Source organism: Dactylosporangium sp. NPDC006015, from assembly GCF_040614215.1.
Lineage (GTDB): Bacteria > Actinomycetota > Actinomycetes > Mycobacteriales > Micromonosporaceae > Dactylosporangium > Dactylosporangium maewongense.
Window position 1 is genome coordinate 114693 of the sequence record NZ_JBEXUD010000025.1, and the last position, 49411, is coordinate 164103.

Annotated in this window: 40 protein-coding genes and 1 pseudogene; 19 read left to right on the forward strand and 22 right to left on the reverse strand. The window is 72.0% G+C overall.

Annotated features, from left to right (window positions below):
- Positions 1-637: 637 nt before the first annotated feature.
- Positions 638-1258 (reverse strand): annotated as a pseudogene (locus ABZ321_RS35265) (phosphoribosyltransferase family protein); the annotation flags it as partial.
- A 393-nt stretch (positions 1259-1651) separates the two neighbouring features.
- On the opposite strand from ABZ321_RS35265, the gene ABZ321_RS35270 reads away from it, so the two are divergent.
- Positions 1652-1846, forward strand: coding sequence for a hypothetical protein (locus ABZ321_RS35270; protein ID WP_344511196.1), 195 nt, complete (start codon positions 1652-1654; stop codon positions 1844-1846).
- A gap of 72 nt (positions 1847-1918) precedes the next feature.
- A complete protein-coding gene (locus ABZ321_RS35275; protein ID WP_354899460.1) occupies positions 1919-2818 on the forward strand; it encodes a universal stress protein in 900 nt (299 codons plus the stop codon).
- A 43-nt stretch (positions 2819-2861) separates the two neighbouring features.
- Here ABZ321_RS35275 and ABZ321_RS35280 read toward each other — a convergent pair whose 3' ends face one another.
- Positions 2862-3767 (reverse strand): universal stress protein, encoded by a 906-nt coding sequence (locus ABZ321_RS35280; protein ID WP_354899463.1) that lies wholly within the window; start codon positions 3765-3767, stop codon positions 2862-2864.
- A gap of 154 nt (positions 3768-3921) precedes the next feature.
- Between ABZ321_RS35280 and ABZ321_RS35285 the strand changes: the two genes are divergently transcribed.
- Both ABZ321_RS35285 and ABZ321_RS35290 read left to right on the forward strand, forming a co-directional pair.
- Positions 3922-4179 (forward strand): helix-turn-helix domain-containing protein, encoded by a 258-nt coding sequence (locus ABZ321_RS35285; RefSeq protein ID WP_344511191.1) that lies wholly within the window; start codon positions 3922-3924, stop codon positions 4177-4179.
- Positions 4180-4325: 146 nt separating this feature from the next.
- Positions 4326-5393 (forward strand): hypothetical protein, encoded by a 1068-nt coding sequence (locus ABZ321_RS35290; RefSeq protein WP_354899466.1) that lies wholly within the window; start codon positions 4326-4328, stop codon positions 5391-5393.
- 87 nt (positions 5394-5480) lie between these two features.
- Here ABZ321_RS35290 and ABZ321_RS35295 read toward each other — a convergent pair whose 3' ends face one another.
- On the reverse strand, positions 5481-8054 hold the full coding sequence (locus tag ABZ321_RS35295; protein WP_354899468.1) for an ATP-binding protein: 2574 nt from the start codon (positions 8052-8054) through the stop codon (positions 5481-5483).
- 545 nt (positions 8055-8599) lie between these two features.
- Here ABZ321_RS35295 and ABZ321_RS35300 point away from each other — a divergent pair.
- From ABZ321_RS35300 to ABZ321_RS35330, 7 genes are all read left to right on the forward strand, one after another.
- Positions 8600-9448: a DUF4397 domain-containing protein gene (locus ABZ321_RS35300; protein ID WP_354899470.1), complete on the forward strand. Its 849-nt coding sequence runs from the start codon at positions 8600-8602 to the stop codon at positions 9446-9448.
- Positions 9449-9531: 83 nt separating this feature from the next.
- Positions 9532-10152 carry a sortase gene (locus ABZ321_RS35305; RefSeq protein WP_354899473.1) on the forward strand — a complete coding sequence of 207 codons (621 nt, stop codon included), beginning with the start codon at positions 9532-9534 and terminating at the stop codon, positions 10150-10152.
- Between the two features lie 93 nt (positions 10153-10245).
- Complete coding sequence (locus ABZ321_RS35310; protein ID WP_354899476.1) at positions 10246-11436, forward strand: MFS transporter; 1191 nt, start codon at positions 10246-10248, stop codon at positions 11434-11436.
- A gap of 21 nt (positions 11437-11457) precedes the next feature.
- Positions 11458-12198 carry a peptidylprolyl isomerase gene (locus ABZ321_RS35315; protein WP_354899479.1) on the forward strand — a complete coding sequence of 247 codons (741 nt, stop codon included), beginning with the start codon at positions 11458-11460 and terminating at the stop codon, positions 12196-12198.
- A gap of 52 nt (positions 12199-12250) precedes the next feature.
- On the forward strand, positions 12251-12550 hold the full coding sequence (locus tag ABZ321_RS35320; protein WP_344511179.1) for a GlsB/YeaQ/YmgE family stress response membrane protein: 300 nt from the start codon (positions 12251-12253) through the stop codon (positions 12548-12550).
- Between the two features lie 66 nt (positions 12551-12616).
- Positions 12617-13798 (forward strand): MFS transporter, encoded by a 1182-nt coding sequence (locus ABZ321_RS35325; RefSeq protein ID WP_354899482.1) that lies wholly within the window; start codon positions 12617-12619, stop codon positions 13796-13798.
- 226 nt (positions 13799-14024) lie between these two features.
- Positions 14025-14501 carry a response regulator gene (locus ABZ321_RS35330; protein ID WP_344511175.1) on the forward strand — a complete coding sequence of 159 codons (477 nt, stop codon included), beginning with the start codon at positions 14025-14027 and terminating at the stop codon, positions 14499-14501.
- Between the two features lie 53 nt (positions 14502-14554).
- Here the strand turns inward: ABZ321_RS35330 and ABZ321_RS35335 are convergent, their stop codons facing one another.
- A complete protein-coding gene (locus ABZ321_RS35335; protein WP_354899485.1) occupies positions 14555-15742 on the reverse strand; it encodes an MFS transporter in 1188 nt (395 codons plus the stop codon).
- 124 nt (positions 15743-15866) lie between these two features.
- A complete protein-coding gene (locus tag ABZ321_RS35340) occupies positions 15867-16379 on the reverse strand; it encodes a DUF2231 domain-containing protein (protein WP_354899488.1) in 513 nt (170 codons plus the stop codon).
- Positions 16380-16539: 160 nt separating this feature from the next.
- Between ABZ321_RS35340 and ABZ321_RS35345 the strand changes: the two genes are divergently transcribed.
- Positions 16540-17202 (forward strand): response regulator transcription factor, encoded by a 663-nt coding sequence (locus ABZ321_RS35345; protein WP_354899491.1) that lies wholly within the window; start codon positions 16540-16542, stop codon positions 17200-17202.
- Positions 17199-18431 (forward strand): HAMP domain-containing sensor histidine kinase, encoded by a 1233-nt coding sequence (locus ABZ321_RS35350; RefSeq protein ID WP_354899494.1) that lies wholly within the window; start codon positions 17199-17201, stop codon positions 18429-18431. The genes ABZ321_RS35345 and ABZ321_RS35350 overlap by 4 nt, the downstream gene beginning before the upstream one ends.
- 346 nt (positions 18432-18777) lie before the next feature.
- Here the strand turns inward: ABZ321_RS35350 and ABZ321_RS35355 are convergent, their stop codons facing one another.
- The 6 genes from ABZ321_RS35355 to ABZ321_RS35380 form a co-directional block, all read right to left on the reverse strand.
- The gene (locus ABZ321_RS35355) at positions 18778-19935 is read right to left on the reverse strand and encodes a multicopper oxidase domain-containing protein (protein WP_354899497.1); all 1158 of its coding nucleotides are present in this window, start codon (positions 19933-19935) and stop codon (positions 18778-18780) included.
- Positions 19936-20490: 555 nt separating this feature from the next.
- Positions 20491-21075 (reverse strand): ATP/GTP-binding protein, encoded by a 585-nt coding sequence (locus ABZ321_RS35360; protein ID WP_344511163.1) that lies wholly within the window; start codon positions 21073-21075, stop codon positions 20491-20493.
- Positions 21053-21505 carry a DUF742 domain-containing protein gene (locus ABZ321_RS35365; RefSeq protein ID WP_344511161.1) on the reverse strand — a complete coding sequence of 151 codons (453 nt, stop codon included), beginning with the start codon at positions 21503-21505 and terminating at the stop codon, positions 21053-21055. The genes ABZ321_RS35360 and ABZ321_RS35365 overlap by 23 nt, the downstream gene beginning before the upstream one ends.
- Complete coding sequence (locus ABZ321_RS35370) at positions 21502-21984, reverse strand: roadblock/LC7 domain-containing protein (protein WP_354899501.1); 483 nt, start codon at positions 21982-21984, stop codon at positions 21502-21504. The genes ABZ321_RS35365 and ABZ321_RS35370 overlap by 4 nt, the downstream gene beginning before the upstream one ends.
- Positions 21981-24518: a nitrate- and nitrite sensing domain-containing protein gene (locus ABZ321_RS35375; protein ID WP_354899504.1), complete on the reverse strand. Its 2538-nt coding sequence runs from the start codon at positions 24516-24518 to the stop codon at positions 21981-21983. The genes ABZ321_RS35370 and ABZ321_RS35375 overlap by 4 nt, the downstream gene beginning before the upstream one ends.
- Positions 24508-25530: a hypothetical protein gene (locus tag ABZ321_RS35380; RefSeq protein WP_344511155.1), complete on the reverse strand. Its 1023-nt coding sequence runs from the start codon at positions 25528-25530 to the stop codon at positions 24508-24510. The genes ABZ321_RS35375 and ABZ321_RS35380 overlap by 11 nt, the downstream gene beginning before the upstream one ends.
- A gap of 520 nt (positions 25531-26050) precedes the next feature.
- Here ABZ321_RS35380 and ABZ321_RS35385 point away from each other — a divergent pair.
- Both ABZ321_RS35385 and ABZ321_RS35390 read left to right on the forward strand, forming a co-directional pair.
- Complete coding sequence (locus tag ABZ321_RS35385) at positions 26051-26575, forward strand: 2'-5' RNA ligase family protein (protein ID WP_344511153.1); 525 nt, start codon at positions 26051-26053, stop codon at positions 26573-26575.
- Positions 26576-26766: 191 nt separating this feature from the next.
- A complete protein-coding gene (locus ABZ321_RS35390) occupies positions 26767-27192 on the forward strand; it encodes an archease (RefSeq protein WP_354899543.1) in 426 nt (141 codons plus the stop codon).
- 127 nt (positions 27193-27319) lie between these two features.
- Here the strand turns inward: ABZ321_RS35390 and ABZ321_RS35395 are convergent, their stop codons facing one another.
- The 7 genes from ABZ321_RS35395 to ABZ321_RS35425 form a co-directional block, all read right to left on the reverse strand.
- The gene (locus ABZ321_RS35395) at positions 27320-28741 is read right to left on the reverse strand and encodes an RtcB family protein (protein WP_354899508.1); all 1422 of its coding nucleotides are present in this window, start codon (positions 28739-28741) and stop codon (positions 27320-27322) included.
- A 44-nt stretch (positions 28742-28785) separates the two neighbouring features.
- Entirely contained in the window at positions 28786-30615 is a 1830-nt protein-coding gene (locus tag ABZ321_RS35400; protein ID WP_354899510.1) for a DUF4118 domain-containing protein, read from the reverse strand.
- Positions 30616-30873: 258 nt separating this feature from the next.
- Complete coding sequence (locus ABZ321_RS35405) at positions 30874-31710, reverse strand: hypothetical protein (RefSeq protein ID WP_354899513.1); 837 nt, start codon at positions 31708-31710, stop codon at positions 30874-30876.
- Between the two features lie 171 nt (positions 31711-31881).
- The gene (locus ABZ321_RS35410; protein ID WP_354899516.1) at positions 31882-32406 is read right to left on the reverse strand and encodes an isochorismatase family protein; all 525 of its coding nucleotides are present in this window, start codon (positions 32404-32406) and stop codon (positions 31882-31884) included.
- Positions 32407-32460: 54 nt separating this feature from the next.
- Positions 32461-32586, reverse strand: a complete 126-nt coding sequence (locus tag ABZ321_RS35415; RefSeq protein WP_344511143.1) for a hypothetical protein — start codon at positions 32584-32586, stop codon at positions 32461-32463.
- 162 nt (positions 32587-32748) lie between these two features.
- Positions 32749-34053: a hypothetical protein gene (locus ABZ321_RS35420; protein ID WP_354899519.1), complete on the reverse strand. Its 1305-nt coding sequence runs from the start codon at positions 34051-34053 to the stop codon at positions 32749-32751.
- Between the two features lie 97 nt (positions 34054-34150).
- Positions 34151-37528 carry a ThuA domain-containing protein gene (locus tag ABZ321_RS35425; RefSeq protein WP_354899521.1) on the reverse strand — a complete coding sequence of 1126 codons (3378 nt, stop codon included), beginning with the start codon at positions 37526-37528 and terminating at the stop codon, positions 34151-34153.
- Positions 37529-38573: 1045 nt separating this feature from the next.
- On the opposite strand from ABZ321_RS35425, the gene ABZ321_RS35430 reads away from it, so the two are divergent.
- The gene (locus tag ABZ321_RS35430) at positions 38574-40673 is read left to right on the forward strand and encodes a ThuA domain-containing protein (RefSeq protein WP_354899524.1); all 2100 of its coding nucleotides are present in this window, start codon (positions 38574-38576) and stop codon (positions 40671-40673) included.
- Between the two features lie 66 nt (positions 40674-40739).
- Here the strand turns inward: ABZ321_RS35430 and ABZ321_RS35435 are convergent, their stop codons facing one another.
- Positions 40740-41213, reverse strand: coding sequence for a MarR family transcriptional regulator (locus ABZ321_RS35435; RefSeq protein WP_344511135.1), 474 nt, complete (start codon positions 41211-41213; stop codon positions 40740-40742).
- 71 nt (positions 41214-41284) lie between these two features.
- Here ABZ321_RS35435 and ABZ321_RS35440 point away from each other — a divergent pair, with 71 nt between their 5' ends.
- The 3 genes from ABZ321_RS35440 to ABZ321_RS35450 all read left to right on the forward strand — a co-directional run bounded on the left by ABZ321_RS35440 (position 41285) and on the right by ABZ321_RS35450 (position 45225).
- Positions 41285-42181 carry an ABC transporter ATP-binding protein gene (locus tag ABZ321_RS35440; protein ID WP_344511133.1) on the forward strand — a complete coding sequence of 299 codons (897 nt, stop codon included), beginning with the start codon at positions 41285-41287 and terminating at the stop codon, positions 42179-42181.
- The gene (locus tag ABZ321_RS35445; protein WP_354899528.1) at positions 42178-43785 is read left to right on the forward strand and encodes an ABC transporter permease; all 1608 of its coding nucleotides are present in this window, start codon (positions 42178-42180) and stop codon (positions 43783-43785) included. The genes ABZ321_RS35440 and ABZ321_RS35445 overlap by 4 nt, the downstream gene beginning before the upstream one ends.
- 186 nt (positions 43786-43971) lie before the next feature.
- Positions 43972-45225 carry a methyl-accepting chemotaxis protein gene (locus tag ABZ321_RS35450; RefSeq protein ID WP_354899531.1) on the forward strand — a complete coding sequence of 418 codons (1254 nt, stop codon included), beginning with the start codon at positions 43972-43974 and terminating at the stop codon, positions 45223-45225.
- A 214-nt stretch (positions 45226-45439) separates the two neighbouring features.
- Here ABZ321_RS35450 and ABZ321_RS35455 read toward each other — a convergent pair whose 3' ends face one another.
- The 3 genes from ABZ321_RS35455 to ABZ321_RS35465 form a co-directional block, all read right to left on the reverse strand.
- Positions 45440-46945 (reverse strand): hypothetical protein, encoded by a 1506-nt coding sequence (locus ABZ321_RS35455; protein WP_354899534.1) that lies wholly within the window; start codon positions 46943-46945, stop codon positions 45440-45442.
- A gap of 122 nt (positions 46946-47067) precedes the next feature.
- Positions 47068-47508, reverse strand: a complete 441-nt coding sequence (locus ABZ321_RS35460) for a S26 family signal peptidase (RefSeq protein ID WP_354899537.1) — start codon at positions 47506-47508, stop codon at positions 47068-47070.
- On the reverse strand, positions 47505-49411 hold a 1907-nt coding region (locus ABZ321_RS35465), incomplete at its 5' end, for an ABC transporter ATP-binding protein (RefSeq protein ID WP_354899540.1). The genes ABZ321_RS35465 and ABZ321_RS35460, both read right to left, overlap by 4 nt.

Sequence of the window (49411 nt, forward strand, 5' to 3'; positions counted from 1 at the left end):
GGGTGCCCGGCTCCTCGAACAGGTGCGTGGCGCCGGGCACGACGAACAGGTGGTTGGGGCAGCGCAGCTGGGCCTGCGCGGCCCGGTTGAGCTCCAGGACCCGGGTGTCGCGGCCACCGACGATGAGCAGGGTGGGTGCGGTCACCGCGGACAGCCGCCGCCCGGCCAGGTCGGGGCGACCGCCCCGGGAGACGATCGCCGCGACGCCGGCATGCGGCTCCGCGGCCGCCCACAACGCCGCGCCCGCGCCCGTGCTGGCGCCGAACCAGCCGACCGGCAGCGTCGCGCACAGCGGGTGCTGGCGCACCCACGCGGTGACCTCGGTGAGCCGGCCGGCGAGCCGTTCGATGTCGAACACCTGCGCCCGGTCGGCCGCTTCGTCCGGGGTGAGCAGGTCGAACAGCAACGTGGCGAGCCCGCTCTGGTGCATCACCGCGGCGACGTACTCGTTGCGCGGGCTGTGCCGGCTGCTGCCGCCGCCGTGGGCGAACACGACGAGTCTGTCGGCGCCGGCGGGCACGGTGAGGCGGCCGGGCAGGCGCAGGGTTTCCGGACAGGTGACGACCTGCTCGTCGTGCCAGTGCTCCTGGGCCGTTGCCGGGCGGCTCGCCGCCCTGTGGTGGATGAGCAGGTCGCGGACCTCGTCGTCGGTGGTCGGCGTGAAGTCCTCGTACGACTGGCCGACCGACGACAGCCTGTTCAGCGACCGGACGGAGACCAGCTCGTCGCAGTCGCGCAGCAGCGGTTCGATCGCCTCGGCAGGCGCGACCGGGACGGCGAGGACGACGCGGGCGGCACCCCGGGCGCGGGCGACCCACGCGGCGGCCCGTGCGGTGGACCCGGTCGCGATGCCGTCGTCGACGATGATGACGGTCCGCCCCGCCAGGTCGATCGCCGGCCGGTCGCCGCGCAGCAGCCTCGCGCGGCGGCGCAGTGCCGCCAGCTCGGTCCGCTCGACCGCGGCCAGCTGCTCGTCGCCGATCCCGGCCAGGTTGATGACGCGTTGGTTGAGGACGCGCACGCCGTCCTCGCCGATGGCACCCATGCCGAGCTCGGGCTGCCACGGCACGCCGAGCTTGCGCACGACGATGACGTCCAGCGGGGCGTTCAGCTCTTCGGCGACCTGGGCGGCGACGGGCACGCCGCCGCGGGGCAGGCCCAGCACCACGACGTCCGGGCCGCGCAGCCGGGTCAGCTTGCGGCCCAGTTGGCGGCCCGCGTCGACCCGGTCGCTGAAGAGCGGGGTTGCGATCTTCATGATCCACCTCCAGGTGACAGCGGCGGCAGGAGTGGCCGACCGCCATCCGGACCTCGTACAGGTCGGTACGCGGCCCGCACATCGGCCTCACTCGGCCACCGTGACGCGGTGATGGCGGAGATCGTCAGGGCCGAAGGTCCCGTGCCGCCACCCCACCGCCGGGCGCGACGCAACGCGGCGCGGGCCGGCCGCTCGGGACCAACGGTGCTGGGCGTGCCAGGCGATCCGCGCGACGCTGGATACGACAAGCATCCCGCGACTCAGCCGCTCCTCAGAACGAGGATGGCATCCGATGAGCGAACGCACACAGAAGACGGCGGCCGACCGCGAGCGAGCCGATCTGGCCGGCTACGCCTGGGTCCGGCACGACTTCACCTGGCAGCACGCCCGGTCGTGGTTGTCCGGCAGGCCCGATGGCCGGGGCTCAACATCGGCTACGAGGCGGTCGACCGGCACGCCGCCGGCGAGCTGCCGGAGCTGCGTCACGTGCTGGTCGTCGGCGACGGTCCCGCGCCGGAGAGCACCGAGTCGTTCGCGGCTGCGATCGGCGCGGCGGCCGACTGGCTATGCACGGCCGGCGCCGCGTGACCGCGGCTCCCCGGCCGCCACGCGCGCTCCGGCGGAGGAGCTCACCCCGTGGCACCGTCAAGGGAGGTCACCATGGTTGCCGAACACACCATCGTCGTCGGCGTCGACGGCTCCCCACCGAGCCTGGAAGCTGTCGACTGGGCAGCCGCGGAGGCGGTGCGCCGGGGCCGGCCGATGCACATCCTGAACGCGTTCCAGTGGCCGCCGCCGATCTACGCGCCGGTCGTCGCGCCGTCGCCGTCACCGTTCGAGCTCGGGATCCAGGAGGCGGCCGCGCAGATCGTCGCCGAGGCCGCCGACCGGGCGAGAGCGGCTGCGTCCGCAGTGCGGCTCACCACGGCCATCCGGCCGGAGCCGGCCCCGGTGGCGTTGCTGGACACCGCCAGGACCGCCGCCGAGGTGGTGGTCGGCAGCCGCGGCCACGGCGGCTTCGCCGGTCTCCTGCTGGGCTCGGTCAGCACGCAGGTCGCCATGCACGCCCCCTGCCCTGTCGTGGTCGTGCGGCACCTCGACCGCCCGCCCGGCCCGGAAGCGGGACGGGTCGTGGTCGGGGTCGACGGCTCGCACGACGCAGGCGACGCGCTGCGCTTCGCGTTCGAGCACGCGGCGTCGTGCGGCGCCGGCCTGACGGCCGTCCTGGCCCACCGGCGGGCGGGCTCAGCCGGCCGCCCCGACGACCCGCTGATCGTCGACGCCGACGACGTGGGCGAGGACGTGCATCGTACGCTGGCCGAGTCGACCGCCGGGTGGCGGGAGAAGTACCCGGACGTCGACTTCCGCACGATCACCGTGCGCGGCCGGGCCTCCGCCGTGCTCGTCGACCGGTCCGCCGGCGCCCGGTTGCTGGTCGTCGGCTCCCGCGGCCGTGGCGGGTTCACAGGGCTGCTGCTGGGCTCGGTGTCGCTCACCGCCGTCCAGCACGCGGCCTGCCCTGTCGCCGTCGTCCGCCAGGAGAAGCCCGGGCCGTCGTAGCGCGGCTCCCCGGTCCCGGCGACATGCCCGATCGTTCGCTCGGCTACCCGCAGATGTCGCCGTTCGGCGCGCTCAGCAGCCGGTCCGCAGCGGCAACGACCGCCACGGGGCAGCCCGCATCGCGCAGCAGTCCGCCTGTGACCGGGCCGAGGATCCGCGCGCCGGTCTCAAGCCGGCTCCGCGCGGCCACCACCATCATGCAGGCGTCCCGTGTCAGGGCCGCGATGCCGTGCTCCACATCGGGGCCGTGAACGATGCACCGTTCGATCGGCACGTCCGGGAACCGGGCCGGCCAGCCGGCAAGCGCCTCCGCCAGGAGCCGCTCGGCCAGGTCGGTCGGCGTCAACCCGATCGACGGCGGCGCCGGCACGGACAGGCCCGCCAGGAAGTCGGACCGGTGCCAGTGCCGCGCCGTCGCGGCGTCGCTCAGGTGGACCACGCGCAGCGGCACGCCGCGGCGCGCTGCCTCATCGAAGGCGAACTCCAGGACTGCGTCGGACGCGGCGCCGCCGGCCAGCCCGGCCGTCACCGGGGCGTCCTGCGTCGCCGGCCGCGCCGGCACCACGAGCACTGGCACGGCGCTGCTGCGAGCCACCGAGCATGCCTCCGAGTCGCTGTCCGGGCGAGCCGCCGCCGAGGCCAGGACGACCAGCGACGCATGCGGTGCCTGGGCGACCATGGCGCCGGCGAGGTCGCCGCAGACCATCCGGGCGTCGACGTCGATCGACCGGCCCGCCAAGGCGACCGCCCGCATCATCCGGGCCAGTGCCTCGTCACGGGGCTGCCACCGCGCTTCGGGCAGCGCATCCGGGGGCGGCGGGGCGAACGCCGAGAACAGATGCAGCGGCTGGTCCCGTAGCCGCGCCTCGACGGCTCCGGCCCGCACGGCCACCAGTTCGTCGTCGGCGTCGTCGAGTCCGACGAGCACCGGCCGGGCTTGGACGGTCATGGCACGGCTCCTGTCATGTCGGCGGGGCTCACACCTCCCAACGTGCCACCGGCGCGACGCCCGGGTCATGGCCGAACTACCCGCCGCCGCCGGGACGTTCGGCCGCTTTCCTCGGCGGTACGGCACCATCCGTGCTGGCCGTAGCACAGGGGCCATGCCGAGGATCAACGCGGCCACCGTCGCCGAGCACCGTGCCCAGCAGCGCCTCGCATTGCTGGCCGCGGCTCGCGACGTTCTACTCGAGGAAGGCTACGCCGCACTGAGCTTCGCCGCCCTTGCCAACCGCACCGGGCTCGCACGCCCCACCGTGTACTCGTACTTCACGACCAAGGACGACATCGTGCTCGCGCTGTGCGAGGCCGAGCTGCCCCTCGTCGCGGCGGACCTCGATGGGCTCGGCTCCGTTCACTGAGATCATCGACGCTGAGGGGAGTCGGACCGTCGGTGAAGTCCCGGTGTTGTCGCCCTCGATGAGTGACCCGGGACGGCCGGACGCGTGCGACCGTGGGCGCTGTGACGACGCGCGACATACGCTTCGGCGATGCGACGACCGGTGCCGTGTCGTTGGACCGTCCGGTCCTGCGGCATCCGGCCAATCCGATCCTCACCGCGCGACAGGTCAACGCCGTCTGGCGTGAGCCGCACCTTCAGGTGGTCACCGTGCACAACGCGGGCGCGGCGAGGCTCGCGGACCGGACGGCGCTGCTGTTCCGGTCGCACCTGCGCTGCGGGATCAGCGTGCTCGGCCTCGCGGTCAGCGCCGACGGTGTCACGGACTGGACCGTGCACCCGCGGCCGGTGCTGTCGCCGGCGACCGAGCGGGACGTGTGCGTCGACGGCGTCGACCGGCAGCACCTCGTCGACACCGAATCCGGCGGCGTCGAGGACGCCCGGATCAACCCGGTCGAGGGCACGTTCGCGGTCACGTACAGCGCCTACCACGCCGGGATTCGCAACCGGGTGCGCGTGTCGCTCGCCCTCACCGACGATCTCACCACGTTCACCAGGCACGGTCCGATGCTCGATCGGGACATGCGCAACGTGGTCGTGTTCCCGGAGCGGATCGGCGGACGGTACGTCGGGCTGTTCCGGCCCAACGACGTCGGTCCGGGCGACATCGGCGGCGTGTACACGCAGGTCAGGATCGGCTACGCGGACGACTTCCGGACCGGGCCGTGGGAGGTCGCCGACGAGCCGGTGCTGCGAACGGGCGCGGGCCCGAGCGCCTTCTCCGACAAGATCGGGCCGGGTGCGCCGCCGGTGCGTACGCCGCACGGCTGGCTCAACGTCTTCCACGGCGTACGCGCCACGATGGACGGCAATCCGTATGTGCTCGGCGTCGCCCTGCACGATCTCGACGACCCGAGCGTGGTGCGCGTGTCGAGCATCCCGATCCTGTTTCCGTCGCGCGCCGACTGCCGCGTCCCCGACACCGACTACGTCCACGTGCCGAACGTGGTCTTCTCCTGCGGCCTGGTACGCGAGGCCGACGGCACGGTCGTCGTCTACTACGCCGGCAACGACACGGTCATGAACGTGGCCGTGACGCATGAGGACGTGCTGGCGGACCTGTGTCTGCGCTACGGCCAGGACCCTCTGACCGGTAGGTTGCTGTACCCCGTCTGACCGCGTGGAGACCGCCGGGCTTCGCCCCGCCGACCCCCCTCGATGTCGGCGATGGACGCCGTTCGCTCGAAGCGCCGCGGAGCCGCGTCAGTGCGGCCGCGGGCCGGGGGCCTGCGCTGTTGTGTGGTCCAGGACGCGGGTGACGCTGCGCAGGAGCTGGTGGGCACTGACCGGTTTGGTGAGCAAGGTCGCGCCAGCCGGGATGGCGCTGCGGCTGGCGAGGATTGTTTCGGTGTATCCGGACAGATAGATGACGGGCAGTCCTGGTCGGGCGCGGTGCAGTGCGGCGGCGAGGGCGGGTCCGTGCATGTCGGGCAGGATCACGTCGGTGAGCAGCAGCGCGATGCCGGGGTCGACCGCGGCGAGCTGCTGGGCGTCGGTGACCGTGGCGGCGGACAGGACCGTGTAGCCGGCGTTGTGCAGGACGCGTTCGGTGATCGCGCGGAGGTTGTCGTCGTCCTCGACGAGCAGGATCGTCTCGCCGGCGCCCGGCCGGTGCTGCTCCGCCGGCGTGGCGTCCGGTTCGGTGAGGTCATCGGTGACCGGCAGCAGCGTGATGATGGTCGTGCCGTGGCCGGGTTCGGAGTAGATCTGTGCGTGGCCGCCGGCCTGGGTGACGATGCCGTAGATGGTGGCCAGGCCGAGGCCGGTGCCGTGCCCCTTGGGTTTCGTGGTGAAGAACGGTTCGAAGGCGCGCTCCAGGGTGGCTCGGTCCATGCCGGTGCCGGTGTCGCTGACTCGCAGCCGCATGTAGCGGCCGGTTCGTGCGCCCGGGTGCTGGGCGGCGTAATGCTCATCGACGGTTACGGGTGCGGTCTCGATGGTGAGGACACCGCCGCCGGGCATGGCGTCGCGGGCGTTGACGGCCAGGTTCACCAGGACCTGCTCGAGGCGGCCGGGGTCGGCGCTGATCGGCCACGGCTGCGCGGTGAGGTCGGTGATGAGGGTGATGTCCTCGCCGAGAGCACGCCGCAGCAGGGTGCCGAGGTCGGCGACGATGGTGTTGAGGTCCAGGACCCGGGTCTCGGGTGCGGGGTCGGCGCGGGCGAACGACAGCAGCTGCCGGGTGAGGGCGGTCGCGCGGTCACCGGCGGCGACGATCTCGGTCAGGTCGGCGTGCAGGGTGCGCCAGGCGGGGTCAGCGGCGGCGGCCGGCTCCAGGTCCGCGGCGGCCATGCCGGCGTAGCCGTTGATGATGCCGAGGAGGTTGTTGAAGTCGTGCGCGACTCCGGCGGCGAGCTGTCCGAGGCTTTCGAGGCGGTCGGACTGGCGCAGGCGTCGTTGCAGGTGCTCGCGTTCGGTGACGTCGGTGATGACGGCGCAGCGGACCTTCCGCCCGGCGAAGGACGTCAGGTAGGTGGTGACGCTGGTCTCGGTGATGGTGCCGTCGTGCTTGAGATGGCGCTGCGGCTGGTCACGTTCGACCGGCTCGGCTGCCGCGGTGCCGGCGGCCGGCACGGTGGGTTCCTCCGCCGCGAGCAGGCCGGTGTAGGTCATCGTGAGTAGAGCGTCTTCGGGCCGGCCGTAGTACGCGACAGCGGCGGCGTTCGCGGCGACGATGTCGAGGGTGCCGGCGTCGAAGACCACAACGGGGTTGGGGCTGGCGTCGAACATCTGCCGGTAGTTGCGTTCGTGCTCCTGGGCAGCTGCTTCGGCGCGGCGGCGTTCCCGCAGTTCCCGGTCGACGGTGGCCAGCAGCGTAGTGAAGTCCTCGCCGAGTTCGGCGACCTCCCGCGGGCCGGACACCGTGACGGTCGTGTCCAGGTTGCCGGAGGTGGTGGCGGTACGTACGGCGGTGCGGAGCCTGCCGATCGGGGCGGTGACGTGCCGCTGCACGACCATGGTGGCCAGCAGCCCCGCGAGCAGGCCGAGCGCCACGATCAGGGCCTGGCGCCGGGCCAGCCGGTCGGCGCCGGCCAGCGCGGCCGACCGGTCCGCGCCGGCCAGGACCTGCCAGCCGGTGCCCTCGACGGCCGTCCGGCCATACAACCGGGGCAGCCCCGTCACGTCGACCCCGACACCGGTATCGACATCGGTAATCGCGAATCGGCTGTCGCGTACCGGGGTGCCGGCCCACCGCGACCCGTCGGGCCACCGCGTCAGCACGATCGAGCCGTCCTCGGTGGTGATCACGAATTCCAGGTGGCGGGTTCCGCCGAACAGATTGCCCGCCGCCGCGCCGAGGGCGGTCAGGTCGACGAACGCGGCTACCAGGCCGAGTCCGGGGATCACGGCGGTGACCAGGAAGGCGGGCCGTCCGGTGCGGTCGTCGCGGACCGGCGCCACGGCCTGCGGCGTGCGCACCGCGTCGGGCAGCCACGCCGCCTTGGTGTAGGCGTTCGCCGGTTGGCCGTCGGGCGGTGGCCTGGACGAGCATGCAATGGTCCCGTCAGGGCGCAGGACGTCCAGGTGCCCGTCGTCGGCGCCGCCGAGGGAGAACGCCAGCCGGCAGGCGCTCGGGTCGGCGAACACCTGCGCCACGCCCGCGCTGGACGCGACGGACTCGACGGTGCCGCGCACGACGGCGAGGTGCTCGCCGATCTGCCGCGCCGCCAGACGGGCCGCCGTCGACGCGTCCGCCCGGGCGGCGGACACCGCGTCGTGGCGGGCCTGCACCCACCCCGCACAGATTCCTGCGCCGGCCGTGACCATGAACAGCATCAACAGCCCGATCAGGTATGACCGCAGCGGCCATCGCCTTCTACGGCGCAAGGTCCTCACCGGTCCCGGTGGGGCCGCTACCGGGCGGGTCTCCCGCGTGCTCATATGGCGGCTACCTTCCCGGCATCCATGCCGGTCCGCCGCCCGGTTCGGAAACGGCAGATGCACAGCAGAGGCCAGTTCGCGGCCGATCACCCACCGCGCCGAGGGTGCGCCGACGCGTACTCGTCCAAGACGTTACGCCGTCCGCCGACCTGCATGGCCCGAATCAGAGGCGGTCGCGATCGCATCGCGCCGCCGCAGCCGTCTTACAACCTGAACACGGCCGTCGAGATTCGGCCTGCATGTACCAGTCGACCACGTCCGCAAGTGCGCGAGTGCGGCGACGCCCGGCTCGACCACATCGAAGCAGGTACGTGTCGCGACCCCCGGCTGGATGCGATTCGTGGCAAGTTCCACCGCCTGAATCCGCGACGCCCTCCGGCGCACGAAGGACCTGGCGACGGAGCAAGCCGCTCGCGTGTCCGGAATGGAAGGGCTTCACCATGAGCATTCGTCTGACATTGCGCCGCATCGCCGCCGGAGCCGGGGCGCTCGGCGCCGTCGCCGTGGCCACGCTGCTGGTCGCGTCGCCGGCGCACGCCGCCGGGTCGAGCAAGGTGTCGGTGGTGCACGGGATTCCGGGCCAGCCGGTCGACGTGTACGTCAACGGCAAGAAGACCCTCGACAACTTCCAGCCGTCGAAGGTCGCCGGGCCGCTCGACCTGCCGGCCGGCAAGTACGACATCGTCATCGTCAAGCCCGGCGACCCGGTCACCAGCCCCGTCATCAAGGTCGACCAGGCGGCCGTGCCCGCCGACGCGAACATCAGCCTGGTGGCGCACCTGACGGCCGACGGCAAGCCGACGCTGACCCCGTTCGTCAACGACACGAAGACCCTCGCCCCGGGCAAGGCCCGGCTGGTCGTGCGGCACACGGCGGCGGCGCCGGCCGTCGACGTGCGGGCGGGCGGCCAGCCGGTGTTCAAGAACCTCACCAACCCGAACGAGGCCAAGGCCGACCTGGCGGCCGGGACGGTGAGCGCCGACGTCGTGCTGGCCGGGACGAGCACGGTGGCGATCCCCGCCGCGGACGTCAACCTGGCCGAGGGCACCTCGACGATCGTCTACGCCGTCGGCTCCGCGGAGGGCAAGACCCTCGGGGTGGTGGCCCAGACCATCACCGGCCTGCACGGCACGCCCGGAAGCGTCGACTCCGGCACCGGCGGCACCGCCGACCGGGGCCCCGCCGCCTGGACCTACGCGGCGGCGGGCGCCGGGCTCCTGCTGCTGCTCGGCGGTGCGCTGGTCCTGCGCCGCGGCGCACGACGGGTGGCCGGCGGGGCCCGGGCGTGATGCCGGCCCGGTCGAGCGACGGCGCGTCCCCGCAGACTGCTGCGGGGGCGCGCCCCGGCCGGCCGGCGGCCTGGGTCGCCGTGATGATCGGAGCCGTGCTGCTCACTGGTGCCGCGGTCGCGGCCTGCGCGCAGCGACCGGCGCCGCCGGTCGGAGCGGCCGGCGCGGCGGCGCTCGCCTCCGCGACGCCCTCCCCGTCCGGCGGCGGTGTGCCGATCGTCGCCGGTGCGCCGCCGTCCGCGGTCGCCGCGGTGCCACCGGCCCGGCTGCGCATCGGGAAGCTCGGCGTGAACGCGACCGTGAACCCGGTCGGCGTGGACGAGCGCACCGGCGACTTCGCGGTGCCGCCGAGCGTCGACGTCGTCGGCTGGTACAGGTACGGGCCGGGGCTGGAGGCCACCGCCGGGTCGATCGTCATCGCCGGGCATGTCGACAGCGCCCGGCAGGGTGGCGGGGCCTTCTTCAAGCTGCGCGATCTCGGCCCGGGCGACCGGATCGACGTCACCGGCGGCGACGGCACCATGCACCGGTTCGGTGTCGTGGCCCGCGAGATCCACCCGAAGACGGCGATCTCGCTGCAGCGGTACTTCGCCCGCGACGGCGCCGTGCGACTCACCCTCATCACCTGCGGCGGTCCGTTCGACAGCGCGACCCGGCACTACCGCGACAACGTCGTGATCACTGCCCAGCCGATCACGACCTGACCAGATCTTGCCGGTGGTTGTCGGTTTCGGCCGGTCGCCGTTCGTCATCGAGGTGGGGCCCGCCCGGGTCCGTGCCGAGAGTGGGTGGCGTGCATGACCGTCAGTGACCAGACCATCGTCGATCAGCCGGTCGTGAGGACAGCGGGGCGGTGGGCCGTGACCGCCGTGTTCTTCCTCAACGGGCTCACGCTGTCGACCTACATCGTGCGGGCACCCTCGATCAAGGACGCCCACCAGCTCAGTGACGGGCGGTTCGGCCTCACCGGGCTGCTGTTCGCGGGTGCCGCGCTGGCCTGCATGCAGTTCGTCGGGCCGCTGACCGCCCGGGTCGGGGCGCGGGCGGTGCTGCGCGTGACCCTCGCGGTCATGCCGCTGCTGCTGGCCGGCATCGCCGTCGCGCCCGGCCCGTGGTGGTTCGCTGCCCTGGCGACCCTGCTCGGCGCCGTCCACGGCACCACCGACGCGGCGATGAACACCAGCGCGGTCGCCGTCGAACGCCGGGCCGGGCGCCCGGTCCTCAACGGCTGCCACGCGGCCTGGAGCATCAGCGCGGTCGTCGCGGCGCTGTCCACCGCCGCCCTGGCGCACGCCGGGGTTTCGCTCGCCGCCCACCTCGTCACCGCCGGCGCCCTGCTGCTGGCCGCCGGCCTCGCACTCGGACCCCGGCTGGTGCCGGAGAACGGGCGCGGGGAAGCCGAGGCCGGCGACGCGGCCGGGCAGGACGGCACCGCCGGCCCGCGGACCGGCTGGAGCGGCGCCCTGATCGTGCTGGGCCTGACCGCCACCGCGATCATGGTCTACGAGGGTGCGGTGCTCGGCTGGGGCGGCATCTTCCTGCACCAGGAGCGGCACGCCGGCCTCAGCCTGGCCGCGGCGGCGATCACGGCGTACACCGGCGGCCAGACCGCGGGAAGGCTGGTCGGCGACCGGCTCACCGGCCGCTGGGGCGGCAACGCGCTGTTCCGCCTCGGCGCGGCGATCGCCGCAGGCGGCTTCGCGTTCGCCGTGCTGACGCCGCACCCGGCCGCGGCGGTGGCCGGTTTCGCCCTGGCCGGGCTGGGTGCCTCGGTGCTGATACCGCTGACCTTCAGCGCGGTCGGCCGGCTGCGGGGCGCTCCGGCAGCGACCCTGATCTCGCGGCTGACCACGTTCACCTACACCGGGATCCTGCTCGGTCCGGCCCTCATCGGCTGGGTCGCCGACCAGGTCGGTCTCGCCGTCACCATGGCCGCGCTGATCCCGCTGCCGCTCGTCGTCGCCCTGGCTCCCCGCCCGCCGGCCTGATGGGTGTCGTACTGTGCACGCATGATCCGTCGACCGCATGGCCTGCTGAGCGCGGCGGTGACCGTGTCGCTGCTCGCCGGGTGCACCACGGCATCGTCGCCAGGGCAGCAGTTCGGTCAGCGGATCGCCCCATCCGCGGCATCGTCATCGCCGTCGTCGCCGTCATCGTCGGCCGCCGCCGGCGCGTGCCGGTGGTCGCCGGTCGCCGCCGGCAACCAACCGGCCATCAAGGACGTCGGCACACCGCCGGCCACGGTCCCCGGCGGCACCAAGGCGACCATGACGCTGACCACCAACCTCGGCGTGGTCGAGATCGCGATGGAGGCCAAGGCCGCCCCGTGCGCGGTGGCCAGCTTCGCCTACCTGGCCGGCAAGAAGTTCTTCGACGGCACCGCCTGCCACCGCCTCACGACGGCCGGGCTGTTCGTCCTGCAGTGCGGCGACCCGTCCGGCACGAGCACCGGCGGCCCCGCGTACCAGTTCGCGGAGGAGAACCTCGGCACCCAGCCCGGCTACCGCCGCGGCTCGGTGGCCCTGGCCCGCACCCAGGAGCCGGGGACGAGCGGCAGCCAGTTCTTCATCAACTACGACGACAACCCGATGCTCCCCGCGGACTACACCCGCTTCGGCACCGTCACCAAGGGCATGGACGTCATCGACAAGGTCGCCGACGGCGGCGTCAAACCCGGCGGCAGCAGCCCGGACGACGGCGCCCCGAAGGTCGGCATCGTCCTGCAACGGGTGACCGTCGTCTACGGCTGACTTGCGCGACTGCGGCACAATGCGAGGCGGATCGGGACGAGGAGGTCGCTCGGTGAGTGCACAGGATTACGTGTCCGCGATCGTGTTCGGTGCGGTCATCGGTGTCGTCGCGCGGATCGTGCTGCCGGGCCGGCAGCCGATCGGCCTGATCCTCACCGTGCTGATCGGGATGGGTGCCGCCGTCGCCGGCACGTGGGCCGCCGACCGGTGGGACATCAGCAGCGACAAGGTCCTGGTCGTGGCCGGTCACCGGTACGACTGGCTGGTCATCGGCGTGCAGGTCGCCATCGCCGTGGTCGGTGTCGCCATCGCCGCGCTGCTGGCCCGCGCGTTCTCCTCGGATGACGACTGAACGTCCGCGAGTCGTGGATCACGTTCGGAGGCGGAGCCGGCCCGGGCCGTGACAGAGTCGGTGCCGATGCATCCGCGTACCGAACTCGTCGCCACGTTCGCCCTGGCGGCTCTGGCCTTCATCGTCGTCACCGGCGAGACCACCCCGATCGGGCTGATCAGCGACATCGCCTCTGGTGTCGGTAGCACCGAGAGCCGGGTCGGGCTGACGGTCAGCTGGTATGCCCTGGTCGCCGGCGGCACCGCGGTCCCGCTGACGCGGTGGACGGCCCGGTTCGACCGCCGCTGGGTCCTGGCCGCGAGCACGGCGGCGTTCAGCGTCGGGCACGTCGCGACCGCCGCCGCCGGCAACCTCACGGTCCTCGCCGCCGGTCGCGGGCTCGCCGCGGTCGGGCACGGGCTGTTCTTCGCGCTCGCCGCACCCACCGCCCAGCGCCTCGCCCGGCCGTCGACGCGGGGGCGCGCGGCCGGGCGGGTGATGGTCGGCGGCTCGGCGGCGCTCGTCGTCGGCACGCCGCTCGCCACCGGCCTGGGCCAGCTCGCCGGATGGCGGGCCGCCCTGCTCGCCATCGCCGCGGTGTCGCTGCTGCTCGCCGTGGCCGTGCTCTTCCTGGTGCCCTCGGTCGCGGACGAGCCCGGCACCCCCGCGGACCATCCCCGCCTCCCCGAGGTGCTGCGGCTGCCCGGCCTCGTCCCCGTCCTCGGCGTGCTGCTCGCCACGGTGGTCGGGCACTTCGCGCTGTTCACCTACGTGGCCCCGTTCGCGGCCGAACGATTCGGTTTGCACGGCACCACCTTGACCGTGCTGCTGCTCGTGTACGGCGTCTGCGCGGTCATCGGCAGCAACCTCGGCGGGCGGCTCAGCGACACCCGCCCGATCACCGGCACCCGCGCGGCCTCGGTGGTCTTCGTGGTGGCGCTCGCCGGCGTCTGGTCGGCGGGTCTGGCGGCGGCCCCGTACGCCGGCGTGCCGATGCTGCTCGTGTGGGGCGGCACCTTCTCCGTCCTCGTGGTGGCGACCTCCCTGGCGGTCCTGCGGCGCGCCCCGGGCCGCGCCGCCGAACCGGCCAACGCCGTGTACGGCATCGTCTTCCAGATCGGCATCGTCTCCGGCTCGGCCGTCGGCTCATGGTGCTACGCGGCCGGCTCGGTGACGGCGATCCCACTCGTGGCCATGGCCGCCGGCGCGGTCGCCGTGGCCCTCGTCGCGACGTCGGGCCAAGCCTTCCGCGCCGCCGACCCCGGCTGAGCCGCGCTGACAGCGGGTGGGAACCGGAAAGTCCCGGCGGTCGACCGGCGGCGCGGGTTTCCCGGTCCGGGTCTTCGGGCAGTGCTGCAACGGTGCCGTACTGTACCGCTGTCAAGGTCGCCGGCAGCGCGGGCGCGCTCGTGAGCGGTGCCTCGCCTCGCTACGGCCGGCCCTGATGCTCCGACCACGCCGCCCGGCGGCCGACCAACCAGCAGAGAGCACCGCGATGCCGACTGAGCGTTCCGTCCTGCAGGTCCTGCTCGTCGAGGACGACCCCGCCGACGTGGCACTGATGGAGAGCGTCTTCGAGGATCACAGCATCCGCAGCGAGCTGCACCACGTGGCCGACGGCGGGGAAGCCTTGGCGTTCCTGCACCGGGAGGAGCCGTACACCGACGCACCCCGGCCCGACCTGATCCTGCTGGACCTGAACATGCCGCGCGTCGACGGCCGCCAGGCGCTCACGCTCATCAAGCAGGAGGACAAGCTCAAGTCGATCCCGGTCATCGTGTTCACCACGTCGTCGACGGAGAGCGACATCGCGGCCAGCTACTCCCGCAACGCCAACGCGTTCGTCACCAAGCCGATCGACCTCGACCAGTTCGAGCGCGTCGTCGCCGAGATCCGCAACTTCTACGGCCACACCGTCACCCTGCCCAGTCGCGTCTCCGACGTCAGCCGCCTCGACGCTGACGACGAGTAGTCCGGCCCGGCGATCCGGCCCGCGTTGGGCGACCAGGCGACCGAACGTTGTCATCACGCCGGTTGTCCCATCTCGATGGTGGTTGGACGCGCCTCGGCGTTGCCGGACCGGTGCAGCAGTACGGCAGCCAGACCGCAGAGGACGGCGCCGAGGCAGTACGGCAGTCCCGGCCGCAGGTCGAAGGCGACACCGGCCGCGAGCGGTCCGAGCGCCCGGGCCGCCGCGGCGGCTGCCTGCCCGATGCCGAGCATCCCGCCCAGTGCTCGGCCGCCGGCCTCAGCAATGAGCGCGGCCGCAGCCGTGCCGAGCAGGCCCTGTCCGGCGGCGACGACGGCCAGGGCGGGATAGCCCAGCCAGGCCGGGGCGAACGGCAGCACCGCCAGGCCCGCACCGAGCAGCACCGCGCCTGCCACTGCGACCCGCCGGTTGCCGAACCGGTTCGCCGCCCTTCCCGCCACGCCGCCCTGCACGACCGCCATCACCACGCCGACGCCGGTGAAGACCAGGCCGAGCCCCACCGGGCCGAGCCCGTACCGGCGTGCACCGAGCAGCGCATACGTCGCCTCCATAGCGGCGAAGGCGCACATGGAGACGAAGACCGCAGCGACGACCGGCCGCAGTGTGGGAAGCCGCATCGCGTGCGCCAGGACGGTGTGAGCGCCAGGCGCTCGCCGCGGCGGCACCGCGTCGCCCGGAGCCGGCCGGCGGGGCAGGAGGACCGCGCCGGCGAGCAGGTTGGTCAGCGCGATGGCGGCGGCGACCAGGCTCACCCCGGTGAAGCCAAGCCCGGCCAGTGCCGCGCCGAGCGCTGGGCCGATCACGAAGCCCATGCCGATCGAGGCGCCGACCATCCCGAGCGCCCGGGTGCGTTCTTCCGGAGGGCTCAGGTCCACCGCGTATGCCTGGCCGACAGCGATCGCGCCGCCGCACAGCCCGGCCACCACCCGGGCGGCAAGCAGCATGAGCAGCGAATCGGCGAAACCGACCAAGGCGAGTGAGACCGCCGAACCGGCAAGGCTGGCCAGCAGCAGCGGCCGGCGGCCGTAGCGGTCCGACATCGCACCGAGCACCGGAGCCATCACGAACTGGGCGAGCGCATAGGCGGTCAGTACCGCACCGACCCACGCTCCGGAGCCACCGAGCTGCTCGATCCGAAACGGCAGCAACGGCAGGATCACACCGAAGCCCAGCATGTCCACGAACAACGCCAGATACACGACCAGCAAAGCCTTGCGCTGCATCCGAGCTCCAACGATCGCCGACGCCCGCGGCCCAGTTACCGACACGGCGTTGGTATCTTAGCGACACGATGTCGGCAACATCAGGGTCCGCGGTGTCGACGACGTAGCGGCACCTGCCGGGCGATCAGTCGCCGGCGCGCCCGTTCCGGCTGACGGTGCTGAACGTGCCGGTCCATGAGGCCTTTGCCCCGGAGTCGCCGATGCGGTACGTGTCGAAGACGGCCCAGCCGGCGATGACGACGGCCAGCGCGACGATCGCCCTGGTGATCGGGGCCGACAGCGGCGCCAGGTAGGTGCGCCGGGTCGCCGGCGACGTCGTCTCCCGTTGCCGCCACCAGATGGCCAGGGCCAGGACGGCCACTGGGAGGGCGGCCCAGATGGCAGTGTCGCCGAGCTCGGTGTGCCGGTCCAGCAGCGCGGTCTCGCCGACCCGGTGCTCCAGCCACTCGCCGGCGCTCGTCGTGACGGGAACAAGGGCGACGACGAGCGCGGACAGGATCGCGTTCGGGCCGGCGAAACGGCGGCGGGCCGCGGGCCAGACGGCGGTCAGCACGAGCAGCAGGGCGGCGAGTGGAAGCAGCACCACAATGGCGTGTACGAGCAGGATGTGTGCCGGCAGTCCGTTGACCGTGCCCATGGGGATTCCTTCCGAAAACGATGGCCGCGGTGACAGGAGTTCGGTGTCATGCCCCACGGCTCACGACCCGGCAGATGCTATGAAGCGAATCTTCGAACTTTCCCATCTCCGGCGGAGAAGCTGGACCGGTGGCCGAGCAGGAGAGGAGTACGGAGCGGGCATGAGCGCTGCGAGGGTGCTGGTGGTCGAGGACGACCGTGAACTCGGCCCGCTGCTGCTGCGCCTGCTCCGCAGCGCCGGGTACGAGCCCGAACTCGCACCGGACGGCCAGGCCGGCCTGCATCTGGCGCTCACCCGCCAGTACGACGCGATGATCCTGGATCGGGGGCTCCCGGCCATCGAGGGCCTCGACCTGCTCGGCCGGCTGCGCAGGACCGGCGTGACCGTTCCGGCGCTGGTGCTGACCGCCCTCGGGACCGTGCCGGACCGGGTGACCGGACTCGACGCCGGCGCCGAGGACTACGTCGTCAAGCCCTTCGAGGTCGACGAGCTCCTCGCTCGCGTCCGGGTGCTGCTGCGCGGGCACTCCCGGTCGGGGCAGCATCTGATGGTCGGGGATGCGACGTTCGACCTGATCACGAGGACGGTGACCGCTCCGGACGGGTCGATCGCGGCGCTGTCCGGCCGCGAGAGTGACCTGCTGCGGCTGCTGGCCCGGAACCCGGCGCGGGCGTTCACCCGGGAGGAGATCGTGCAGCGGGTGTTTCCCGAGGCCGCCACCGTCGCGCTGGTCGACACCTATGTGCACTACCTGCGGCGCAAGCTCGGGACGGCCGCGGTGGCCACCGTCCGGGGTGTGGGCTATCGGCTCGGGCCCGGATGAAGCGCCGGAGCACCGCCGGGACTGATCCGGACCAGGTCCTGCTGTCGCGGGCACGTCGCGTCATCGCCGTGCAGACCGCGGTCGCCATCACGGTGAGCCTGCTGGTCCTCGGCGGGCTGGCCTTCGCCGTGGTGACCCACAGCCAGAACGCCGCCTCCATGGCGCTGCTGCGGCAGACCGCCGCGCACGCGGAGGATGTGAACGATCCTCCACCAGACGGGTGGATCTTCGTTCAGGAGTCCGGCGGTGGTATCAGGGCCACCAAGGGCGCACCCACGCAACTGCCTGACCGGGGTGCGCTCCAGCGTGTCCGCGCCAGCGGAGTGAGCGAGATCAGCACCATCGCCGGCAGCGAGGGCGGCTACCTGACCCTGACGCTGCCGCGAGGAACCCAAACCGTGCAGGTGGTCCTGAGCCGGCACGAGCAGCACGAAGAGCGGGAGCGACTGCTCGGCGCCCTCGTGATCGGCGAGCTTGCCGGCCTGCTCATCGCGCTGCTGTCCGCGGCGTTGCTCGCCCGCCGCGCCACGGCACCCCTGGCGGACGCCCTCGCCCGGCAACGGCGGTTCGTCGCCGACGCGAGCCACGAACTGCGCACCCCGCTGACCCAGCTGCACACCCGGGCGCAACTGCTCCAGATGGACCTGCGCGCCGGCGCGGACGTCACGGACGTCACCACCGACGTCGACCAGCTCGTCACCGGCACCCGGCACCTCGGTGAGGTGGTCGAGGACCTGCTGCTGTCCACCCAGCTCAGCCGCCGCGACGACGCCCGCGCTCCGGTCGACCTCGAGGCGGTCGCCGCGGACGTCATCGCCTGCCACGCCGATCGCGCCCGGGGACAGGACGTCGAGCTGGCCCTGCTGCCCGGCACCGGGGCACCCTCGACGGTCCCCGGCCACGAAGCCGCCCTGCGGCGCGTGCTCACCGCCCTGGTCGACAACGCCCTCAGCCACACCAGGCAAGGCGGCCACGTGAGCCTCGAACTCGGCGCCAACGGCGCGTTCGTCACCGTCGTCGTCCGGGACGACGGCACCGGCTTCGACCCGGCCGACGCCGAGCGGCTGTTCGCCAGGTTCGCGCGGGGTCATGGCGATCACCGCCGCTTCGGGCTCGGCCTCGCCCTCGCCCGAGAGGTCGTCACCGGACACGGCGGAACCATCGAGGCGTCGGGCCGCCTGGGCGAAGGCGCCGCCTTCACCATCCATCTCCCCGCAACGGCGGAGTAGTGCATCGCATCAACCGTCCCCGCACCCGCGGCACCTGCATCGCACGGCGTCAGCGCCTGCGGAGCCATGACAGCAAGCGGACCGTCGGGGGCTTGGCTTCGCAGGCGCACCGCTGGGACTGGGGTACGCCGGCGAGGACGGTGTCGACGTGGTTGCCGCATCCGGTGTAGGTGGCCTTGCCGCAGGTCTTGCAGGTGGCGCGTTGACACATGACAGCTCCTGATGCTGTGAGAACTGGCCGCACAGGCTACTAGGGTCCTCCTCAGCCGCTCCGGTACGTGGCGCAGGGTGCGGTGGGGGTCCGGGGCCGCCGGTCCTCGACGCTGAGGCCGGCCGCCCCGGGCCGTCAGTTGTGCACGTGGGTGCCGTCGTCGGTGGCGGGTACGGCGGCTGCTGCCGGGGCGGCGGCGTGCTGGTGGTCCATGCCGGACGGCATGTTCCCGTTCTCGTCCAGCACGTGCAGCATCGTCGACATGCCGGCGTCGGAGTGGAACTGCATGTGGCAGTGCAGCATCCAGTGCCCCGGTCCGACCGAGTCGCCGGCGACGAAGCTGACCCCGAACGTCTGGGCCGGGCCGAGCACCTTGGTGTCGATGATCGGCACGGAGTCGGCGAGCGGCTGCCCGTTGCTCACCACCCCGGTCCGGGTGTCCGCCCAGGAGTGCCCGTGCAGGTGGAAGGTGTGCATGTCGTTGCCGGCGCCGACCACCACCAGTTCCACCCGCTCCCCCTTGCGGGCGACCAGGCAGGTCGGGCCGGGCTGCGGGTTCACCTCCGCGCAGGTGTCGGTGGCCGCGCCGCGACGCAGGTTGATGCTCTGCTGGTTGCCGAAGACCACCGTGTAGGTCCGGTCCGGTTTCGGGTCGCCGGGGCGGCGGACCACCAGGCCGCCGAAGAGGCCGGCGGCGAGTCCCTGGGTGCCGTGCGGGCCACCCACCACGTGGTCGTGATACCACCAGTACCCGGCGGTGCCCTGCGCCCCGGTCTTGGTGTTGCGGGGCTGGGCGTACCAGGTGTAGGTGCGGGTGCCGCCCGGCGGGACGTACGACCCGCTCTGCACCGTGCCGTCGGACTCCTGGGTGTACTTGACCCCGTGGACGTGCAGGGAGACGCCGAGCGGGTGGCTCGGGTTGGTGCGCAGCGCCGCCAGGGTCGCCTCGGGCACCTGGTTGTGCAGGGTGATGGCGAGGCACTCCCCCTCCATCATCTCCATCAACGGGCCCGGGTAGGACGCCGTCTCCGGGGTGAGGCCGTAGCCGATCCGGGTCTGCGTGCCGTCCTTGGGCAGCTCCACCGCGTACAGCTGGACGCTGCGGTCAGGCTGGGCGCAGCCGTCCGGACGCTCGGCGAACATCCCGGTCTGGGCGGCGGCCAATCCACCGGCGCCGACCAGGCCGACCAGCATGACCGCCGCGACGACCAGGTACCGTCCGACGGCACGCGGACGCTCGGGGGCGGGCTGCGGCTCCGCCGGCTCCTCCTCGACCAGGCGCCACGCCCTCATCGGGCACCTCGCAGCAGGGTACGGCGATCGATCCTGTTCCTTGCCATGGTGCATTCCCTTCGTTCAACAGCAGATGCCGCCCAGGCCGCAGGCGGTCAGCGGGGCGATCCGTTCCGGAGGCTGATGCCGTCGTTCTCCGGGCAGGCGTGTCCGCCCGGCCGGTGCGGCGCGGGACGAATACGGCGCACGGGGGTGCGTCAGGCAGGGGAACGGGGCGACGCGGGTGCGGCACGCCCGGAGGGAAAGCGCGCAGCGAGTGGGGTGCTGTGGTGGTGCTGCGATGACGTCGCGCCGGAGTGCCGCCGGGATCCCGCGATGCGGGGCGGCACTCGCCCGTCAATGCATAGCCGTCACGGTATCGGTCGCCCGTACCAAAAGAAATAGCCGCGCCATCGAAAGTTCGTTCTACTTAGATCGAACTTTTGCCCGCGCAAGCAAAAGCCCTCCACTCGGGTAGCAGTGAAGGGCAGTGCATCTACATCAATAGCGAGGGGCGGGTGGCCGGCGTTACCGCGCCGACGGTCATCGCCGGGCGCCTTCGTGCAGAACCTCCGCCTATGAATGGGAACCGCTGACGGCCCGGTCCAGGGCCCGGTCGAGAACCACGAGCAGCGCGTCGCGCACCGACAGGCGCTCGCGGGCGTCGAACTCGATCACCGGCACGTGGTCGGCGACGGCGAGTGCCCACCGGACGCTCTCCAGGTCGTTGGCGAGCACGCCGTCGAAGGCGTTGACCGCCACCACGAACGGCAGCCCCGACTGCTCGAAGTAGTCCACGGCCGGGTAGCAGTCGTCGAGGCGGGAGCTGTCCACGACGACGAGCGCGCCGAGGGCGCCACGGACGAGATCGTCCCACATGAACCCGAAGCGTGCCTGGCCGGGCGTGCCGAACAGGTACAGCTTGAGCGTGCGGTCGATCGTCACGCAGCCGAAGTCCATAGCGACGGTGGTGGTCACCTTGTTGACGCGGTGCCCGGGGTTGTCGATGCCGACCCCCGCGGAGGTCATCTCGGCCTCGGTGGTCAGGGGAGGAATCTCGGAGATCGCGGCGACCGTCGTGGTCTTGCCCACGCCGAAGCCACCGGAGACAACGATCTTTACTGGTATGGGTGCTGCGTCAGGAGATCGCACGGAGTCCATGGATTACTCGCAAGATGACGTCGGGACTGTGGACGGGGTCGACCTCGAGCTGGTGGATGTCCAAGAATCCGGCGGCGCACAGGTCGCCGACGAGGATCTTGGTCACGCCGAGATGCAGGTGAGCCTGCGCGGAGATCTCGGCGACCGACACCGGGGACACGCAGGTGGCGAGGATCGCCTGGAGCTCGGTCGGCATGGACCGCGCGGCGTCCGGTGGCGCCCCCGGCCGGATCGTCACCTGCGTCTCCAGGTTCACCGCCGGGTCGTCGCCCTGCACCCGCCCGGCCGTCAGGACATAGGGCCTCGGGTTGTCCGGTGCGCGGTGCGCAGGACGGTTCCACGCTGCCGTCGGAGCCGGTGAGACCGGCGCGACCGGTGAACGCAGATACGGCCGGATGCCGGGCGGCTCCTGCCCGGGCGGCACGGTCACCGCTGGACCGCGTTCTTCAACTCGGCGATGAGCTGCGGGGTGAGCGCCGCACCGGCCCGGCTGGCGAAGAGCGTCATCTCGTAGGCCACCGTGCTCAGGTTGGCCGCGCGGGTCGCGATGACACCGAGGACCGACCCGGCGCTGATGGCGGTGATCAACAGGTAGCCGTCGACCAGGTCGACGATGACCCGGTTGAGCCCGCCGAGGTTGTACGAGGCGGAAGCGCCGCTGGCGAGGCTGGTCATCCCGGAGACGATGGCGGCCAGGCGCTCCGCGTTGGCCCGTTCCTTCGAGGCCGACGCAGCCATCAGCAGGCCGTCCGCGGACACCGCGATGGCCTCCACCACGCCGGCGGTGCCGGACGTGAACGAGTCGAGCAGCCAGTTGAAGGTCTGCACCTCCGTGCTCATCGGCGAGGCGTTGAACGTCCCACCAGAGGTCTGACGGGGCGTGCTGTCCTGGATGAACGGACTCGTCATTGTGATGATCCTTCTGATCTGACCTCGCGCAGTGCGCGCAGGACGCCGGATTCGAACTGCTCGACAAGGTTCAATGCACTGTCGGGATCGTGGGACGGCTGGCTCTCCACCAGGTGGAGCCCCGGTCTCGGGATGGCACCGGGGTCCCGCAACGTGGCACCCGGCACCCGTCTGCTCAGGTTCCGACCGGCGGTGGCCGGCCGCACCGGCGTCGACTGGAACTGCGGCGTCGGCGGGAGCGGTGGCGTCTGGTCGACCGGGGGTGCTGTGACGTCGTGCTGCGCTCGGCGTACACCATCCTCGAACGCCTCGACGAGTGCCTGCGCGCTGCTCGGATCGGGAGGAGCCGCCACGGACTGCGCCGCGTTCCTGGCAGCCTGACTGTCGGCCGGCAGCTGCGCCCCCGGCACCCGCCGGCGCAACGCTTGCCCCTGCCGCGATGGTTGCCCCTGCTGCGCAGGGATCTCAGCGGTGGCGGCGGCATCCGGCGGTGCCACGACAGCGGCGATGGCCGGCGGCGACGCAACGGCGGCGATGGCCGGCGGCGGCGCGGCGGCGGCCAGCGCGTGCGGCGCGGCGAACGCGTTCCACGGCTGTCCGCCGTCGATCGAGTGGGTGGCCCGGGTGAATGCGCCGATGTCGATGACCGAAGCGATCGTCTCCCGCGGTCGCGGGACCGGCGCGGCCGAGCCGTCCAGTAGCTCCCGCCCGACGACGACGGTCGCGGTGACGCCACCGCCGGGCGTTTCGCTCAACGACACTTGCAGCCCGTGCCGACGGGCCAGCCGGCCCACCACGAACAGGCCGAGCACCTCCGTCGGGGCGAGGTCGATGCGCTCGCGGCGCTCCAGCCGGGCGTTCTCGACCGTGAGCCGCTCGGCCGGCATGCCGATGCCGTGATCGACGATCGACACCCGCACGTCGGTCGCGCTCTCGCCGGTGGTGACGGCGACCCGGGTGTGCGGCGGCGAGTTGGAGGTCGCGTTCTCCATCAGCTCGGCCAGCATCAGGACCAGGTCGCTGATGACCGCGGGCGCCAGCATGATCGTGCCGGTGAGCTGCACGTCGACGCGGTCGTACTCCTCGATCTCGCCGAGCGCCAGGCGGACCGCGTCGGCCAGTGCCAGCGGCGCCAGGTGCGGGTTGGTGCCGGTACCGCCGGACAGGACGACCAGGCTGCTGGCGTTGCGGCGCAGGCGGCTGGCGACGTGGTCCAGCCGGTACAGCTGCCGCAGCCGGTCGGGCTCCGTCTCGTCGCGCTCCAGTTGGTCGATGAGGCCGAGCTGCCGGCCGACGAGGTTCTGCGTGCGGCGGCCGACGTGACCGAACATCTGCGCGACGTTGCGGCGGCTGGCCACCTGCCGCTCGACCAGCTGCGCCGCGGTCTGCTGCACGCGCTCGAAGGTCCGGGCCAGGTCGCCGATCTCGTCCCGGCCGCCGACGATGATCCGCTCCAGGCGCACCGGCTCGGGCGCGGCGGACTCGTCGTCCGCGACCCGGACCAGCTCGTCCTCGGTGACCTGCGCGACGCGGGCGGCGGAGGCGGTCAGCAGGGTCAGCGGCCGCGCGACCGTGCGCGCGATCGCCGTGCTCAGCAGGATGACGAGCAGCAGCAGGGCGAGCATGCCGGCGCTGAAACCGTACGCAATGGTGGTCTGCCGCTGCTCCTGGTCGGCCATCGTGGCGGTGACGTCGGTGACGATCCGCTTCTCCACGAAGCGGCCGAGCGCGATGTAGGCCTCCAGCGACGGGAACAGCGTGGCGACCCGCAGGTCGGCGATCGCCCTGGCCGGGTCGGCCTCGACGTTCTCCACGAAGCCACCGCCGACGCGGGAGGCGAACGCGGCCGTGACCAGACCGTACAGATCCACCTGTTCGGGGGTCCCGGAGGCGGTGAACCGGTCCAGGTTCGGCTGCACGGCGGCGGCGTTGGCGAGGTACCTGGCGAGGTCACGCTGGGCGCGGGTGGCGACCATGACGGTGATCAGTGCGGCGCCGGCGCTGTTGCCCTCATCGACCCGCAGCAGCGCGTCCAGCGCCAGGAGCTGCCGGCCCTCGACGGTGGTCGCGTCGGCCGCGTCCATCAGCCGCAGCGCGTCGATCAGCCGGCCGATGACCGCGGTGAACTGGGTCAGCACCCCCTCGACGTCGGCGCTGCCGGCCACCAGCGAGGCACGCAGCCCGGCGAGCGACTTCACGTCGTCGATCGCTTCCGCCACCTCCGGTGACAGGTTGCCGGCGTAGTCGAGCTTGAGGTTGGTGACCTGGTCGGTGACCGCCGCCGTCTGCAGCAGCAGCCGCGAACGGCCGACCACCTGGACGAGGTGTCCAACCGCCATCAGCCGTTCCTGCTGCAGGTCCTGGATGAGCGCGCCGACGTCACCGGCGACCCGGGCGGTCCGCGCGGTGTCCGCCGCCCGGCCGGCCTGCCCGACCCGGTCGACCACGACGACGACCGTGAGCAGCACGATCGCGACCAGCGGGGCGATGAGGAGGACCGCGAGCTTGCCGCGGATGCGAAGCCTAGCGAGCACCGGTCGGCTCCCGGCGCCAGGCGGGGACCACGTCCTCGGCCGGTTGGGGGGCCGGTGGGACGGGTGGGTTCGCGACCGGTCGACGGCGGGGCCGGACGAGCCGCACGGTCAGCGGGACCAGCGCCAGCAGCACCGCCACCGCCAGGGTGACCGCCGCCGTCTGTCGCTGCCGGTCCAGGTCCTCGATCCGGGCGCCGATCAGCAGGTCGAGCTCGTCCAGAATCGTCGCCGCCAGCTCAGACGCGGACGTCTGGACCTCGTTGCGGACGTCCCGCAGCGCCGCGGTGTTCACCGCGGTCCGGCCGTCGACCGGCACCGTCGTCGCGGTCAGCGTCTCCATGCCGCGCCGGAACCGGTCCAGCCGGCTCAGCAGGTTGCCACTGAGGGTCCGGCTGCTGGTGCCGTCGACCGCGGCCTGCAGGCCGGCGGCGAGGTTGTTGGCCGGGTAGGTCACCGCGTCACGGGCGTTGAGCAGGTTGGCGGCCGTGCCCGCCGGGTCGTTGCGGGGCCGCCCGGCGGCGATGACCGCCAGATCCATGAACCGGCCGGCGGCCACCACGGCCTCGGGCAGCTGCTGCGCCGCGCCTTCCTGCAGGTAGGACGCGTCGATGTCCTGCTCGCGGGTCAGCTGCGAGTTGTCGCGGACCTCCTTGTACAGCGCAAGGAGCAGGTCGGTCGCCTCACCGAAGGTGCTGAACGCCGCGGCGGGGTCGATGACGCCCAGCGCCGCCAGCGCCTCGATCTTGGCGCGCAGCCCGGACCATCGCTCGTGGGTGCGCAGGTCCCCGCCGAGCCGGGCGTCGACCGAAGCGGTGGCCTCGACCACGCGGGTGACCGTGTCCCGCGGGAACGGGCGCCCCGAGACCGCGGCGGACTGCGCATCCGTCAGGGCGATCGTGAGCTGACCGAGGCTGCGGAGGTACTGGATGCCGTTGCGTTCCGACTGGGCGAACCTGGTCCGCTCCCCGACCGAGCCCCAGACCTGGTCGAACAGGAGCGTGGTCGGCGCCATCAGGGCGAATGCCAGCAGGCAGTGCAAAAGGACGGCGATCAATGAACGGGATCGCGTCGCGTGTTGTGCCATCGTCGGGGCCTCCGGCTACGTGCCAAGGTGGCGGCCACACGCTGTGACGAGCCGTCGCGGTGCGTTCTGTTGACGGCCCGGCCGTGCGCCGGTCGCAGAGGGTAGACCAAAGTCCCCTTGTCGCCGGGCGATTGAACCGCACAATTTCTCGGTAAAGCGTTCCAAATTCGGACTGTGCGGCAGCACTCACGAATAGCGACCGAAAATTGTCCGTTCCCGTACCGCTCTGCGGCCCGGAATACGATTTACGCCTAGTGCCGGTAATGTCGTGGCATCGGGTGAATCTCCTGGTGAGTTCGGATTCTCCCGCAAAGGCCGCCCCTCATCGACGCAGCGTTTCATCGAAACATCAACAATAAGGAATTATTGTAGTGCCAACCCGATGGGCAGCGGTCCGGTGCGGCCCGACACGTCCTCGCGGCGGAGAAGAGGGAGCTACCGTCGAGCGGTGGCCTTGGCTGTCTGCTTGCTCTTCGACGGTCGCGCCGAGCGTGCCCTGACGAAGCTGTGGGACGGGCTCGAGGCGCAGGGCGTCGCGACACTTCGCTCGCACACCCACGGGATGCATCATCCCCATCTGTCGTACGTCGTCCTGCTGCGGTGGGATCTCGACGCCGTCCGCGACACCGTGGCGGGGCTCCCGGACCGAGGCGGCTTCGAGGTCACCTTCGACGCGCTGGGCGCCTTCCGGCGGGGCCGGATCTGCCTCGTTCCCGCCGTGCCGGCGGACCTCATCGCGCGGCAACAGGGCGTCGTCGAGGCGGCCCGCGCCACGGGTGCGCTGGTACACGCACACTACGAGATCGACGCGTGGCTGCCGCACTGCTCGATCGCCCCGCGCGCCCGATCCGAGCAGTTGCCCATCGTCGCCACCACCGTCTACGGCATCCTCCCTCTCACCGCCCGGATCACCCGCGCTGCGCTCATCGACAGCGCGACCGGGCAGCTGTGGCCGCTGCCGAACGTGCCCTGACCGCCCGGCGGATCGTACGATTGCCTGGGTAGCCGGGTGCGTCAGCTGGTCACCGTCACTGCGGGCGCGACGGCTGGCCTTGAACGACGCCGAGCCGTGAGGACGGCGATGAGCCGGCTGGCTGCGACCATGAGGCGCACTGGTGCGTGGTCGCTCTGCCCGGCACGGCGGGTGGCGGGTTGGAGGCTGTGATGGCTGAACGGCCGGCAGCGGGGCATCGGAGCGTTCCGCACACCGCGGACGTGCGGATCGAGGCGTGGGCGCCGTCGCGGGAACGCTGTGTGGTGGAGGCGGTCGCGGCAACGGTGGGCAACTTCGCCGAGGTGTCCGGCGTTTTGCCGACCGCGTCCGTTCGGTTCCGGGCCGGACCCGGCCCGGACGCCGACCTGCTGGTCGCGGTGCTCGACGAGGTGATCTATCTGATCGACACCGCTGGCCGGCTTCCGGTCGCGGCGCAGGTGGAGGCCGGTGACGGCAGTCTGGACGTGCGGTTGGCGATGGTCGACGCCGACCGGGTGGAGTTGGTGGGCGCGGTACCGAAGGGGGTCTCGCTGCACGAATTGTGGTTCGGCCGCGAAGGGGCCGGCTGGTCGTGCTCGGTGACCATCGACGTGTGAGCGCAACGAAGCGGGTCAGCCTCGGCGCCTCTTCGGCCGGACCGCAGGAGAAGTCGCCGCGCACAGCGATGTTGTCGCCCGCCAGCTGCCGTAACAGGTCCTGGCACACACCGACCAGCCGGTCGTCTCACCCCTTGACCACGCCGATCGGCACCAGCCGCGCGACCCGCACGCACAGCCCGGCGCCCTGCGCGGCGTCCACGACGGTGTCGACGTCCTTGTACGCCTCCGGTGTCTCCTCGGCCAGGCCGCGCCACGACGCCCCGCGCACCATGATGCCCTCGGCCTCCAACCGCTCGCGCAGCTCCTTGCCGTGCACCGTCTTGGCTGCCCGATGGCGGCTGAGCGCACGGCCGGCGCCGTGGCAGGTCGAGGCGAACGCCGGCGCACCCGGCCGGCCGGTGAGCACATAGGACGCGGTGCCCATGGTGCCGGGGATGAGCACCGGTTGCCCGGCGCCGCGCAGGTCGGCCGGCAGGTCCGGATGGCCAGGTGGCAGCGCCCGGGTGGCACCCTTCCGGTGCACGCACAGCCGCCGCGGCAGCCCGGCCACCTCGTGTGTCTCGATCTTGGCGAGGTTGTGCGAGATGTCGTACACCAACGCCAGCTCCCGACCGGTGACCCTGCCGAACACGCGTCGGGCCGCCACGGCGAGCAACTGCCGGTTGGCGCGGGCGTAGTTGGCCGCCGCGGCCATCGCCCCGAGATACGCCTGGCCCTCCGGCGACGAGACCGGCGCGCACGCCAGCTGCCGGTCCGGGACGGTGATACCGAACCTGTGCATGGCGCGTTCTATGACGCGCACGTGGTCGGTGCAGATCTGGTGTCCGAGCCCGCGGGACCCGCAGTGGATCATGACGCACACCTGGCCGGCCCGCAGCCCGAACGCCTCGGCCGCCGGCTCGTCGTAGACCCGGTCGACGACCTGGACCTCCAGGAAGTGGTTTCCCGACCCGAGGCTGCCCACCTGGCCCAGCCCGCGCTGCACCGCCCGCTCGCTGGCCTGCCCGGGGTCGGCGTCGGCCACCGCGCCGCCGTCCTCGCAGCGGTCGAGGTCGCGCTGCACCCCGTGGCCCTGCTGTACCGCGTACCGGGCGCCGCCGGCCAGCACCTCCCGCAGCTGCCGGGCATCGCGCAGCGCCCACACGGCGCCGCGGTTCATGCCGCGGGGAGTCGCCGCGCCGAGGCCGTCCATCAGCGCCCGCAACGCCGGCTCCGCGAGATCCTGGCGGTCGAGGTCGGCGGCGAGCAGCCGCACGCCGCAGGAGATGTCGAACCCGACACCGCCGGGGGAGACCACCCCGCCGGTGGCGACGTCAGTGGCGGCGACCCCGCCGATCGGGAACCCGTACCCCCAGTGCACGTCGGGCATGGCATACGACGCGCCCACCACCCCGGGCAGTGTCGCGACGTTGGCCACCTGCTCCAGGGACTTGTCCCCAGCGGGGTCGGGCAGCAGCGCCCGCGAGGCGAACACCACGCCGGGCACCCGCATCTCGCCGTCCCGGTCGATGCGGAACCGGTAGTCGGACTCCTGCACCAGTTTCACGCTCACCCCCTTGGCCCGCGTGTGCGGCAGACCTCCGTTGTCGCTCAGATGCCGTCGATCGGAATGCTGAACAGTAGTGCTGTGCCGCTGCCGACCGGGCTTACGACCTCCATCTGGCCGCCGAGTGCCTCGGTGCGGTCCTGCAGGCCGATCAGTCCGGACCCGTTGCCGGTGTCGACTCCCCCGATGCCGTTGTCCCGGATCGAGAGCTCAAGGAGTCCGTCACAGGCTTCGGCGTCGACACAGACCACGGTCGCCTGGGCGTGTTTGGCGGCGTTCGCGAGTGCTTCGGACACGATGAAGTACGCAGTGACCTCGGCCCGTTCGGGCAACCGCCGGTCGATGCCCAGCGTGAGCTCCACCGGAATCGCGCTGCGGCGGGCAAGCGTCTTGAGCGCCGGGCCCAGCCCACCCTCGGACAGGATCGCCGGATGGATGCCCCGGGAGATCTCCCGCAGGTCCTCGCAGACACCGGTCAGGCCATTCGCGGCGAGTGCCACTTCCTCCCTGATCGTGTCCAAGCCGGGCGGCATTGCGGCTTCCACAGAGCGCAGTCGGAGGCCGAGCGAGATGAGACGTTGCTGTGCGCCGTCGTGCAGGTCACGCTCGAGTCGGCGGCGAGCGTCGTCCGCGGCGGCGACGACGCGGGCGCGGGAGGCGGTGAGCTGTGTACGGCTGTCGGCGTTGGCGATCGCAGTCGCGACCAGCTCGGTGAAGTCGACCAGGCGTGCCTCGGCGGCAGCCGGTATCGGCGTGGGCGACGTGGTCGAGGCGAGGGCCGCGCCCCAGAGACGACCTCCGACCACGACCGGAACGCCGACCCCCGAACGGATGCCGAGCTCACGCAAGGTCGCTGCGGTGGGACCTACGGCCTTGTCATAGCTCACCCGGGCCGAGCGACCGGTGCGCTTGACGATCCCGGACACGCAGTCTCCCTCAAGCTGGATGGACGTTCCGGCCGGCATCTGGGCGATGTCGGCCTCGTTGCGGCCCGAGACGAGGGTGCCCGTGCCGTCCGGCTCGTAGCGGACGAGACCGGTGTTCTGGGGGCCGCAGATCCGGCACAGCTCCCTCGTCACCGCACCGAAGACCTCGATCGGTGCGGCTCCATGCGCGACCAGGGTGGCCACCCGCCGCATCGCGGCCTGTTCCTCCATCAGCCTGGTGGCCTCTTCACGACTCGCTTTCAGCGAGTTGGTGATCGCCTCACGGCCGAACTCCGCGAACAGGAGCGATTCCAGCGATGGCACCACCCGTTTCCGCAGGCGCTCCAGCGTCGGTTCAGGGAGGTCCGCCGGGACCAGCAGGGTGCCCAGACACGTCGCGCGGTCGTACAACGGCAACGCAGCCCGCCGCTCGTCCCCGGGAACCGCCCCGAGCTCGATGGCCGCGGACCGTAGCGCGAACACCTCCGCGATCCGTTGTGACGCCGGACCAAGGACCGAGCGCAGATCGCCGGCGCGCAACATCCGGTGGGCCAGCTCGGCGGCGAGGTCGGCCTCCTGCTGTCGCTGCGATGCCTCGGCGGCGCGGGACCGGGCCAGGTCTGCAAGGAAGCTGGTCAACAGCCCGGCCGCGATGAAAACCACGATGCTCTGCATGTCCCGGCGCGCGTTGAGGTGCAACGTCCAGTAGGGCGGAACGTGGAAATAGTTGTAGGCGAGGGCGCTGACCACCGCGGTCACCACGCCGAGTCCGGCGCCCCACAAGGTTGAGACGACCATGACGCCGCAGAGGTAGACCACGCTTCTGGCGCCCTCTGCGACACCTGCCTTGAGGGGAAACAACAGGGCGGTCTCCGCCGCGATGAGTATCACGGCAGCCATCAGCCCGAGCACGAGCGGTGGCGGCTTCGGACGTAGCAACAATGCCATCAGGCGCGCCCGTATCAACGACGCCCCTCCACCTTGCGACAACACACGGCGGCTGCGTCTGGCACTTGACCGCGGCAACGAACCGGGCATCTCTGGTTGAATGTCGTGACGTAACCTCGCGTCACCGCTCCAATGTTAGCCCGGAAGCAGCGACTCGGTCCGTGACGGATGCGGCTGCGCTGGGACCGCCTCGCGCTGCCGGCACCAGTTGGCCCAGGCCTACCCGGCCCAGGACCAGCTCAGGTTGAGCCACCCGCATTAAGGAGCCGGCCTCTGATCGCCTCGACCGCCCGGCGGGTAGCGGTCGTCCAGCCAGCGCAGCATCCGCTGGCCGGGCAGAAACTGATGGTAGGTGCCATCCAGCAGGCCGACCGCCCGGGCCTCCTCCACATCGATCTTGCGGAGGACACGCGCGCTGTTCTCTGCGGCGCCGAACTCACCGCGGCGGGGCTTCGACGGCCAGTCAGGCCGATGGTAAATCTCCGGGTCGCGCGGAAATCGGTCGAGCAACCGCTCGTCGTTGCCGATGATCGGCCACCGTCCGGACTCGATCGAGTCGCCCAACTTGTACATCGGAAACGGCACGACCTTGTCGGTGGACGCCGGCACCCGTGGCACGGGAACGACCGTCTCGAAGAACCCGATCGCCAGACCGAACGCATTCTTGGCGACGATCACACCGATGCGATAACCACCCGCCGGAATCGGCGCAGCCACCACGTCGCCGAGCCGTGTGCGCTTGAGCCTGCGCGCTACCGAAACCTTGGCCCGGACCTCTGTCTCCGGCGCCACATCCGCGTATTCGATGCCCGATTCCCGCAAGGCGGAGGTCAGCCGCCGCCCGACCTCACCCGTGAAGCCGGGGCTCTCCGGGTCCAGGTCCGAGCCGATCACCGCCTCCAGCCCACTGGCCGCGGCCGCGAATGCGGCATCGTTCAGATCCCCGACGCGGGACACGCCGGCCGTCGCCTTGATGTTCGCGGTGAACCGCAGCCGCAACACGTCCACCTCGCCGATGCTGGCCAGCTCGAGGATCTCCATCACCTCCCTGACGGTCGGCGGCCTCCCGATCTCCTCGGCGAACTCCGCTGCCATCTCACGAAAATGCTCGGCCGATCCAAACATCAGCACTCCGACGGTTCAGCACGCGTCGTGCGTCGTCAACATGCAGGAACAGTACTCAGGCCGGCTTTCCTCGTTACCTGTCGTCGTCAGGCGAGGGCGGCGACCTGGTCGGTATGGCTGGATTGAGGACAAAAACGATGGTTAGACGCGCCACAGATGGTCGAGGAGGTACGCGGTGTCGTGGACCTCGCCGAACCGCGGCAGGGTGACGGTGAGCGCGTGTTCGTGCTCGGCCGCGGTCAGCCCGCTCATCGCGTCGGCGGCGAAGACGACCTCGAAGCCGTGGTCGGCGGCGGCCCGGGCGGTCGACTCGACCCCCATGGTGGTGGCGATCCCCGCCATGACGACGGTGTCGATGCCGCGCTCGCGCAGCCGGTCGGCGAGGCCGGTGCCGTAGAAGGCGCCGATGGTGCGCTTCACGATGACGACGTCGCCGTCCTGCGGCTCCATCTCCGGCACGAAGCCGCTGCCCGGCGGCTGCTCCGTGACGTTCGGCCGCTCGACGCGGACCAGGACGACGGTGCCACCCGCCTTGCGCGCCGCCGTGGCGAGGTCGGCGGACCGGGCCACGACGTCCGCGCCGCGGTGCGGGCCCAGGTCCCGCTCGACGATGCGCGGCATCAGGTCCACGACGATCAGGGCGGTGCTCGATGCGGCGGACGTCATGTCCGGAAGCCTATCCGGCGCCGGCGGACGGCGAAGCCGACCGTGGCACAGGGGTCAGTGGCGGAACGAGGCGGCGATGTCGCGCAGCTCGCCGGCCATGGTGGCGAGGCTCGCCGCGGAGCGCTGCGCCGAGGCGGCCTCCGTGGTCGTGGCGGAGGCGTTGGCGGCGACGGCGGTCATGGTGTGCGCGACAACGTGAGAGGACGACTGAATCGTCGTACCTCTCGGCAGCTCCCCCGCGGCGCGGCAAGGTTCTTGCCGCAGGTCACACGCGGGCTGCGGGAAGACGACCAAAGGCCGTCCCCGGGCGGCAGCGCCGGGGACGGCCTCGGGCCGGGCGGGTCAGCCGCGCAGGGCCGCCATCCCTGCGGCGCTGATCCTGGCGAACCTCAGCGACTGGCCGGGGTCGCCGTTACCGCCGGGGGCGTTGTCCTGCTCGTAGTTCGAGTTGTGGAAGCCCTTGGCGCCGATGTTGCTGTAGAACCCCTTGTAGTTGATGTCGCTACGGGGGTCGCCGAACGGGATCCACGAGTAGCCGTCACCCACGCCGGGGGCCTGGCCGGTGGCGTCGCCGTCCTTGGCGTGGAACAGCGGGTACCGCTTGGTCTGCTTGGCGACCTGGGCGGTCGGGTCGAAGATGTCCTCGACGCGCTTGCCCTCCCAGTCGTAGCGCCAGCGGTGCTGGTGCTGAGCGACGTGGGCCCAGTAGACGTCCATCTCGATGACGACGAGGTCGGGGTTGGTGACGTCGAGGTAGTGCTGCATGAGCCGCTTGCCCGACTCGCCGCGGACCTGGGTCGGCGCGATCGGCTCACCGGTGATGCGGTGCTGCGTGACGGTGACCAGCGGGCCGTCCTGCAGGAAGTTGTACGCCGGCGAGTGGTTGTGGGTGTACATCTGGATGCCCCACTGCCCCACGCTGATCTCGTTGAGCGCCGACCACTTCTCGCCCGCGAGGGTCCACGGCTCGATGTTGCGGTTGTTGGCGCTCGTCGGGTCGCTGCCCGTGCCCATGAACGGCATGCCGAGGATCGCCGCGAACTCCAGCTCGGCCTGCAGCCGGTTGTAGTCCTGGGCGGTCATCGCGCCGCCGGCGCTGCCCGGGCCGTTCCAGGTGTTCGGGACGAACCCGTGGTTGCCGATCGCCTCCAGGCCGAAGGCGTCGAGGTAGCCACGCAGGGTGCGGGCGTACGCGAGGTAGGCCGCCCGGGCCTCCGGGGTGGTGACACCGCCCGGCGCCGGGTTCGGCGCGGCGCCGCCCGGGTTCGAGGCGTGCTGGCCGTAGCCGGCGAACTCGATCTGCTTGAAGCCCGCCTTGGCCAGGAACTCGAACAGCTCCAGCCAGCCGCCCGGCAGCGGCACCAGCGGGCCGAGGTCGGTCGGGTCCTGGGGGAAGTTGGGGCCGCCCAGGTAGCCCATCGTCGGCGCCACACCCAGCGCGGCGCTCGCCGCGATGCCGATCCGGGTCGGGACGTCACGCTGGCTGTACGTGATGGTGCCGAGCTTCCCGCCGGGGATGAGCCGGCCGTTGGCCGCGCTCGCCGCCGTGGCGGAGAAGACGGAGGCCGGGCCGAGCGGGCTGAACGCGGCGGCCGCAGTGAGGCCGGCGCCGGCCAGTAACCGGCGGCGGTTGATCTTTCCGGACATGTGTTGCTCCTTCTGCTGGTAGTGCGGGTGCTTCAGACCGGGGCAGGGTGCGGAGCACTGCGGGGGGTGGCGCACCCCGCCCCGGTGGGTGGTGGAGCTAGGGCGCGCTCACGCCCTGACCGCCGAACTCCACCCAGTTGAGGTTGAAGAAGTTGTTCGTCGGCCCGCCCGTGACGGGACGGAACACCAGGTAGATCCGGTGTGCGCCGCCCGGGTCGGTGATCGGGAAGGTCTGGCTGGCGAACGTGTTGGCGTTCGCGGTGGGCGCGATCGTGACCGTGGTCAGGACCGGTCCGGTGAGCGAGTCCAGGCGGACCTCGACGGATCCGGTACCGGCCGCCCCGCTGCCACCCGACGTGCGGAACGTCAGCGAGTTGATGTTCTTCAGGTCGACCGTGCCGTTGAGGGCGATCCAGTCACCGCTGCCGAGGCTGCCGCGTTGCAGGCCGCCGCCGGTGTCGGTGGTCGCCGCCGTGTTCGTGCCGGACTGGTCGACGGCGAACTCGAGCTCCTGCTTCTTCTGCCGGATGGTCGTCTGCGCGACCGTGGTCAGCGCCGGGATGCCGCCGGGACCGCCCTTGTCCGTGTACGAGACACTGATCACGCCGAACACGTTGCCGCCATGCGAGACGTCCTCCTCGAACGTCGGCAGCGTCCCGGAACAGCCGTTCGCGGTCGACTCGGCGTGGCCGTGGCTGTCGTGCCCGAGCACGAACGTCACCTCGACCCGGGAGCAGTCGATCGCACCGTCCTGCGGGTCGGTGACCGTGACGTTGAACGGGATGTTGTCGCCGAAGGCGAACAGTCCGCCCTCGATCGGCACGTTGACCTTGACCGTCGGTGAGGTGTTGCCGACGGTGATCGTCGTGTTCGCCGAGGCCGTCTTGCCGCTGGAGTCCGTGACGGTCAGCCGGGCCGTGTACACCCCGTTGGTGGTGTAGGTGAACGACGGGTTGGGGTCGACGGAGTCGGTCGTGCCGTTGCCGTCGAAGTCCCAGGCGAACTTGATGGAGTCGGCCGGGTCCGGGTCGTTCGAGCCCTCGCTGGAGAACGCGACGGTCAGCGGCCCGACGCCGTCGGTCGGGCTGGCCGACAGCTTCGCGACCGGTGCCCGGGTGCCCTTCACGTAGCTGAACTTCACCAGCGCGGCGTCGGGGTTGATGTTGAAGAAGCCGTCACCGTAGGTCAGCAGGTAGAAGTTGCCGTCCTTGCCCCACATCATGTCCATGGGGTTGTCGCACAGGAACGGCCGCGCGGGCGTGGTCGGTCCGGCGCCACAGCTGAGCAGATCGTTGATCTTGAAGACCTGCCCGGACGAGTCCAGGCGGATCTCCCGCAGGTAGTCACGGGTGAACTCGCCAAAGAAGATGGACTGGTCGTAGTACGCCGGGAACTTCGTCGGGTTGGGGTTGTTCGCGTCGTAGTCGTACTTGGCCGCGCCGTGCGGGCCGACGCCGCCGGTGCCGAGCTCCGGGAACAGCTGCGGGCACTTCCCGGGCGGGGACTGCATGTAGTACGCCGCACAGGGCGTGCCGAGCGGGTTGGCCGCGTTGTTGTCCTGGAACGAGTACCACATGTCAGGCGTCGCGATCGGCGGCGCGTACGTCAGGCCGGTGTTCCACCGGGACGTGTTGGCCGGGCCGCGCTCCGGGTTGTTGCACTCGAACGCCTGGGCCGGGGTGTCCAGCGGCGTCGAGGTGTTGAAGTTCCACCGGTAGTACGGCAGGGACGGCGAGTAGCACAGCGGCCAGCCGTAGTTGGCCGGCTTCCGCACGATCTCCATCCGGCCGGTGCCCGCGGGACCGCGGTTCACCTGCGGCGTCGAGGAGTCGGGCGAGTAGTCGGTGACGTAGGCGACGCCGTTCTTGTCCACGGTGATGCGGAACGGGTTGCGGAAGCCCATGGCGTAGATCTCGGGCCGGGTCTTGCCGCCGCCCTCCTCGTTGCCGGTGAACAGGTTGCCGGTCGGGATGGTGTACGAGCCGTCACCCTGGACCTTGATGCGCAGGACCTTGCCACGCAGGTCGTTGGTGTTCATCGCCGAGCGACGGGCGTCGACGTACGGGGCGTTGTACTGCCCGGTCGTGGTGAGCATGTCGTTGAACGGCGCGAAGCCACCGGAGTTGCCGCCACCCGCAGGGGTGTCGTCGCCGGTCACCATCCACAGGTTGTTGTCCTTGTCGAAGGTGATGTCACCGGCCACGTGGCAGCAGGCCCCGCGGTCGACCGGCACCTTCATGATCTTCTGCTCGGACGCCACGTCGAGGGTCGGGGTCGGCCCGTCGACGAACTTGAACCGGGACAGCTGGAAGTAGCCCTTCCACGGGTCCCAGACGCTGGGGTCCGCGCCGGTGGTCGGCGAGTTCGCGGTCGGCGTCGTCTGCGGGTACGGCGCTTCCTGGGTCAGCGGCGAGTAGTACACGTAGACCCAGTGGTTGTTGGCGAAGTCGTTGTCGATCGCCGGGCCGTACATGCCGTCCTCGCTGGCCATGTACACGGGGATCTGCGCCAGCAGGTGGGTGGTGTTGGTCGCCGGGTCGTGCAGGCGGACGCCGCCACGGCGGTCGGTCTGCACGACGCGGCCGTCGGGCAGCACGTCGAAGCCGATCGGCTCACTGACGTTCGGCGGCGCGGCGATGTAGTCCATCTGGTAGTTCGCCAGCACGGTCGCGCCACAGTCGCCGTCGGTCTGGCCGGCAGCCCACTGGATCGCGCCACCGAGGTGCGCCCGCAGGTCGGGCGTGGCGAAGCTCGCCGGCGTGTCGCCGAGCCCGGTGTAGAACGAGCGGCCGCCCTGGTAGTCCTTGCACCAGGTGATCGGGTGGTCGTACCCCATCGTGCCGCCGGTGTAGGTGTTCTCATCGACGGTCGCGAGCACGTGCGAGAAGCCCCGCACGTTGGACGTGAAGTTGTACCACTGATCCGTGCGGTCCCAGCGCTCGGGCAGGTTCGCCGACGCCGGGTGCACGCGGTCCGCCACCTTGACGGTGGCCTTCGTGACGCCCGACGAGCCGGCCGCCCTGGTGCCGAGGACATCGGTGAGGAACTGCCAGTCCGGCTCGGTCTCGATCGCCGAGTGGATGCCGACGAAGCCGCCGCCGTCACGGTAGTACGACTCGAACGCGGCCTGCTGCGTCGCGTCGAGCACGTCGCCGGCGGTGTTGAGGAAGACGACCACCCGGAACTGCTTGAGGTGAGGCTCGTCGAACTTCCTGGCGTCGTCGGTCTCCTCGACGGTGAACCGGAGCTGCTTGCCCAGCTCCTTGAGCGCGTTGACGCCGGCCGAGGTCGACGCGTGTTTCGCGCCGACCGACTTGGTGAATGCCAGAACCTTGTACTGGATGCCATTGCTGTTCGGTTGAGGCGCGGCGACCGCCGGGGCGGACGCCGACACCGTCCCGACCAACGTGGATGCGACGAGCGCTAGCAGGCCAGCGTACGCAGTGGTGACGCGACGGCCCGGAGCTCTGGTCATGGGACCTCCTCCGCAGGGTGCAGGGCGAACGGACCGTCGGAGGCCGCGGCGGGGTGGCGCCGCGAGCGGACGACGTCCGTTCGGGTGACGGGTGTGGTGGTGCAGCACGCCCGGAGGGAGGCGTACGGGGTGTGTGTCGAACCGCAGTGGTGTGACCGAGCTGCGCGTCAGTGCTCGCCGGGATCCCGCTCAGCGGGGCGAGCGACTGGCTCGGTCAACCTGTTGGCGACACCGTATAACTCGACTCTGTCAAAAAGAAAGAGCTAATCAAGCAAAAGTTCGGTTTGGATGGTCGTAACTTTTAATCGTGCTTACAAAAGTTCCTTTCGGCCACCAGCCTCCCGGAGGCACTCTTGGCGGTCTTGAGATTGCCCCTATTCGAAGGAGCGGAACGCGAGCGATTCGCGTTACACGTCGCTCCGGCGGGCCGTCGAATCGGCCGTGACATGCGGCGGATCGCCATATGGCAGCTGACGATCAGGCTTTCTGCACTGCCGCGGGCGCACCGAACACGGCGACACCTGCGAATGCGGCGTGAGGACAAAAATTCACTTTCGCTGAGATGAACGAAAGTTGGTTCGTAAAACATCGAAGCTCTGGACATCCTGAGCGGAAGGCTCTTACTGTGTCGGCCACGGGGCAGCACTGTTTCAACGATGTGAACGAGCCGGGGAGGTGGTCCGCTTGCACTTCAGCTCTGACACCCACCACGCAGCACACCGCAGCCGGCTCGATCCGTGCCTGCACCCGCCGCGATGACCTGCGCACCGTGACCGTCGAGCAACGCTGACCCCACGGCCGTCCTCACGGACGCGCCGCCGGGACCACCGTTGCCATCGACGCATGCACACGTGCCGGCGACGCACGCGGCGATACAGAAGCTCTCCGGCATCGCTGCCCAGAGGGTCCGGCTGTGGGTGCGCTCCACAGCCGGAGGCGGCGAAGTCGGAGTGGTTGGCCGGTGCGGCCGGAGGGACGGGACCCTTCCGGCCGCATCGGAGACCCGTTCGTTCGCCTTTCCTGTTCCTGAACCGGAAGGAAGACCATGCCCAGCCAAACCACCTCCGGCCGAGCCCGCCCAGACGCCCGCCGGCACCTGTTACGGTGCCTGGTCGCCGCCGTGCCCGTCGCGTCCATGACCGTCGGGTCGCTCGTCATCGCCACCCCGGCATGGGCCGCGCCGACGAGCGCGCCGGCCACACTCACCCCGGCCACCCCCAGCGGCACCAACAACTACTACCGCGGCCCGGTCACGCTGAACCTGTCCGCGACCGACGCGGCCAACGGCGTCCAGCGCCTGGAGTACCGGCTCGGCAACACGGCACCGTTCCAGACCGCGGTATCCGCGACCGGTCCGTTCCCCGCGAGCCTGAGCGGCTCCGTGCAGATCACCCAGCAGGGCACCACCACGGTCGGGTACCGCGCCGTCGGCGGCGACGGCTCGGCCGAGGCCGTCCGCACGATCACGGTCCGGGTCGACACCGTCGCCCCGGTGGTCAGCTGGCCCGGCATCGTCGACGGGCACGTCGGCCACACCGCCACGCTGATCCCGACCCGCACCGATCCCGCGCCGGGCTCCGGCGGCGTCTTCATCCACCGGATGTGGATCGACCAGACCGAGACGACCCCGCTGCCCGTCGCCACCTCCACCCTGGCCACCGGAGCGCACACGATCAGAGTGGTGGCCAGCGACGCCGCCGGCAACGCGGCGCACTTCGAGCAGACCTTCGTGGTGACCACGTCGTTCGCCGAACTCGACACCCTGATCGGCGGCTACGTCACCGCCGGCGCGATCGGCGCGGACCTCGGCGCCGACCTGCGGGCCAAGCTGACGGAGGCGGCGGGCCTCGCGGAGGCGGGCAACGTCAACCAGGCGAAGCGGGCCCTCAACCAGTTCGTCGCCGCCGCGCAGGACGCATCGGTCTCCGCCGCGGCCCGGGACACGCTCGTCGGCGACGCCCGCTACCTGCAGGACAAGCTCGCCGGGAAGCTCCCGGCCGAGCCGGCGACCGGTATGACCGTCACGCCGGCCATCGGGCCGAACCCGATCGCGCCGGCGACGCCGCTCGCGGCCTCGACGAACTTCCCCGGCGCCACCTACCGGGTGCTGTACTTCTCGGCCACCAAGGGCTTCCGCCACGACCACATCGCCGACACCGCCCTGCTCGTCCAGCAGTGGGGTCAGCAGCACGGCTTCGACGTCGACATCTGGGACCCGCGGCTGGCCCCGGCGTCGCTGTCGAGCACGCCGTTCACCTCCGCCGCCGACCTGGCGAAGTACAAGACGGTCATCTTCGGCTCCCCGGTGGACGGGACCAACCCCAACAGCGCACCGGCGTCCGACGCGCTCAACGCCGCCGAGCTGGCCGCGTTCCAGGGGTACATCCAGGCCGGCGGCGGCTTCGTCGGGCTGCACGGCGCGTCCGACGCGATCCACAACGTGGCCTGGTACCGCGACCTGGTCGGGGCGTGGTTCACCAACCACCCGGGCGGGCAGAACGGCGAGGGCACCTGCGGCAGCTGCATCAACGTGCAGGTCAACACCGAGGACCCGACGAACCCGGCCACGGCGCACCTGCCGAAGACCTGGCTCACCATCGACGAGCTGTACAACTTCGACCACAACCCGCGGGCCGAGGTGCACACGCTGCTGAGCCTCGAGGAGTCGACGTACCGCCGGAGCCTCAACAGCGGCAACGCCGCGAACGTCCCGATGGCGCTGATGGGTGGCGACCACCCGATCGCGTGGTGCCAGAACTACGACGGCGGCCGCGCCTTCTCGCTCATCCTCGGCCACGACCGCGCGCAGTACTACCGTGAGGACTTCACCAGGATCCTGCTGGCGGGCATCAACTGGACGGCCGGGCAGAGCGAGGCGAACTGCTCGACCTTCCGGCAGACCCGCACGCTGATCACCGCCGGCGCCGCCGGTGGCACCCTGGACCCGGAGTCCGCCGCGGCGGTCACCGCGCTCCTCGACGAGGCACAGGCCGCGTACCTGCGGCTGGACTACAACGCCGCGGGCACCTCACTCAACAAGATCATCGCGCTGGCCGGCTCCCCCGCCGCCGGCACCGACGCGGCGCGTGGCGAGCTCGACCGCCAGGCCCGCCAGCTGCGGGACTGGATGAAGTCCCTGAAGTAGCTCCCGCACCCGACCGACCTGCCGCCGGCTCCCCAACGGGCCGGCGGCAGGTCCGTCTCCGGGCACTCAGTCCGCCTTGGCCGCCTTCTCCGCGGCCCACTGGTCGAGCAGGGCCGGCAGCCGGTCCTGCACCCAGGTGTAGAAGTCATGCATCCCGGCGAGCCGGGCGCCGGCGGTGGTGCCGGGTCCGCCCGCCGCGGCCGCGCCCACGTCGGCGGCGTCGGCGAGGGTCTTCAGCAGGGTCATCTTGGCGACCGTCACCTCATACCAGGAATCGTCGACGAGCCGGTAGCGGTCGCGACGGTCGCCGGGGACGTGCTCGCGGGCCACCATCGAGATCTGCGACAGGTAGCGCACGGCGCCGGAGATCGCGGCGGCGCTGACACCCAGGCGGTCGGCCAGCTCGCCGGCGGTCAGCGACCGCTCGTCGGCGGCCATGAGCGTGAAGACGACCCGGCCGGCCATGCGCGGGAAGCCCCAGTCGCCGAGCAGCCTGGCCATGTCCTCCACGAAGGCCCGTAACGCCGCCTCATCTCGCATGTGGGATTCCATCCGTCAATTGTCCAACACGAACTTTCACACTTGTGTGAAATGAGTGTAGCGTCTGAAGCATGGAAAACTCCATTGAGGTCGCCGGACTGATCAAGCGGTTCGGCCAGACCACCGCGCTGGACGGCCTCGATCTGACCGTCGCGCAGGGCGAGGTGCACGGGTTCCTCGGTCCCAACGGGGCAGGCAAGACCACCACCATCCGGATCCTGCTCGGCCTGCAGCGCGCCGACGGCGGCACCGCGCGGCTGCTCGGCGGCGACCCGTGGCACGACGCCGTCTCGCTGCACCGGCGGCTGGCGTACGTGCCGGGCGACGTCACCCTGTGGCCCAACCTCTCCGGCGGCGAGGTCATCGACCTGCTGGGCCGGCTGCGCGGCGGGGTGAACCGGGCCCGCCGCGACGAGCTGCTCGAGCGCTTCGACCTCGACCCCCGTAAGAAGGGCCGCGCCTACTCCAAGGGCAACCGGCAGAAGGTCGGCCTCATCGCCGCGCTCGCCTCCGACGTCGAGCTGCTGCTGCTCGACGAGCCCACCTCCGGCCTGGACCCGTTGATGGAGGAGGTGTTTCGGCAGGTCGTCGCCGAGGAGACCGAGCAGCGCGGCCGCACCGTGCTGCTGTCCAGCCACATCCTGTCGGAGGTCGAGGCGCTCTGCGACCGGGTCAGCATCATCCGCCAGGGCCGCACCGTCGAGACCGGCACCCTGACGCAGCTGCGGCACCTGACGCGCACGTCCATCTCCGCCGAGCTGAGCACCCCGCCCAACGGCCTCGCCGATCTGGCCGGCGTCCACGACCTGCACGTGCGCGACCACCAGGTGCGGCTCCAGGTCGACTCGGCGCAACTCGACACCGTGCTGCGCCAGCTGACCTCGCACGGCGTGCGCAGCCTCGTCAGCCAGCCGCCGACGCTCGAGGAGCTCTTCCTGCGTCACTACGAGACGGAGCCGTCGAAATGAGCGCGTTCACCGGCACCGGCGCCCTCGCCCGCCTCATCGTCCGCCGCGACCGGGTGCTGCTGCCGATCTGGATGCTGCTGCTGGGCCTGCTGCCGCTGTCCCTCGCGTCCGGCACCGCGCAGCTCTACCCGACCGACGCCGGGCGGCAGGGCTACATCGACAACCTCGCCGGCAACCCGATGCTGCTGCTGTTCTACGGGACGAAGCCGGACAACGCGAGCCTCGGGGCGCTGATCTACTGGCGGTCCGCGACCGGCATGGTGATCATGGCGCTGATCGGGGTGCTGTTCGTCATCCGGCACACCCGGGTCGAGGAGGAGGCCGGGCGCCGCGAGCTGCTCGGCGCGACCGTCGTCGGCCGCCATGCCCCGGTCGCCGCGGCGCTGGCCACCATCTCCTGCGCGAGCGTGCTCGTCGGCGCGCTCGTCACGCTCGGCATGATCAGCCAGCACACGCCGGCCGGCGGCGCCGCCGCCATGGGACTGGCCTGGGCGGGCGCCGGCATCCTCTTCGGCGCCGTCGGCGCGGCCGCCGCGCAGCTCAGCGAGGGCGCGGGCGCGGCCCGGGGCATCGGCGTCGCCATTGTCGGCGTCGCGTTCGGGGTGCGGGGCGCCGGCGACGTCGCCGGCGGTGGTCTGTCATGGCTGTCGTGGGTCTCGCCGCTCGGCTGGATCTACCACGTGCGCGCCTATGCCGGCGACCACTGGTGGGTGTTCGCGGTCATCGCCGCCGCCGTGCTCGCCGTCACCGCGCTCGCGCTGCGCCTGTCGGCCCGCCGCGACGTCGGCGCCGGGCTGCTGCCCCCGAAGCTCGGCCCGGCGTCGGCCGGACCCGGGCTCGCCAGCCCGCTGGCGCTCGCGTGGCGGCTGCACCGCGGCTCCCTGTACGGCTGGCTGATCGGCCTCGGGATCGTCGGCGGGCTGCTCTTCGGCGGCGTCGCGAAGACCTCGGGGGATCTGCTGGCCGACAACGAGCAGCTCAAGCAGATCATGGAGCGCCTCGGCGGCGCGTCCGGCGCCGGCGACGTGTTCATCGCCGGCTCGCTCGGCCTCGGCGCGATCGCGGTCGCCGCCTACGGCATCTCCGCGGCGCTGCGGATGCGCACCGAGGAGGCGGCGCTGCGCAGCGAGGCCCTGCTGGCCACCGGCGTGAGCCGGCTGCGGTGGGCCGCGTCGCACCTCGTCTTCGCGTTCCTCGGCCCGACGCTCGTGATGGTCGTGACCGGTCTCGCCGCCGGGCTCCTCTACGGCACGGCGACCGGCGCCGTCGGGCGGGAGCTCCCCCGCGTCCTGGCCGGGGCGCTGGTCCAGCTGCCCGCGATCTGGCTCCTCGCCGCGCTCACCGTGGCGGTCTTCGGCCTGGCGCCCCGCCGCGCCCCGGCGATCGGCTGGGCGGCGCTGTCGCTGTGCGTGATCCTGGGGCAGGTCGGCGCCGCGCTGCAGCTGAGCCAGGCGCTGCTGGACGTCTCCCCCTTCACCCACATCCCCCACGTCCCGGGCGGGCCGGTCGCCGCGGCGCCGCTGCTGGTCCTGACCGCGATCACCGTCGCCCTGGTCGTCGCCGGCCTGGCCGGCTTCCGCCGCCGCGACGTCCCCATCACCTGAGCGGCCCGTCCTCCCGCAGCACACGCCTGCCCCGGCTCCACCGCGATCGAGCGGCGCCCGGGGCAGGACGCCCGGCGGCACCGCCGTACCCCGGCCGGATCCACGAACGAAGCGGCGCATTCGGCCTCAACTCCGCGCGGTGGTCGCCGATGGGGAACTGTGTCCCCATCGTCACCAGAGCCGGCCGTGAAACGACCCGAGCGCCGCTGGTGGCGCACGATCGTGTTCGAGCTGACCGCCCGGACGGTGGTCGCGGCGGTGCTCCCGCTCGCCATCACGCTGATCTGGCTGGGTCTGGACTCCGGCGACACCACCTACCGGCACGTCGCCCTGGTCGTGGCCGGCGTCGTGGCGGTGCTGCTCGCCGAGGCGGTGCACGCGGCACGGCGGCTCGCCCGCCGGATGCGCCGCGCCATGTCCGCGCTCGACGCGCTCGCCAACGGCCGTCTCGACCTGGAGCTGCCGATCGCGCGGGACGACGAGATGGGCTGGATCGCGGGCACCATCAACCAGGCCACCGAGGGCATGCGCACGCTCATGACCGGCATCGCACAGCAGGCGCACAACCTGCGCGACGCCGCCGACGACCTGGCCACGAACGCCTCGACGGTCACCCGCCACACCGCGGAGACCGCCCAGCAGGCGGTGCTGCTGTCCGGTTCCATCGACGACGTCACCGCCAACATGCGCGGCCTGCTGTCCGGGGCCGACGCGGTGCGGACCAGCATCGACGCGATCGCCGAGCGGGCCGGCAACGCCGGGCGGGTGGCGCAGCAGGGCGTCACGACGGCCGCCGACACCCAGGTCAGCGTGACCCGGCTGGGCACGTCCAGCGCCGAGATCAGCGGCGTGGTCGCGTTCATCAACGGTGTCGCCGCCCAGACGAACCTGCTCGCGCTCAACGCCACCATCGAGGCGGCCAGGGCCGGCGCGAGCGGCAAGGGCTTCGCGGTGGTCGCCGACGAGGTGAAGGGCCTCGCCCAGCAGACCGCCGAGGCCACCGGCAGCATCGACGCGCAGGTGGCGGCCATCCGCACCGACGCGGAGGCCACCGCGACGGCGCTCGGCTCGATCACGAAGGTCATCCACGAGATCACCGGCCATCAGGCGGACATCACCGCGGCGGTGGACGACCAGCGCACCGTCACGGCCGAGATGACCCGGCGGGTCCACGACACCGGCGACACCACCCAGGCGCTGACGTCGACCATCAACGACCTGGCCGCAGCCGCCAGCCGCTCCACCGACGGCACCCGGCAGGTCGCCAACTCCGTCGCCGCGCTGGCCTCGATCGCCGCCAACCTCAGCTCGCTGACGTCCGCCTACGAGGCGGTGGCGGTCACCCGGATCGGCGCCGGTGCCTACGTACCGCCGCCACCACCATCCACAGTGGACTCGACGGCCTCGGCTGCCGGTTCACCGCCCTCTGGACTGTTCTGAGCCCCGATCCGCGCTCAGCCCGCAGCACCACACAGGCCAGGCGCCCGGACGGTTCCGGACACCTGGCCTGTGTGCACGACGACCCGTGGTCGAAACGGGGACGGGGCGGAAGGTTCGTGAGCCGCCCGCTCTGCCGGGCCGGAGCCTCCTCCGGCTCTCTGAGCTACCGCCGTGCCACGTCAGCCTCGTCGATCGCGCCGGTGGGCGCAAGGCGTTATCGCCGCTGTGTCTGTCCGGAGAACACGCCGGTCTCCCGCAGGAGCCCGGCCAGCAGCGGCGACGACACCGTCACTCCGTGCACCAGATCCCGGGCCGGCGCCGGCAGCTCGGTCATGCCCTGACGGTACGGCTGCGTCCAGCCGGTGGCCTCCGGATCCACCCCGTGCCGGCGGCACGCCTGCCGCACCAGGTCGGCGTCGCACGAGTCGTCACCGAGCACGACGTCCCACGGCACCGGCAGGTCCGCCCACACCTGCACGTCCGCGTGCTGGTCGCGGCCCTCCAGCCGGTGCCAGGCCGCCACGTCGGCCGCCACCAGCGCGGGCACCTTGCCCGGGCAGCTCGCCTCGATGACGTCGTCGTACCCGAGTCCGCGCGTCAGATTCAGCCAGCCGGTGCGGGCCTGGTTGAACGCCCGGGACGCGCTGTTCCACGTCGACGAGTCGTCGCCGGCCCGCATGATCATGTGGGTGGGGTCGCGGCGCACGTCGTAGGCGCGCCGCAGTGCCCGCGCCGACGCGGCGAGCTGCTCGTAGTACAGGCCCATCAGCCGGCCGCACTGCGTGTCGTCGAGCCGGTCCAGCACGGACCACCGCGTCAGCACCGACGCCAGCACCCACGGCCGGCAGGCCGGGCTCGACAGCGCGGCCGCAAGCAGCTGCTCGGCGAGGGTGTCCATGGGCCGGGCCTGGCGCCCCGACGTGAACAGGGTCCGCATGTTCAGCCGCGCCACGTAGTACGCGGTGAACGCGGCGGTGGCCGGGCACGCGACGAAGTCCTCCTCGGTGACGAGGTACGCCAGCCGCGCCTTGCCGAACGCCACCGACGCCTCGCGGTCCCGTTCGGCGGCCAGCACCTCGGTGCGCTGCTGCAGGTGCAGCACGGCCCGCACCGCCCGGCGGTACGTGCGCACCGACACCCCAGGGAGCAGCTCCCGGCGGGTGGCGGCGGCCATCCGGTCCCGGGCGTCGGCGTGCCCGCCCCGGTCGCCCCGCGCCCCGGCCGGCTTGCGCAGCCGGTAGTAGGTGCCGCCCGCCCACGAGATCGGCACCGGACGGCGCGGGACCGTCCGGCGGGCCGGCCAGGGATCCTCGTCGGGGAGGCCGAACAGCGTCAGGGCCGACCCGAGCCACAGGCGCAGCGCCGCCGGCTCGGCCGGGTCCGCTGCCACCGGTGCCGGTCGCGCCGCGGCGAGCGCGACGGCGTCCACCGCGACCTTGGCCGTCTCGTACGCCCTGGCCAGCCCCGGATGATGCCGCCACGTCGTCGGCATCGACGACCCGACCGGCCCGGTCCACACCGCCGGCCCGTCCTGCGCCACCACCAGCTGACGCGCCCGCTGGTACCGCATCATCGAATACAGGTCCCGGCAGCCCACCGCGCTCAGCCACCGCTGCGCGCCGAGCTCCACGATGTCCACCGCCACGTCCTGCGGCGACCGCCGCTCACGAATCCCGGCGTACAGGCGACGCAGGACGGCTTCTTCCGAACGCTGCTCCACGATGACCACCCAGCCCCGTCGTCGCGACGGCCCGGTGGGCGATCGCCCCCGGACGCCGGTCAACCGGAGACCAGCCGCACAGTATCGGCCCGCACGATCGGTGCCGTCCAACCAATTCCGTCCTACGGTGCGCCCAGGCGGCGGATGACGACGCCGAGGAGGCGGTCGGTGGTGAAGTAGCCGGAGCGGCGGGAGTCGTGGGACACGACGGGGTTGTCGCCCAGCAGGACCACGCGGTCGGGAGGGACGTGGTTGCCCGGGACGGTGCGCAGGGCGGGCACGGTGTCGCGCGGGATGGGGTCGCCGGGGGCGGCGGCCACGCGCTTGACGATCCACGCGGGTCGCTGGGGTGCCGGTGGGGGTGGGGGCGAGGCCGTGAAGACCACCACCTGGCCGGTGCGCAGCGCTGCCGGTGGGATCCGGCGGACCAGGAGGCGTTCGCCCGGGCGGTACGTGGGCAGCATGCTGGGGCCGTCGACGGTGACCGTCAGGTAGCGCCGGCGCAGCCACCACACGGCGCCGAGGGCGGCCAGCACCGCCGTGGCGAGCGGGAGCCACATCATCCGTGCACCCTGAAGGGCTCAGCGGGCTCGGCGGGCACGGTGTCGCGGTAGCCGGCCGCCTGGCGGGCGAAGAGCCGCGCGTAGCCACCGTCCGCGGCGACCAGTTCGGCGTGGGTGCCTTCCTCGGCCACGACGCCGTCGGCCAGGACCACGATCCGGTCGGCGTCGCGGACCGCGCCGAGCCGGTGCGACACGACCAGGCTGGTCCGGCCGGTCCGCAGGGTGCGCAGGTGGGTGTGCACCTGGTGCTCCGCCTCGGGGTCCAGGCCGGCGCTCGGCTCGTCCAGGATCAGCAGGTCCCGGTCGCGGCGCAGGAACGCCCGGGCCAGCGCCACCCGCTGCCACTGGCCGCCGGACAGCAGCACGCCGGTGGAGGACCCGGCGCCCTCCGGGTCGGCGTCGAAGGCGCGGCTCAGCATCGTCCGGTACCCGCGGGGCAGCGCGGACAGGGCGTCGTGCACCCCGGCCTCCCGGGCCGCGTCGGCGACGCGCCGCGGGTCGGCGGCGGCGGACAGGTCGCCGACCGCGATGTTCTCGGTGGCGGTCAGCTCATAGGACACGAAGTCCTGGAAGACCGCGCCGATCCTGGCCCGCAGCTGCGCCGGCGGCACGTCCCGGATGTCCACGCCGTCCCAGCGGATCTCGCCGCGGGTCGGGTCGTAGAACCGGCACAGCAGCTTCACCAGGGTGCTCTTGCCACCGCCGTTGCGCCCGACCAGGGCGACCGTCTGCCCGCACGGGATGGTCAGGTTCAGCCCGCGCAGCACCCACGGGTGGTCGGGACTGTAGCGGAACCACACGTCGCGCAGCTCGATCCCCCGGCGCAGCGGCGGCAGCGGCCGGGGTGACGCCGGCACCGGCAGGTCGGGCTCGGCGGTGACCACCGCGACGTAGTGATGGAACGTCAACAGGTGCTCGTAGGCCATCACCCCGGCCGAGACGACCGTGCCCAGGGACGCCTGTACGCCGGCCATCGCGGCCACGAACATCGACACGTCACCCACGCCGAGCCGGCCGTCGCCGGCGGCGAGGATCGCCCACACCAGGCCGGCCCCGGCCACCACGGCCGAGCTGCCCGCCAGCCCGCCCTGGACCAGCAGCTCGCGGCGGTCCATGCGGCGCCGGGCCGCGTCGGCGGTGCGCTGCTCGTCGAGCATCCGGCCGCGCAGGAAGCCGCCGAGGTCGAAGAGCCGGATCTCCTTGGCGGCGTCCACGGTGGACAGCAGGTTGGAGTAGAACAGGCCGCGCCGCTCCACGGGCCCGATCCGCCACAGCATGCCGGTCCGCTGGCGCGACAGGCGCAGCTCGATGAGCAGCGCCGGCACGGCCGAGGCGAGGACGACGCCGGTGAACGCCGGGCTGATCAGGGCCAGCGAGCCGACGAACCCGGCGACCGTCAGCCCGCTGCGGACTCCCGCCAGCGCGGTGTCCACGAGCCGCCCGGGGTTGGCCGCGCTGAGCACGCCCAGCCGCAGCCGGTCGAGGAACGCCGGGCTCTCGAAGCGGGCCAGCCCGGGAAGGCTCGACACCGCGGCGAAGAGCTCGTCCTTGCCGCGCAGCGCGGCCCGCCGGTCCACCTCGCTGCGGAGGTACTCCGCGGCCCGCACGGCGACGGCGAGGGCGGCACCGGCGGCGGCCAGGGCCAGCGCCAGGCTGAGCAGCCCGGCGGCCGCGCCGGCCCGGCCCGGCCCGGCGACCCGGTCCAGCACCTCCCGGGTGAGCCAGGCCATCGCGACCGGGGCCGCCGCGGTGACCACGGTCGCGGCGACGTACCCGAGGACGTGGCCGCGGGCCGCGCGCCAGACCATGCCGGCCACCGGTACCCCCACCACCAGCGACTCCGAGCGCACCAGCCGGGACAGGAAGGCGATGTAGCCGGCGAGGAACGCGCCGAGCAGCGTGG

Bases quoted from the DNA above. Each gene is read 5' to 3' on its own strand.
- ABZ321_RS35275 (WP_354899460.1), top strand. From the start codon at position 1,919: ATGGTTGCCGAACACACCATCGTCGTCGGCGTCGACGGCTCCCCACCG.
- ABZ321_RS35280 (WP_354899463.1), bottom strand. From the start codon at position 3,767: ATGACCGTCCAAGCCCGGCCGGTGCTCGTCGGACTCGACGACGCCGAC.
- ABZ321_RS35285 (WP_344511191.1), top strand. From the start codon at position 3,922: ATGCCGAGGATCAACGCGGCCACCGTCGCCGAGCACCGTGCCCAGCAG.
- ABZ321_RS35295 (WP_354899468.1), bottom strand. From the start codon at position 8,054: ATGCTGTTCATGGTCACGGCCGGCGCAGGAATCTGTGCGGGGTGGGTG.
- ABZ321_RS35300 (WP_354899470.1), top strand. From the start codon at position 8,600: ATGAGCATTCGTCTGACATTGCGCCGCATCGCCGCCGGAGCCGGGGCG.
- ABZ321_RS35305 (WP_354899473.1), top strand. From the start codon at position 9,532: ATGATCGGAGCCGTGCTGCTCACTGGTGCCGCGGTCGCGGCCTGCGCG.
- ABZ321_RS35310 (WP_354899476.1), top strand. From the start codon at position 10,246: ATGACCGTCAGTGACCAGACCATCGTCGATCAGCCGGTCGTGAGGACA.
- ABZ321_RS35315 (WP_354899479.1), top strand. From the start codon at position 11,458: ATGATCCGTCGACCGCATGGCCTGCTGAGCGCGGCGGTGACCGTGTCG.
- ABZ321_RS35325 (WP_354899482.1), top strand. From the start codon at position 12,617: ATGCATCCGCGTACCGAACTCGTCGCCACGTTCGCCCTGGCGGCTCTG.
- ABZ321_RS35330 (WP_344511175.1), top strand. From the start codon at position 14,025: ATGCCGACTGAGCGTTCCGTCCTGCAGGTCCTGCTCGTCGAGGACGAC.
- ABZ321_RS35335 (WP_354899485.1), bottom strand. From the start codon at position 15,742: ATGCAGCGCAAGGCTTTGCTGGTCGTGTATCTGGCGTTGTTCGTGGAC.
- ABZ321_RS35340 (WP_354899488.1), bottom strand. From the start codon at position 16,379: ATGGGCACGGTCAACGGACTGCCGGCACACATCCTGCTCGTACACGCC.
- ABZ321_RS35345 (WP_354899491.1), top strand. From the start codon at position 16,540: ATGAGCGCTGCGAGGGTGCTGGTGGTCGAGGACGACCGTGAACTCGGC.
- ABZ321_RS35350 (WP_354899494.1), top strand. From the start codon at position 17,199: ATGAAGCGCCGGAGCACCGCCGGGACTGATCCGGACCAGGTCCTGCTG.
- ABZ321_RS35355 (WP_354899497.1), bottom strand. From the start codon at position 19,935: ATGAGGGCGTGGCGCCTGGTCGAGGAGGAGCCGGCGGAGCCGCAGCCC.
- ABZ321_RS35360 (WP_344511163.1), bottom strand. From the start codon at position 21,075: ATGGACTCCGTGCGATCTCCTGACGCAGCACCCATACCAGTAAAGATC.
- ABZ321_RS35370 (WP_354899501.1), bottom strand. From the start codon at position 21,984: ATGACGAGTCCGTTCATCCAGGACAGCACGCCCCGTCAGACCTCTGGT.
- ABZ321_RS35380 (WP_344511155.1), bottom strand. From the start codon at position 25,530: ATGGCGCCGACCACGCTCCTGTTCGACCAGGTCTGGGGCTCGGTCGGG.
- ABZ321_RS35390 (WP_354899543.1), top strand. From the start codon at position 26,767: ATGGCTGAACGGCCGGCAGCGGGGCATCGGAGCGTTCCGCACACCGCG.
- ABZ321_RS35400 (WP_354899510.1), bottom strand. From the start codon at position 30,615: ATGGCATTGTTGCTACGTCCGAAGCCGCCACCGCTCGTGCTCGGGCTG.
- ABZ321_RS35405 (WP_354899513.1), bottom strand. From the start codon at position 31,710: ATGGCAGCGGAGTTCGCCGAGGAGATCGGGAGGCCGCCGACCGTCAGG.
- ABZ321_RS35410 (WP_354899516.1), bottom strand. From the start codon at position 32,406: ATGACGTCCGCCGCATCGAGCACCGCCCTGATCGTCGTGGACCTGATG.
- ABZ321_RS35415 (WP_344511143.1), bottom strand. From the start codon at position 32,586: ATGACCGCCGTCGCCGCCAACGCCTCCGCCACGACCACGGAGGCCGCC.
- ABZ321_RS35420 (WP_354899519.1), bottom strand. From the start codon at position 34,053: ATGTCCGGAAAGATCAACCGCCGCCGGTTACTGGCCGGCGCCGGCCTC.
- ABZ321_RS35425 (WP_354899521.1), bottom strand. From the start codon at position 37,528: ATGACCAGAGCTCCGGGCCGTCGCGTCACCACTGCGTACGCTGGCCTG.
- ABZ321_RS35430 (WP_354899524.1), top strand. From the start codon at position 38,574: ATGCCCAGCCAAACCACCTCCGGCCGAGCCCGCCCAGACGCCCGCCGG.
- ABZ321_RS35435 (WP_344511135.1), bottom strand. From the start codon at position 41,213: ATGCGAGATGAGGCGGCGTTACGGGCCTTCGTGGAGGACATGGCCAGG.
- ABZ321_RS35440 (WP_344511133.1), top strand. From the start codon at position 41,285: ATGGAAAACTCCATTGAGGTCGCCGGACTGATCAAGCGGTTCGGCCAG.
- ABZ321_RS35445 (WP_354899528.1), top strand. From the start codon at position 42,178: ATGAGCGCGTTCACCGGCACCGGCGCCCTCGCCCGCCTCATCGTCCGC.
- ABZ321_RS35460 (WP_354899537.1), bottom strand. From the start codon at position 47,508: ATGATGTGGCTCCCGCTCGCCACGGCGGTGCTGGCCGCCCTCGGCGCC.